This window comes from Neorhizobium sp. CSC1952, from assembly GCF_030378245.1.
In the GTDB taxonomy this organism is placed as follows: domain Bacteria; phylum Pseudomonadota; class Alphaproteobacteria; order Rhizobiales; family Rhizobiaceae; genus Neorhizobium; species Neorhizobium oryzae_A.
This window is the reverse complement of sequence record NZ_CP128416.1, coordinates 4,695,669-4,751,562: the sequence shown is the minus strand read 5'-3', so window position 1 is coordinate 4,751,562 and position 55,894 is coordinate 4,695,669. Positions and strand designations below refer to the sequence as shown.

The following is a 55,894-nucleotide window of genomic DNA, read 5'->3' as shown; positions in this document are numbered from 1 at the left end:
GGCGCCCGTCCGCCAGATTGAGCACCCAAAGATAGGCCATGGTTCGCTCGCTGTTGGTCTTGTGCCCTCCGATGACGGAGAAAAGCCCGTACTTGCTCAATTGCGGTTCGCCCTTGGGCGAGAGGTTGAGCGGCGTCCAGTTTCCCTCCAGGGCATCGATCATGTCCCGGACCATCCGGAAGGAGGCGCCCAGATGCTCCGGCCGGATGAAATCGAGGTTGTCGGCCGACGTATGATATTCGGGAAAGGTGCCGAAAGCGCTTCTCTGCAGAAGGCCGACCGGCAGGTTGAAGCCCGGCGAGCAGAATTGTCTCTCGTCGTAACCGTAAGGGCTGAAGTCGGCGATATTGAGAGGAGTACCTTCGTCTCCGCAACGGGTGCAGGCAGCGATGCGGTCAATCGGCGCGTCGCCCCGCCGGCTTCGCTTGTAATTCGGGCCTCCGCCGTCTCCGACACAGGACAGAACGAGGCCGTGCGCGATATCCGGAAGGCGGTGCTCGTTGTTGCTCAGCCACGCGAGCGACCCGATGGTCCCGGGCGCGAAGACGAAACGATAGCTGTAATACGTCTTCACCGCCTTCATGTACGCGGCAAGGCATGTCAGCAGCGCCAGACCGGAACAATTGTCGTTGGCGAGCGACGGATGGCAGATATGCGCGTAGAGAAGAACCTCTCTCTTGCTTGCCCCGTCATGAAGGTATTCGCCGTAGACGAGATGGCCCGGCCTCTTTTCCGTATCGACGACGACCTCGTAATTCCCGTCCGCGAGCTTCAGGAACTCCCGGTGAGCCATGCAGAAGCCCCAGGCATCGGTATAGTAGGCGGTCTTGTAAGGGATGAGGTCCGGCTGCGCCGGTAGCGTATATAGATGCTCCTTCAGCTCCGTCAGCGGCATGACGCGCCGCACCGGTATGCTGTAGTTCATGAGGTGGAGATTGGATGCCTTGAAATCGATGATTTTTCGTCCGGAAGCATCCTTCACATAGGCGTCCCTGACGATCCATTCGTCGGGGATCGTCCAATCGAACACACGCGTCCCGCTCGGAACTTCTTTGCACTCGATCTCGATATAGTCCCGCAGGATGCCGATCGTATCCCTGACACCCTGGCCCGTGATGCTGCGACACAGGGGGAAAAGACGGCAGGCGAGCACGTAGATCGCCTGTCCCAGGTCTTCGTCGCGCGGCGAGGCGAAAGGCGGCCCGAGCATTTTCCCGACGCCATCCATCGATCCGCCTCACATCCTGGCCATGACCGGAGGCATGCCGGCGGATCCCGGGGGGCGCCGCAGGTTTTCGTCGATGTCATGGTCGCGGATCAGCTTCTGGAGCTGGCCGATCCGCTGATAGCGCGGCCCTTCGAACTCCGCGAGGGTGAGGCCGGCGCTCTTGTAGGCGCGATAGAGCTGCGCGGCGCCGGCAGCGGCGGTCCAGGTGGGTTTGAAAGCCGGCAGCGTTCTTGCGATCTTGCCGAAATCGACCCGGTAGGAACGGGTGTCGGGGCTTGCGTCGCTTGCATATTGCAGGCGGCATCCCGGTACCGTCATGGCGACGATCTCGGCGATCTCCCTGATCTGGTAGTTATGCGCATCCTGACCCACATTGAACGCCTGGTTATGGACATCGTCGACCGGCGCCTCCAGCGCAGCCAAAAATGCACGCGATATATCCTCGATATGGACGATCGGGCGCCACGGCGTGCCGTCGGATTTCAGGAGGATGAGGCCTTCGGTCACGGCCCATGCGGTGAGATTGTTGAGCACGATGTCGAAGCGCAGCATGGGGGAAAGCCCGTAGGCCGTCGCCGGCCGCATATATACGGGGCAGAAACCGGCATCCGCCAGGCCTGCGATTTCGCGCTCAGCGAGAACCTTGGACGTACCGTAGGCCGAGACCGGCTTCAGTTCCGCCGTCTCGTTGACGAAACCTTCCCCGGCCGCGCCGTAATTGCTGCAGGACGAGGCAAACAGAAACCGCTTGACGCCGGCCTTCTTGGCCGCCGTCGCCACCCGGACGCTGCCGCGATAGTTGATCTCGTAGGTAATGTCCGGATTGAGATTGCTCAGCGGATCATTGGAAAGGGCGGCCAGATGAATGACCGCGTCGAACCCTTCGAGGTCGGCCTGGGTTATGTCGCGGACGTCCTTGCAGACGCCCGGGACTTTCGGGAGCTGGCCTCCGGGCAGATAGGTGCACCGATGATAGAATTCGCTGTCATAGCCATGAACCTCATGGCCTGCCTTGAGCAGGATGGGCACCATGACGGAGCCGATATATCCTCTATGTCCGGTAACCAGAACTCTCATCGCCTTTTTCTCCGAGCATCTTGTGACGCGGAAAAGCGTATCGTTTCGTCAGAGGGCGTTGGACTGAGGAAACCGGTCGCCGCCGGCATGCGATCTGATGAGGTCTTTGCCCGCCGCTACGGCTTTCGGATGAGACCCGGTCAACCGGCGGGGCTGGCGTCGGGCTGCGGTTGCCGCGCGGCCGGCGGCTGCAGGTTGAAGCGGCGGAAGACGACATCCGAAGGCCTGCCGACCAGGTATTTTTCGACGCCGTGGTCCAGGGCTTTCTTGTAGACCCCGAGCGCCTCGTCGATGGCGTCGAGAGTTCGTTCTATGTCTTCGTCCGAATGCGTATAGCTGACGACCAGCGAGGGGGCGAGAATGCCCCGGCGGATAGTCTCCTGCAGAAACAGGGAGCGAAAAGCCTGGGAGGGCTTTCCCTCTTCATCGAGCGTCGAATAGCTGAGGCAGGCCGGATGTCCCTGGACGCCGAAGTGATGATCGAGCCCGTGGCCGGCGACGATCTGGCCGACTGCCGACCGCAAGGTGTTGCCCTGGCGGATGAGGTATTCGATAACCGGTTCGTGCCGATAGACGCGCATGGTGGCGATGGCGGCCGCCATCGCATGGGTTTCTGCGCCATGGGTTGTCGAAAGCAGGAATACGCGCGGCTTCGACGTCTCGCTCAGTCCGCCGCGCTCCATGAATTCCCGCTTCCCCGCAAGCGCTGAAATCGAAAAGCCGTTGCCCAGGGCCTTGCCGAAGCAGGAAAGGTCGGGCGTTATGTCATAGGCTTTCTGCGCGCCTCCGACATCCCATCGAAAGCCGGTGATCATCTCGTCGAGAATGAACAGGGCCCCGTTTTCGTGGCACAGCCTTCGCAGCTTGTGGAGGTAATGGTCCTTCGGTTTTTCCCCGCGCGACGGTTCGAGAATGAACGCGGCGATCCTGCCGGGATATCGGCTGAAGAGGCTCTGTGCGCTTTCGATGTCGTTGTACTGGAAGCCGACCGTCAGCTTCTGAATCACTTTCGGGATTCCCGCATTCATTTCCGTCGTGCCGATGAACCAGTCATCGGTGGAGAAGAACGGGTGGTCGCTGCAGCGGGCGATAAGATCGCGTCCCGTCACCGCCCTCGCAAGCCGTATCGCCGCAGATGTCGCATCCGAGCCGTTCTTGCAGAATTTGACCATTTCGGCCGTTGTGATCGTCTCGAGAAAGGTGGTCGCGCAATCGACCTCTATCCGGGACGGGCGCGTGAAATTGCAGCCGCGCTCCAGTTCGGCCCTCACGGCCTCGATGACATGGAAATACGCATGCCCGAGGCCGACGGCCCGGTTGCCCATCCCGTATTCGATATATTCGTTGCCGTCGACATCCCAGACGTGGCTGCCGTATCCGTTGACGATGAAGCCGGGAGAAAGGATAGGGTACTGGTCGTCTCCCTTCGCATAGGTGTGGGCACCGCCGGGGATCATCTGGCGTGCCCGCTTGCGGAGGCGGTCAGAGGTTTCAAAGTTCTGGATGAGCTTTCCCATCATATCGTGCCCCGATTGCCGATCTCGATGCCGAACTCTATCGCATCCGGGCCGAACGGGTTCATTCCGCCATTGGACGGCCGGCCTTGATCGAAAGGCTTAAGCCGAACGGCGCGGGGCGCGTCAGCAAGACGCAAGCAGCATCTGCCTGTGTCTCCACCTGACTGGCATCAGGGGAAGCAGGGGTCTAATGGAAGTATTCTCAGGATCTACTTGAATATGTCGGATACCTTGAAGATGACTTCGGTCCGGTTCCTGGCATGCAATTTCTTCATGATGTTCCGGATATGCACCTTGACCGTGCTTTCGCGAAGATTGAGCTCGTAGGCTATGATCTTATTGGGCTTCCCGCGTGTCAGCGCGTCGATCACGTCCGCCTCACGTTGCGTGAACATGGCCGTCCGCCGACGCTCCTTGTCTTCCGCCACGAGCAGCAGCTGACGCAGATCGTTCAGGTTTTCGGCCGAGATGAACGTACCTCCCGCCAGAGCCAGTGAAATGGCGCCCACGCAGACGGTCAGGCCGATCGCGGAGGAGATATATCCTCGAACGCCGGCTTCGAAAGCGCGCAGGATCTGACGAAGGTCGCGGTTTTCCGCCAAGATGACGACGGGAACATCCGGGAATTCCGAAATGAGATCCTTCAGATCGTTTATGAAGGTCTCGTTGAAGAAATCACTCCGGCCGATATTGATGAGAATGCCGGAATGCTTGGAATCCGACGTCTTTCTCCACGTATCGAGAGACTCGAACAGCTCGACGTCCATGCCGAGCCCGTGGGCGATGAGGCTTTGGGCCAGGCACTCGCGATCAAGAGCCCTGTCGTCGATAATTGCCAGTTTTGGAATATCGTGACTTACGGTCTCGGAACCCCTCATCGAGTTGACGACAGCACGATACCTGGAACCATTCGGCACATAGCCGTAACTTGGGACTGCTGTTGACATTCTTCCCCCTCGACCCTGAACAGCTGGTGACACGCCGTTTCAAGGTCCGTCTGCCTCTCACGTCATGTGGGGCGACTTACCTGCTTCTAGTTTTCGAATTTCAAGCGGAATTTCTGTCTTTGGCATGCTGTTGAAAACAGTGTTTATGGGAACGCAGCATTCTCGAATGCTTATAGTCGAACTGATTGCAGCACGTTCCTTGTCCGTCACTCTTGCAATGCGTGTGGACAAGAGGCGTATGAGAAAAAACTACTATGGTATACCGCAAGTAGGGAAGCATCGGAAAATACCTAATGTTCCGTATGCCTCTACTGATACAGTAACAGTTTTGATGCGGAAACTGCACCAAAATAGGTAAAAACAACTATTAACTTATCACAGATCACAATCGTATGACTACTTGGATAAGAGCTTACGGCTTATGGTCATATATCTATATTAAGGATTGTTGATATACCGTATCAGGGGGACGAACATAGCCGTCTGTCTTGACGGTTTGCGCGACGCCGCCGGCGATGACCGGGAAGAGGGTAAACTACTGTTTACCGGCCTGCCGAAAGCTCGGCTTCATGAGCGTTCACGGCAGGGCCCATCACGACATCAAGCGAGAATCAAGCATGGTAAAACGCCGGCTCGCCGAAAGAAGAAAGCCGGCTCTGTCCGGCAGAAAATCGGGCGGACGTTCGCATGGCCTTGCAACGGAGTTCGTGATAGACTTCGAGATAGTTGGTATCGGAGCATCCTCCCGGGGATTGGATACAGTAAAGGCACTGCTGAGAACTTTGCCCGATCGGACCGGCTGTGCATTCATACTTGTGCAGCACGCTGATCTGACATCTGAGAATACCTTGGCGGAATTGTCGTCGGCTGAGACCTCGATGAAAGTGGTTCAGGCGACGGACGGCATCGCCCTCAAGCCTGAGCATGTCTATGTCGCTTCGCCGGGATTCTACATATCGGCTGGGGCGAACGGACTTCATCTCACGGCAACAACGCGGGATCATGATGAGACGCATCGGCCATTCGATTTCCTATTGCATTCCATGGCTCGCGAATGTGGCTCGCATGCGGTCGCGATCCTGCTGGCCGGAACGGGAGCCGACGGTTTCGCTGCCGCCGGCTCGATAAGGAATGCCGGGGGGCTCGTCATGATGCAGGAGCCGGGGGAGGCCGGGTTCGACGAAATGCACCGCAATGCGATCAGATCGGCGATCGATGCGATCGTGCTGCCGGTCGCGAGGATGCCGGAGGCGATTGCAAATCACGTGGCGGTGGGACGCACCCGCCCTGGTGTATCGGTCGCGACGGACGGTATGATACCTCTGACGGAGATCATCGACCTGCTGCGGACAGCCGGTGCCAACGATTTCTCCTCCTACAAGCGCGGAATTCTGAAGCGGCGTGTCGAAAAGCGGCTTGCTGCTCTCGGAATACCGCTTGAAGAGATGGACAGATACATTTCCAGGCTGAAGGAGAGCGAGGAAGAGCGCCGGCATCTCGCCAAGGATCTGCTCGTAAACCTGACCGGATTCTTTCGCGACGCGCAGGTATTCCGGTTCTTGCGGGAGAAAGTCATTCCCGACCTGCTTCTCGGCAAGGGGCCGGACGACACGGTCCGCATCTGGATCGCCGGCTGCAGCACCGGCGAAGAGGCCTATTCCCTGGCAATCCTCTTCCTCGAACGCATCGAAGCCATGGGCGTGCCCATGAAGCTCCAGGTCTTCGCTTCGGATGCCGATGCCGATGCCGTGGCCTTTGCGAGAGAAGGGCATTACCCTCCCAACGCCGTTGAATCCGTTCCGCCGGAACTGCTGCAGTCCTATTTCACGAAAGACGAAACCGGATACGGAGTCACGGCAGAGCTGCGCGCTGCCATTGTCTTTGCCGTTCAGAACGTCCTGAGCGATCCGCCCTTCTCGCATATCGATCTCGTTTCCTGCCGCAACCTGCTGATCTATCTCGAGGCGGATGCGCAGGCGAAGGCGCTGGCCCTGTTCGGCTTCGCGTTACGCGAAAATGGTGTCCTGGTGCTTGGAACATCCGAGACGGTCGGCAGGATGGCCGACAGTTTCGAGGTCATTTCAAAACCCCAGCGGATCTACCGGCGGGTGGAACATTCAAGATCGGGAAAGCTTCGCCTCAATACCGCTCCCGCCGATAATGGCCGGTTGCGAGCATCTCCTGGCCGCACGACTTCGGCATCCCTGGGCAAATCCCCGGTCGAGACTTTCCACCGCGCTTTGCTGGACCGCTATGCGCCGGCGGCGCTGCTCATCAACGGACGATACGAATATCTCTACTCGACCGGCCCGATCGCCAAATTCCTTCACATCGCGCCGGGGCCGGCGTCCCACGATCTCTTCGCGATCACTCCGAAGGCCCTTCACAACAAGATCAGAGCCGCGATCCACCGCGCAAGACAGGATCGGCAGCGCTTTGTCGCAAGAGGCGCAAGTATAGAAAACAACGGTGCCGAGATACATTTCGGCATTCATGTCGAGCCGGTACCCGCAGGGGACGAAGATTATTTTCTGGTCTGCTTCGTCGAAGACACCGCGCCGGATCGCAGGGGGGAACCGCAGGAAGCCGCTCCACCTGGCGACACGATCCGGGCTGCCGAACTCGAGATCGAGCTCGAAGAAACGCGGGCCGAACTGCAGGCGGCCATCCGCAACCTCGAAATCGCAAGCGAGGAGCAGAAGATCATCAATGCCGAAGCGTTTTCTCTGACCGAGGAATATCAGTCAGCCAATGAAGAGCTCGTGACTTCCAAGGAGGAGTTGCAGTCTTTGAACCAGGAGCTGGCATCTGCCAACAACCGGCTGCAAGAAGCCCTGGAACGTCAGCGGGCGATTTCGAAAGAGGTGGAGAATGTTCTCCACGGCATGGACGTCGCCACGCTCTATCTCGACAACGCGCTGAATATCCGCCTTTTCACACCTGCGGCGCAATCGCTCTTCAGCATAATTGCCTCCGATATCGGCCGGCCGCTTAGCGATCTTACCACGCTGACGAACGATGGGACGCTGGAGGCCGATGCCCTCGACGCCCTCAAGAGCGAGGGCACCGTCGAACGGGAGGTGAATGCGGGTGACGGCAGGTGGTATATCCGTCGAATAAAACCCTTTCGTGCCCAGGATGGCCGGATCGAAGGGGTTGTGGTCACTCTCGTCGACGTGAGCATTCAAAAGCAGATTTCCGAGGACAGGGAGGCGGCAAAGAAGTCTGCCGAACTGGCCAGCGCCGCGAAATCCCACTTCCTGGCCGCCGCCAGCCACGATCTTCGCCAACCTTTGCAGACGCTGAAGCTTCTCCAGGGACTGTTGGAAAAAAACGTCGAAGACGAGCACTCGCGGACCCTTGTTCTGCGAATGGAAGAGACGCTCGCGTCCATGTCGGCCATTCTCAGTACCGTCTTGGACATCAACCAGATCGAAGCCGGTACGGTGCAGCCGAGGTTTGAAAGCTTCGCGATCGGCGATCTGCTGCTGCGGATGCGGCGGGAATTCTCTTATCCGGCGCAGGCAAAGGGGCTCAAGCTGCGGGTAATACCTTCAGCGCTTGCCGTCCGCACCGATCCCCAGCTCTTGGAGCAGATCATCCGCAATCTTCTCTCGAACGCGCTCAAATATACGCTGACCGGAAGGATCCTGCTCGGCTGCCGGCGGCGCGGCGGGAAGCTTCGGCTTGAGGTCTGGGATACCGGGATCGGGATTCCGAAAAATCAGATCGGAAACATCTTCAACGAATATTATCAGCTCGATATGTCCGCTCGGCGCGGGGATCGCGGACTGGGATTGGGACTGTCGATCGTCAAGCGACTGAGCGATCTGCTCGGATTGAAGCTCTCGATACGCTCGCATCCGCAGAAGGGATCGGTTTTCTCGGTCGAGATCGATCGTGTCACCAATGGCCAGCCTCTCGTGGCATTGCCGTCGTCGGGGACGCGAGCCGAGCAGGACCGGCCTTCTCCGGCGGCTTCCATCCTGATTGTCGAGGACGAGGATGCGGTGCGCGAATTGCTGAAAATGGGCCTGGAACAGGCCGGGCACGCCGTTGCGACCGCGGCCAACGCTCTGGAAGCGGTGAGGCTCGTCAGGCAGGGTGACTTCACCCCGGATATCGTCCTCGCCGACTACAACATTTCATCCGCAATGGACGGTCTTGCGGCGATCGAGAACATACGGAGCATTCTCAACCGTCAGATTCCGGGCCTCATACTGACGGGCGACATATCGAGCCATGCACTCGACAAATATGCCGATTACAACATTCCGCATCTCAACAAGCCCGTGAAGCTGAGCGAGGTCGTCCACGCGATCGACGACCTCCTCGCACAGTCGGAAAAAAGGGATGCAGCGGAGGACGACGGCAAAGCCGGGCGAACGGAAGCGCTTCCTCGGCCGTTGATCGAGATCGTCGACGACGAACAAGGCGTCCGCAACAATATCCGTGCTCTTTTCGAAAATGTGGGCTGGGAAGTCCTGACCTACGCCAGTGCGGAGGACTTTCTCGCCAGCTATGATCCGGATAGGGCAAACTGCCTGATATTGGATGCGTATCTGCCGGGCATGAGCGGCCTCGATCTGTTGCGGAAACTGGAAGAGAAGCAGCATCGGTTTCCGGTCGTCGTCATTACCGGCCACAGCGATATCCATATGGCCGTCGACGCGATGAAGCACGGAGCCGCGGATTTTCTCGAAAAGCCGTTTTCCTTCGAAGAAATCCAGCTCAGCGTCCGCACCGCGCTCGAGCACGTGCGTGGTACCAGCCACCGTTCCGCCCGGCGCGAGGCAGCGCGCGCTGCGCTTACGACTTTGACCCGCAGACAGCGGGAGATCCTGGACAGAATTCTTCTGGGGCAGCCGAACAAGATCATCGCCGCGGAGCTGGGCCTCAGTCAGCGGACCGTCGAAAACCACCGCGCTTCGATCATGCGCAGAACAGGCTCGGCGTCCTTGCCGGCCCTGCTGAGGCTTGTGGTCACGGCAGAAGAATAGCTTGCGGCTAGCTCCCACATTTTCCGGGATTGTCCCTTACATCGAAAGTACTAGCGCAATGGGCGCCGGCATCGAAGGTTGCGGTAGGCTTCCGGCGATGGCCGATTAAAATCTCGATACTGACGCCGTGGCAATGTCGAGAGGGACCGCCGCATGTGTGGTATCGTGGGAATTGTCGGAGTTGAGCCGGTCGCAGCGCGGCTTGTCGATGCTTTGAAGCGGCTGGAATACCGGGGCTATGATTCAGCCGGGATCGCCACCATTCATGACGGGCTGATGGAGCGGCGGCGTGCCCCGGGAAAGCTCTGCAATCTGCAGCATCGTCTCGATGCGGACCCTCTTCACGGGACGACGGGCATGGGCCATACCCGATGGGCGACGCACGGGGTGCCGAACGAAACCAATGCGCATCCGCACTTCGCCGACGGGATATGCGTCGTTCACAACGGCATCATCGAAAACTTTTTCGCGCTCCGCCAGGAGCTGGCGGAGAGCGGTGCGGTTTTTGAGACCCAGACCGATACGGAAGTCGTCGCGCATCTGATGGCAAGCTATCTGCGTCGGGGGCTGGAGCCGAAGGCTGCGATGCTCGCCATGCTGCGCCGCCTCAAGGGGGCCTATGCGCTCGCCATCATGCTGAAAGGCGACCCCGGCAGGATCATGGCGGCGCGCTCCGGTCCTCCGCTTGCGATCGGCCACGGCAAGGGCGAGATGTTCCTCGGGTCGGACGCGATCGCGCTCGCTCCCTTTACCGACGAAATCACATATCTGGCGGACGGCGATTGTGCCGTCATCACGCGCGACGAGGCGATCGTCATCGATTTCCAGGGGGAGCCCGTCACGCGCCCCCGCCAGGCCATCCAGGCCTCGGCCTGCCTGATCGACAAAGGCAATCACCGCCATTTCATGGAAAAGGAGATATACGAGCAGCCCGAAGCCATTTCCCATGTGCTCGGCCGCTATGTCGACTTCGCGTCGAACACGATCAGGGTCGAGAAGATGGGGATGGATTTCGGGACCATTTCCGGGCTCGCGATTTCGGCGTGCGGCACTGCCTTCCTCGCGGGGGCGACCGGCCGGTACTGGTTCGAGCGCTATGCCTCCCTGCCGGTCGAAATCGATGTGGCGTCCGAATTCCGCTATCGCCACATTCCGGTTTCTTCAAGCCAGGGCGCGCTCTTCATTTCCCAATCGGGGGAGACCGCCGATACGCTCGCGTCGCTGCATTACTGCAAGGAAAAGGGCCTGAAGATCGGCGCGGTCGTCAACGTCACGGAATCGACGATCGCCAGGGAAGCGGATGCGGTCTTTCCGATCCTGGCAGGCCCGGAAATCGGCGTCGCGTCGACGAAGGCATTCACCTGCCAGCTCGCCGTGCTGGCCTGCATGGCGATTGCCGCCGGCCGTATCAGAGGGACGATCGACGGGTGGGAGGAACAGCGGCTGGTTCGCCACCTGACCGAAATGCCGCGCATCATGAGCGAGGTCCTCGGCCGCATTCAGCCGCAGATCGACGACCTTGCCCGCCAGCTGGCGGGCTGCAAGGACGTTCTCTACATCGGCCGCGGCACCAGCTATCCGTTGGCTATGGAAGGGGCGCTGAAGCTCAAGGAGATTTCCTATATCCATGCGGAAGGCTATGCCGCCGGCGAGCTGAAGCATGGGCCGATCGCGCTGATCGACGAGAACATGCCGGTGATCGTCATCGCGCCGCATGATCGCTTCTTCGAAAAGACGGTCTCCAACATGCAGGAAGTCGCCGCGCGCGGCGGGCGCATCATCTTCATCACGGACGAGAAGGGAGCGGAGGCGTCGCCGCTCGCAGCCTCCGCAAACATCGTGCTGCCGAATGTCGACGAGATTATCGCGCCGATGATCTTCTCGCTCCCGATCCAGTTGCTGGCCTATCAGACAGCCGTCCTGATGGGCACGGATGTGGACCAGCCGCGCAATCTTGCGAAATCCGTCACGGTCGAGTGAGGTCGCAGCGCGAAGAGCGGGAACGTTCACGAGACGTAGCGTTTCGATGCCACGCCACGGCCGGCAAGGAAAGAGCCTATTCTGCGAAGCGTATCCGGCCGGTTCACCAGATAGCCGACCGGTGGGATCAAGGCCGTGGCCGGTGAGAGACGGAAGGCGAGCTTGAAGAGATCGGCCGCCTCGCCATCGCGGCGGATAAGGTGGGATACGCCCGACCAGTAGGCACGATTGGCAATCCCTCGCTGTGCGAGGCGCCGCATCGCGCGGCTGCCTTCCATGCTTCCGCCTTCATGATCGAAGAAACTCTTGGCGGCAGCGGCGGTGTGGAGGATGTGCTGTATCTGGTGCGCCCAAAGCTCGGTCGACCGGTTGGCGTCATGCGAGCGGATGCCGGCCTGGATGCAGTCGAGCTCCGCGACCGGCCCGTGCATCGCCAGCCGCAGCCAGACTTCGTAGTCGTCGCTGTGAGGCAGTTCCGTGCGGTAATGGCCGGCGCGTTTCTGCACGCTCGTCCTGACGACGATGGACGGTCCCGGTATCTGGAACACGCCCAATCGGCAGAAGCGCTTGATGAACGCCCGGCTTTGGTGGAGGCGGAACGGTGCCGGATCCGGCTGCGGCGGAATTTGCGGAATTGCCGCGCTGCCTTTCACCGAAACGTCCCGGCCATAGGCGAAGGCGATCGTCTTGTCCGCCTCCATGATGTCGATCGCCCGTTTCAGGGCGCCGGGAACGAGGAAGTCGTCCGAAAACATCAGAAGGAAATAGTCCGCTTCGGCCCAATCGATACCCTGGTTGAAGGAGGCGTGCGTTCCAAGGTTCTCCGTCCGCAGGACGAGTTCGACACGGGGGTCTCTCGCAAGCGACCGGGCGATCTCGGCGCTGTCGTCGGTCGAGGCGTTGTCTATGATCAGGACGCGGATTGTGACTGCCTCCTGGTTCAGGATGCTTTCGACGCAGGCCCGCAGATACCTGCCGTAATTGTAATTCGGGACGACGACGTCGATGTTGGTCATCGGTTCATGCTCCCGCCGTCAGGAACCGCCGGCGCAGCCAGACTGTCGCAGCCACGATCGCGTGCAGGACCAGTTGTACTTCCGCCAGGAAGGGATGTTTGACGGTCACGAGGCCGAGAAGCCATCCGAGGGCGGCGCAAAAGAGGGTAAGGCCGAACTGGAGAAGGCTCATCTCCGTATTCCCGCCGTTCGCGACCAGCAGTGCAAGCGGCCCGACGAGGGTGAGCAGCGTGACGAGCATGCTCGGAAAAACGGCCGCCAGGAGTTCGGCGACGGTAAAATTCAGATGTTTCTTGGCGAAATAGAGGGCGATCAGCATTTGCGCCGGCAGCGAGATGAACTGGCTGAGCGCCATGGCCACAACGCTGTACATGCTCGCGCTGCAGAGTGCCATGGCGGCCACGCTGCGTGAAAACAGGCTCGACAGGAAGGCATCCCGATTGTGCCCGAGCGCGAGCAGCAGCGGATTGGTGACGATGACGGCGAACCAGAAGACGGCGGCCAGCGCCATGAGGCGCACGAGCAGGATCGCTCCCTCCCATTGAGATCCGAGGATGAGGTGGACGACCGGATCGGCGGTCACCGCGATCATGAGGACGCCGGGCCAATAGAGGACCGAAAGGTAGCTGAGCGTGTTCAGATAGGCGCGCTTGATGTTCTTGCCTTCCCGCACGCTGGCGGCGAGCGTCGGAAAGGCCATTGCGTAGAAGGCCGACATGATGATGCGGTCGGGAATGCCGCAGACGGTATTCGCCCTGTTGTAGAATCCGACGGACGTCATCGACATGACCTTGCCGAGGATCAATTGGGGAACCGTCTCATAGATGCGGTCGACGGCCTGGGACGCACCCTTGAAGGAGCCGAATGTGAAGACGACCTTCCATGAGGCCAGGCTTGGTCTGCATATCGAGAACAGGGAATGGGGGGTGACGAAGGCCGTCAGCGCCGCGAGTGTGATCGCGCTCGCAAGCATGCCCCAGCCGTAGCTCACATAGCCGAAGTCGAGCATTCCGAGGATGACCGTGGTCAGTGCCGAGACGAGCAGCGAGACCGTCCTGATGTTGGCGAGCGTACCGAATGCCATCTCGCGCCTGAGAACCGCGATGACCGGCTGCGAGATCACTTCCGCGAAGGCCGACATCATGACGAGAAACAGGAAGAACGGCAGTTCTGGCGAATCGTAGAATGCCGCGATCTTTCCGGAGACGGCCATCAGCCCGATGGTGACCAGGACCGTGATCCCAAAAAGGGTCGTGAAGGACGTACGGAGATCCTTTTCGTCGATTTCCGCTTTCTGGATCAGGAATTCCGGGGTCACGAATTCCCTGAGCGACAGGGCGATCGCGCCGATACCGAGACCCGTCACCGCATGCCCGACGGCATCCGGTGTCAACAATCGCGCCATCGTTGCCACAACCGTGACATTGATGATCAGAGCCAGATATTGCTCTATCGATGACATGATGAATGCGCGGCGGGGGGTGCTCATTCGCCGCTCCGAGATTTGGGGAACCTTGCCGTCCGACGGCTGCCGGTTCTTTTCCTAAGCTGATGCATTTCAAGGACTCCGGGGCACTCGAGGGTTGGTATGCGGCATTCTAAACGTGGTTTCGTACTCGCCCCGGCAGGTCGGGTGCTTGAAGAGCAAGCAACTGCTCGCCCAGGACCTGCTGTTGTTCGAGAAGCTGAGCTTGCCAGCGTTCATTCATGAGGTTGATCTGGTGTTTGACCGTCTCGCGATTGTCGAGGAGCTCGCGAAAGGCGGCGGCAAGCTCGTCCACTTCGAACGTTTCTATATGCTTGCAATATCTCTCCTGGTGGAAATCACCCATGAGATCGTCGTTCTTCCTCGCATAGCCGAGCGATATCGTCGGCCGGTCGAGCTTCAGCGAGCAGACGAGGTTGTGATAGCGAGAGACGACCGCCAGATCGACTTTGGAGATCTGCCTCATGATGTCGTGGAGCGATCCCGCGGAACCGATCTCGACCCGGGATAGATCCTCTTCTCCGACCATCGCCGCGAGCCGGTCGAAAACATCGTCGCATGCCTGCCGATCGGTCACGTCGCCCATGAGAAGGCTGACGCGATGCCCGTCTTCGAGCAGCCGGCGAATGAAGGTGGAGATTTTCTGGATGTAGTTCTCGTAGATCGCATCCGCCCGCGGGTTGTTTGCCCGCCATCCCCGGTAATGCATGATGCCGACGCCCACGCATAAACCGTCGCGGGCGGAGCGTTCCGGACCTGGCGGAGGAGCGGGGAGGGCGAAGGCGATATCCGGATAGCGGCGATCGTTGGAGACGTCGATCCCGAGCCCTCTCATGAATTCCAGCGAATAATTGTCGCGATAGGACCGGTAAGAGGCCATCTTTGCGGCAGACCGGAGGAACCAGCGGCTGAGCCGCCCTTTGATGGGACCGGCGCCGATGCTGACGAAGGCGACCTTGGTTCGGCAGACCCGGGCGACGAGGCACCAGCAGAAGATCACGAACGGCCAGCCGAACGCCTTTTCCTGAAAATCGTCGAGGATGCCGGTTCCCGGAATGATCATCAAATCGAAACCGTGCAGATGTGCGATCGAAATGAAGAGCAGCGCGATCCGGCGCGGCAGCTTCAAGAGGACCTTGTCGATGGCCTTGGCCCAGGGAGAGGAAAGGAGTGGGCCGCCAACGCTCATGGACCGGATATCGTAGCGGGCTTCGATGACCGCCGGATTGGAACAGATGCAGACGAGCTCGGCGTCCGGCCGCAGCCTGCGCAGGTAGATGAGCATCGCCTCCAGCGATCCGTCATTGCCGGAGTTGCCGGAACCGAATTGTCCGAGCAGGCTGATTTTCATCGGATGTCCATGGCCTGAGGCTGTGCCCTGGGATATCGGGCTCACCCAGCACTGATACCGGTTCCGCAAAACGCAACCCACATCGCAATTCGGCTGAAGCGATACCCCAAACGACTACGCGCCTTTGCTGCCATCCTTCTAAGGATGAAGCGGCTTAACCCAGCATTCGACTACCGCCCGGTGGCCCAGCTTCTACTATCCGGAACAGGTGCGGGCGTGCCGAGTCCGCGCAAGGAGAGGCCGTGAGAAATGAAATTCGCCTATTTTGTTCTTCCGCACGTCGGCGGCACCTATTCCGTCTTCAAAAGCCTTCGCTCCGGTCTGGCGGACTATGGGATCGATGTTCGATGGCTCGGCATATGCGAGGACGGATACGAGCTGCCGGCGGCGATGCGGGAGGAGAATTCTCTCGGGCAATTGCTGAAGATGCCGGCCTCGCTCGCCGAAGGCGCCTGTGCGAAACGAATGGCGGAAGCCATCGAGAGCGGCGGTTTTGACGGGGTCATCATCAACGTTCTGGGCGACAGGCTGCAGACCAATATCGCCCGGTACCTGCCCGAGCACATTCTTCGCATTCTGGTCGTCCACAACATCACGCCCGGCACCTATGCCGCCGCAAGATCGATCCGCGACTATGCCCATGCGACGATCGGGGTATCGGAACGCTGCTGCGCCGACCTGATCGAACGCTACGGTTTTCCCGCCGACCGCACCTACGCGATCGCGAATTCGGTGGATACCGCCGCCTTCAGCGAAAAGGCCCGCCATCGCGTGCGTCCGGGACCGCAGCTGCGAACCCTCTTCGTGGGCCGGATCGAGGACGCGTCCAAAGGCGTCCTGTGGCTTCGGGAAATTCTCGACGGCCTGCCTGAGACGGTCTCGCTGAGCGTCGTCGGAGACGGTCCCGACATGAAGAAGCTCAAACGGCGGCTCGCGAGCCATTGGAGACGGGTGGACTATTTCGGCGCCGTTTCGCCGGCGAGGATTCCGGCGATCATGACGGAGCATGACGTGCTGCTTATGCCGTCCCGCTACGAAGGTCTGCCCATGACCCTGATCGAGGCCATGGTGGCCGGCTGCGTGCCGGTCGTTTCCTATATCAGGGGCGTCACCGATACGGTCGTGGAAAGCGGAAAGAACGGGATCCTTTTTCCCGTCGGAAACTACACGGCCGCCGCGAATGCCGTGTCGCGCCTTCACCAGGACCGCGACCTGCTCGAACGCATGTCGGTGGCGGCGCGCGAGGCGGTCCCGCGACGCTACAGCATCGAGAGGATGGCGGATCATTATTACGACGTCATAAAGTCGGCAATGACGGAGCGGCCGAGGCTGCCGCCGGTGCTCGATATCGACGGCTGGTCGATTCCCGCCGGACTCCGGCCCGGTCTGCGCACCTACGTTCCTCTTCCGCTGAAAAACTGGCTTCGCGTCGTCCGCGAGCGGCTCTGAACCATGAAACGCTATCTTCCATATCCCGGACGCCGCCTCCAGGGCATATGGACGGTCTATCAGGCGCGCCGCGTCTTCATGCAGGTCTCCGTCGGTTCCTGCCTGCTGTTCTTCCTGACCGCTTTCGCGCTTGCGCAGGAGTTCGAGTTCCCGCTTCGAGCGCCCCAGGGCACTCACCATCTGGAGGACAGCCAGGGCAGGCCGTTTCTCATCTCCGGCGATAGCGCCTGGTCGCTGATTGCGGATCTCTCCTTGAGCGACGCGGTGCTCTATCTCGAAACAAGAAAGCGGCAGGGCTTCAACACGATCCTGACATCGCTGATCGAGCACAAATTCGCGCGCAATGCGCCGGCAAATTCCAGCGGCGACGCGCCGTTTCTTGGAACCGCGTTCGAGACGCCGAACGAGGCCTATTTCGAAAAGGCCGAGGCCATCATCAAGGCGGCATCGAGACGCAATCTCCTCGTCCTCCTTTATCCGGCATATCTTGGCGCCGCGGGCGGACCGGAAGGCTGGTATCAGGAAATGGTCAGCGCGGGGCCGGAAAAGCTGAAGGACTATGGGCGATACGTCGCCCGTCGCTTCGCCGCGTATCCGAACATCATCTGGGTCCAGGGCGGGGATTACGATCCGCCCGACAAGGCGCTGGTGACGGCCGTTGCCGAAGGGATCGCGGAGGTTGCGCCCGACGCGCTACAGACCGTTCACACCAACCGCGATACCGTCAGCAGCGTCTACTGGCAGGGCGCGGACTGGCTCGATATCGATACCGTATACACCTACGGGGATGTCGCGGAGGCCGTTCTGGCACGCTATCGGTCCGGACCCCAGCGCCCCTTCTTCCTTCTGGAGGGAAAATACGAGGGCGAGCATGGCGTCAACGAGCGTGAAGTTCGCCTGATCGCCTACGGCGCGCTTCTTTCCGGCGCCGGCGGCCAGATGTTCGGCAACAATCCCATCTGGCATTTTTCGGCTCCGGGACTCCAGCCAGCGTCGGAAACGTGGGAACAGGCTCTTTTCAGCCGCGGCGCCCAAAGCCTGATGCAGCTCGGCAAGCTCTTCGCCGAACTGGACTGGTGGAGGCTGGTGCCCGATCAGGGCCTGCTGCTGAAGGCGGCGGAAGGCGGCGAACATCACAGGGCGCTTGCGGCCCGCGATACGGACGGATCATTCGCGATGATCTACGTCATCGACGCCGACAATATAACGATCGATCTCGGCAGCTTACCCGGCGGCGAAAAGCTGCTTCGGTGGTACGATCCGTCCAGCGGCGTCTTTGCCGAGGATGCGGAGCCGCTTGGCGGCGATCCGGTCAAGAAAGTCGCCGTCCCCGATGCGACCAACAGCTCCGGCTTCCGTGACTGGGTGGCCATCCTGTCCAACAATTTCTAGGCGTTTCAACGGCTGTTTCCGGGTCGTGTTCCCATACACGAGGAAGCCTTCTCCAACGGGTGGTGCGGGGAGCGAAACCGCGCGGCGGTTACGCCTTTTGAGGCCGAAATCTCCATAAGAATTAGAGGGGTAGGCGTTCCCGGCGATACCTCCTCCCTATGAGGGAGAGCATTGCGCCCTTTGCTCGCGTACCAGCCTCCGTCGAGGTTTCCTAGGATCATTGCGAAGTCGGGTGCGGTCGACCGACCCGTGCCACTCCGCTGCAAGGGGTTCAGGATGTCCGGGCTATTTGCTAATACCATCGCCACATTCGTATTGGGCGTTTCATTGGTTGTCATTTTGCGAAGTCTGGCCGTAACCTTTCAACTTGTCGACCGGCCGGATGCCGTGAGGAAACGCCATAGGGGTACAATTCCGCTCTGCGGGGGGATCGCGATATTCACCGCTTTCGCGGTTGCCTCCTTCATCCAGGATGGACCTGATCTGTTCGGATTGAATTTCTGGCTGGGCCTGCTGGTCATCACCTTGATCGGCGTCGTGGACGACCGCATGCCCCTTCCTGCCGTCGGCCGCCTCATCATGCAACTGGCGATGGCCGTCACCTTCGTCGGGGGCACGGACATAGGCTCGCTGTCGCTGGGCGTTCTGCTTTCGGGGAATGGTCCGCTGTTGCTGCCGCTGTTTTACTTCATCGGTGTCCTGTTCGTGACCGGGCTCGTGAATTCGTGGAACATGCTCGACGGTGTCGACGGATTGGCAGGCGGCGTGGCGGCGGTCGCCCTGATCTGGCTGATGATCATCGCAGGGTCGGAGGGGATGACGGAGTTCATTCCTTCGCTCGAGACGCTCTTCATCTGCCTCTGCGCATTTCTGGTCTTCAACATGAGAAGCCCGTGGCGTGCCCGCGCCAGCGTGTTCCTGGGAGACGCCGGCAGCACCGCTCTCGGAGCGACCATCGCCTACGTCATCCTTCTCCTGGCGACCAGGAGCAGCGCCGTTTCCTTCCCGGCACTGCTGTGGGTGGTGATCGTTCCGGTCGTCGATACCCTGAGCCTGATCGTCCGCCGGTTCCTTGCCCATCGCAGTCCGATGTCGGCCGACCGCTGGCATCTCCATCATCTGCTGCTCGACCATGGCCTGACACCGGCCGCGACAACCAACAGCCTGATGGCGGCGTCGGCGATCTGCGGCGGTATCGGATATGTCGGAACTCTGTTGAACGTGCCCGGAGAGATAATGGCGATGGGGCTCATCGTGCCGATCGTGGTCCATACGTCATTCGTGCTTGCTGCTACCGGCTACCTGACGAGGGCGCGGCTCAACCGGACTGGATCGGGCTTGCGTTCGGACGGTGCGGAGGCGCTTGGCGGCGCCTCGCGCACGACGGTTTTCAAGAGGGTCGGCGATGCCGATCTTGAAAGATGACGGATCGTATCCCGATGAAACGCCGCCCTGTGCGAGGTAAGGATTCCGCACGGCCGGGACACGCTCGTGCGACTGCATTTCAAATACTCCGGAAGATGACCCGGAGGGCAGGAAAAGCCGCCCGCATCCTGCTCTACATGGGTGCGGCGATCGCCAGCGTCGTCGGGCTTTACGGCATCTCGCTGATTTCCGCCGATACTCTGCTGGCCCAGCGGGATATCCCCGCGAACGCCGATGTCATCGTGGTTCTTGGAGGCGATGGGCCGCCGCGGGCGGCGCGAGCGGCTGAGTTATGGCATGAGGGCAGGGCACCCCAGGTGCTCGTCACGGGTCGCGGCGATTGCAGCTTCATCCGGCGGATGCTGATCGAGATGGGGGTTTCCCCGGAAGCGATCACCACGGAATGCCGGTCCTCGAGTACTTGGGAAAACGCCGCGTTCTCGCAGCCCATACTGGCCGGCATGCGGATACGCCGCGCAATCCTGGTGACAAGCTGGTTCCACTCCGGTCGCGCCGTCACGCGCTTCCGTTCGCTGATGCCGGATATCCAATGGATTTCGGTGCCGGCCGAAAGGGAGGAATCCTACTGGAGGCTCGCTTTCGACGCCGATGGCATCCAGGTCTTCAAGGAATATCCGAAGATCATGGCCTACGACCTCAGGAGCAAGATCTCCGAGACGGCCCTCCTGGACCTGCTGCGGCCGACCAGCATAGGCGCCGGACAATGAACATCTTCCTCGTCTTTTGTCTGCTCGGCGCCGTGCTCCTGCTCATCGGATGGGGAATGGGACGTCCCGAAAGGATCTATGAATTCCCCTTTCTCACGGGCGTCATCTCCTTTTCCTTCATCCTCCCCCAGGTCCCGGGCCTGGCGGTGGACAGTTTTCTGCCGGAGGCCGCTTTCGCCAGAACCGCCGTTTTCATGATGATGTGCCTCTTCATGTGCTGGTGGGGTTGGGGCGCGAAAGCAAAGCCGCTTGGGTTCTTCCGCATCGACTTCGACGAGGGGCGCCTTCTGATCGTCGCGGCTCTCCTGTCGATTGCCGGCGCGTATTTCTACTATGAGCTCAGCCGCCTGCCGGGAGATCTCACCATCGCAGTGCAGATGACGGGTATCCCGGTCGTCTACATATTCTTCTCCCGGCTGCTGAGTTACGGCCTGGCGATCGCCGCACTCTGCCTGGCGCGGCGCTTTTCCTGGTGGGCCTGCCTCATCCTGGCTTTCGACCTCGTCTTCTATCTCGACCGCATCGTGATCACCGGCAAGCGTGCCGAGGCGATCGAGCTGGTGATGATCTTCGCCCTCGCGTGGTGGTTCTACAGGGGCCTGACGATCCCGAGAAGCTTGATCATCGTCGCCCTCTTCCTCGGAACGCTGCTGATGAACAGCATGGGCGAATATCGCTCGATAACCAAGGCGAACTCCGCGCCCGTCTGGGACGAGATCAAGAGGATCGACGTGGCGGGCAATCTCTCGAAGGTCTTGAGAGACGGCGGCGACGAGATGCGCAATGCCGTTCTCCGGATCAACAACACGGCGACGTCGATGGAGTTCGATTACGGGAAGTTCCACTGGAACAGGCTGGTATTCAGCTACGTGCCTGCCCAGCTCGTCGGCGCTGAAGTCAAGCAGTCCTTCATGTTGCCGATGCCGCCGGTGGCGCGGGACTACGATCCGATTACCGGCACGACGGAAACGGGCATGACGGACGCCTTCGAATCCTTCTGGTATCTCGGCGCCTTCAAGTTCTTCCTTCTCGCCTATCTCGTCCGCCGCATCTGGGTCACGGCAAATCGCGGGGAATTCGCCGCGCAGTTCACCTATGTGCTTTCGATCATTCCCTCCATCCACGCGATTTCCCACCAGACCGACTGGGTGCTGATGGTCTGGGTGCACATGCTGATGTTTGCCGCACCGGCCCTGGCTTTCGCGATCATTCCGTCCCGCCGCCGCAGCCGGTACGGGATGAATCCCTCTTCGCTTGCGGCTGGAGGATAGGATCATGCTCTCCAGATACGAGGATCCGGCCTTCAAACACGCGACCACTCCCTTGCCGCGTTTCGGGGGAGCCACATTCGCTCTGCGCTTCCGCCTGATGCGCCTGGTCTGGATGACCGTCTGGCTTCTTCTCGCCTCGTGGACGCCGCCGCCATTTCGGCGCTGGCGCAATTTCCTGCTCCGGGCGTTTGGAGCACGGATCGATGCTACCGCGACCGTCCATGCCAAGGCAGTGGTCTGGTGGCCGGGGCATCTGGTCATGGAGCGCTATGCTTCGATGGGACCGGGCGTGATCTGCTACGATGTCGATACGATCACGATCCGCGAATTCGCCTCCGTCTCCCAGCGTTCGCATCTGTGCACCGGTTCGCACGACGTCCAGGACAGCGCGTTTCCCCTGACCACCCGCCCGATCACGATAGAGGCGAATGCCTGGGTTGCGGCGGAAGCTTTCGTGGGTCCCGGTGTCGTCGTGGGAGAGGGGGCCGTTCTGGGGGCCAGGGGCGTTGCCGCGAAATCCCTTGAACCATGGACGATCTATGTCGGCAATCCGGCGAGATCGGTCGGACGCCGGCGGCCGGAGGCGGCGGCTTCCAACGCGCTCAAGCGATAGTTCTGGAGGGTCTTGTCGGCGATAGCGGGCCAGGTGAACTTTTCCAGAACCAGCCGCCGTCCATTCTGCCCCATGGATTGCGCCCGAGCGCGGTCCTTCAGGATCGCCGTCAAGGCTTCGGCCACCTTCACGGAATCGAGCGGGACGACGATGCCGGCATCGGCCGTGGCTACTTCCGGAAAATGGCACTGATCCGTGATCACGACGGGGGTGCCGCAGGCAAGCGCTTCGGTGATCGCCATGCTGAAGCCCTCCTGCCGGCTCGGTAGGCAGAAGCAGGCGGCGTCGACCATCGCTTCGATCTTCACCCGGCCGTAGAGCGGGCCGGTAAGATACACCCTTTTCTCGATGCCGAGCTGCCGGACAAGCGATATGAAATCGCCTTCCGCTCCACCCGGCGGACCCGCAACGACCAGATCGACATCGGGATGCGTCTGGCCGATCTCCGCGAAAGCCCTGGCCAGTATATCGAGGCCTTTCTTGACGTGCAGGCGGGACAGGAAAAGGACGTAACGCCGGTCCGGCGGAAGGCCTATCCGCGAGCGGAAAAGCCCTGCAGGCGGAAGAGGATCGAATTCCTCCGCGAATACCCCGTTGGGAATGATGCGGTTCGGTGCCTTGAAGTCGAGCGGTTCGACGGCCTTGGCTTCGTCGACATTCAGGAGGTGGAGGAAGGCCGCATCGTTCAGCATCCCTTTATAGCAAAGGCGCAGGGCGATCTTCTTCTTCCAAGATTTCTGTTCGAGGCTCCAATGGTCGAGCATCCCGGCAGGGCAGATGCAGTAGGGGATTTTCTCCGCCCTGGCGCGCTTTGAGGCGTAGAGGAGGAAGGGCTCCCAGACCCCATGGATATGCATGAAGGACGCCTGCTTGAGAACCTCGCGAAGCATCCGCCGGCCGTTGAAGCAAAAGAGCGCCTCCATCCTGCCGGCATCCGGGAGGATATGCCAGTGGATTTCGGAAAAGCCGGGTATGCTTCGCCCGATCTCCATCACCTGCGCGTTCACGGCGGCATTTCCATAGGTGATGATGTGGACATCGAGCCCCAGAGCGCCTTGCGCGGCGGCAATGCGCATCGCGACGGCCTGCAGGCCGCCGTTCTTCGGGTCGATCGATGCGATCACATGCACGATCTTCATCAGAGAATCCGCCGCTGGATTTGCGTATCAGGGAATGTGTAGACCTTGGCCGGAGCGGCTGACCGGCTTGTGTTCGCATTAGACAGAGCCGCCAGCAACCGCTTCCCGTAAGCTTCGACCGTGAAGTCGGCAGCGCGAGCCGAGGCATGGGCGGACATCGACCGGCGCAGCCCGTCGTCCGCGGCGAGGCGCTCCACCGCCAGGGCGATGGCCTCCGCGTCGCAAATGGGAACCATGAAACCGTCGATGCCGTCGCGCACCACCGTGCCGGTGTTTTCCGTGGTGATGACGGGCAATCCGGCGGCGAGTGCTTCATAGACGGCAGTCGCCGATCCTTCGCAAAGCGACGGCAGGAGGAAGACGTCGGCCCAGCGAAATTCCTCGGCGATCTGGGTTCGCGGAACGATGCCCCGCAGGTCCACCCACTGCGAAATCTCCTGCCGGACACTTTCGGAAATGCTGAGGCGTCCCGCCATGCGAAATGTCGCGGCACCACCTACCAGCCGTGCTGCCTCGGCGACATAGGGAGAGCCTTTGCGTATGCCGACCTCGCCGACGGTGAGGACCCTGAGGGGACCGGGCGGGCGGGCCTTCCGGTCGATCGTGAAAGCCGGGTTGACACCATAGGGCACCACGACGCAGCGTTCCCCGGGGCCTCCGCAGGCGATGACGTGCTGTCGGACGAAATCCGAGGGGCAGACGATATAATCCGCCAAAGCCCATTCCGCCTTTTCGCGATTGGCGAATACGCGGGCATGCGGATTGGAGCGCGGCAGGCCCGCCCAGGCCGGAAAGCGCTGCATCTCGCGGTCCATGAGCATTTCCACCACATCGCGCGGCGCGATCATCTGTTCGACCGCCGTCCACAGCCCCCGCCGTTTGGCCGCGTGCATCTGTTCGAGGGCGTCGCCGCTGAAGGCATACAGGCCCGACGCATCGTGAAATCCGCTTTGCGCGACCATCCGCGAGAAGATCGATCCCGCCCACACCGCGTGAGCCGTCTCTTCGATGACATCCCTGACCTGCATCCTGCGGAGCGCCGAGCGGATTCCGAAGCTGGAAAAGACCGTCGTAAGCTCGCCCGGCACACCCTTGGGACGGCGCCCTGCGAGGCGCTTGACCGGTGCCGGAAAGAGGGCGGGCGGCAGGGAGCCGACAATCCTCGGCCAGCCCTTCGTCGCGCAGATATCGGTGTAGAAATGGGCGAGCCGGCCGTGCGAGGCGAATATTCTCGGCACGGCATAGTGCATGCGGGCGCCGAGCTGGCTGACGACGACCTTTCCGTTCATGGCGAGATACCTTGGGGGAGGGGCGAGACGGTCGGCGTGGCGCTCTGAAGCCGCGTGATCAACGTGCACCAGGCGTCGACGGCCTTCTCGCGCGAATACTCCGTCGTGAGGAGCTGGCGCGCTCTCTGCCCCATTTCGGCGCGGATTTCGGGTTTGTCCCGCATCTCGCATATGGTCGTCACGAGGTCGTCGACCGCACCGATCGGAACGCTCCTCCCGCACCCGGTCGCGGCGAGCACGCGCGGCACTTCGCCATCCGGATCTCCGATGAAGATCGTGGGGCGGCCGGCGGCGAGAATGCCGTAGAACTTGCTGGGAATGATGCAATGCTCGAGCTCCGGCAGCAGCGACACGAGGTGCACATCGGCGGCGCTCAGGCTTTCGGACAGGTTCGCGAGCGGCTGCAGGGGCTTGAAGATGACGTTGTCGAGATCGAGCAGCCGCGCCGTTTCCGTAACCGCCGCATGCTGGTGCCCGCCTCCGATCAGGAGAAAGCGGATATCGGCACGGTCCTTCAACCGTTGGGCGGCCTTGAGGAGCGTCTGGAATTCATGGGCTCTTCCGAAATTGCCGGAATAGCCGACCACGAAGGTGTCGTTCAGCCCCCATTGGGCCCGCAGACTGTTCCGGTCGGGCGGCACCGGGTAGATTTCTTCCTGATCGGACCAGTGATGCATCACGGTCAGCTGGCTTCGCGGCAGCCCCTGCCGCTCGAGATAGGCCGCCATCTTGCCCGTCGGGCAGACCGCTATTCCCGGCGACTTCAGCGACCAGTTGCGCGCCTTCTGAGCCAATCGGGCGGGCAGCCGCCAGTGCCGGAAGAAACCGAGCTCGACCGCCGTTTCCGGAAACAGGTCCATGATCCAGTTCACCATCGTGGCACCTTTCAGCCGCAATGCGATCGCACTCGTCACGGAAAGGAACGGGGGATCGGTGCACACAATGGCCAGGTCCTCCGCCGACACGTTCCGCAGCAGCCAGAAGAACGCGAAGAGGTGAAAGCAAAGGTAGTCGACTGCCCTGCCCATCACCGTGTGCCGGCCGAAGCGGGGTGAAGTGAGACGCTTCACCCGCACGCCCGTGGCGACCTCTTCCGCAGGCAGGACGATGTTGCGCTGGTTATGGATTTCGCGGCTGGCCAAAGCCGTCACGTTGAACCCGCGCTGAACCAGCGCGAGAGCGATCGACGTGGTCATTCGGCTGGTTGCCGATTGATCCGGGAAGAAATAGCGGTTTACCAAAATAAGCTTCATGCCATCTCCCCGCGCCGTGCCGGCTCAACGCGGCAATCTTGGCAAGGCGGAGTAAGACCGCAAGCTGATCGAAGGTGATAGAACGGGCCCGATCATACCTATTGCGATCAGCCTGAGGGTATTGGCACCCTTAACCTTCCGTTCGCCCGCGCAATTCCTCGCTGCGCTCGGTTGATCCGGAGGCGATTGTCGAGGGATGAGCGCCTGAAGCCATGGTGGCGTTACTACTGCCGTTCCGCTTTGAGAAACGCTTCGAAGATCACGCGATGCCCTGCGTCGTTCGGATGGGTGAGATCGGATGAGGCGAGCGCCCCGGCGCCATGCGCCTTCATCTGCTCGTAGACCGGAGCGTAGTGAACATGGAAGGTCGCGGCCAGTTTCCGGACGGCTTCGACATAGTCTTCGAAACCTTGCCGGGTCTGGCCGGTGAAGCCGGGGCTGCCGGTGGAAAAGCCCGCATCGGGAATATAGGGCGGGCTGCCGATCGCGATCCGTTCGGCATGGCCGGCGGCGATAAGGGCCTGCAGGAGCCGTGTATAGTCGCGGACGAAGCCGGCGACGTTCATCGTCTCGGGCGCCGCCGTATAGCGCGCATCGTTGTAGCCGTAGAGGATGAGGATCGCGTCACGATGCGGCGCATCGAGAAGCGTTCGGGCAAAGCGGCTTACGCCGTTGTCCGGCCGCGGCTTTCCGTCCGCGAGGCGTGAACCCTGCAGGACCGTGCCCGGAATCGCATGATTGCGGATCGGAAAACCGTCCGTCGCCGCTGCGAACAAGGCCGGCCAGGCGAGGTGGGGCCGGCTGGCATTGAAGCCTGCCGTGATGCTGTCGCCGAATACCCGGATGCCTGAAATTCCCAGCGTTTTCAAATGCTCCCCCAGTGCCATCGACTTTCCTTCATTTCCCGCTTGACAGCGGCCGGCCTGATCTTGTTAATACGTATTAGCTGCTAATACGCATTAGCAGTCAAGAGGAGATCAGGAGGAAATTGCGTGGCAGGCCCCAAGCGCTTGACTCAGCACGACATTGCGAAACTGGCCGGCGTCAGCCAGGCGACCGTTTCGCTTGTGCTGAACGGCGCTCCGACAGCTCTTGCGCGCATTCCGCAGGAAACCCGCGAACGGGTCCAGCATGTCATCCGCACGACCGGTTATGTGGCGGATCCGATCGCCCGGCGCATGGCCAAGGGGCTCAATCGTATTCTCGGCGTCTTCACCTACGAACCGGCTTTCCCGAGCGAGCAGGCGGATTTCTTCACGCCCTTCCTGCTCGGCATCGAGGAGGAGGCGCAGGCCCAGAACTACGACCTTCTGCTTTTGACCGGTGCCGGCGTCGGCAAGGATCGGAAGATTTTCGCCGATGGCAACCGGCTTCGCATCGCCGACGGCTGCCTGGTGCTCGGCCGCGAATTCGATCGGGCGGAGCTCAAGCGGCTGGTTCTGGGCGACTATCCTTTCGTGGCGATCGGCCGGCGCGAGGACGCTGGCGGACCCGTTCCTTACGTCGGCGGCGACTACACAAGCGGCACCCGCGCGCTGGTGGAAAAGGCGCGGGGGCTTGGGCATGAGAAGCTCGCCTATATAGGTCCTTCAGGCCCGGCCGAGTCCATCGCCGATCGCTGGAATGGATTTTCCGCGGCGGCACGGGATGGTGCCGAACCGGTTCTCCATATCGATGCCGTCGACCGGCCGGCCGGCGAAATCCTCGATGCGCTTTTCGCCAGCGGCGCCACCGCGGCCTTCTTTGTCGAGCTTGCCGATGCGGTGCGCGTGGAAGTCGCCGCCCGCGAACGCGGCCTGTCTCTCCCCGGTGACTTTTCCGCCGTGGTGCTCGGCAGCCATATCCGCGCCGAACGCAGCCATGTGCAGTTCACCTCCTTCAACATTCCCCGAGAGGAGATGGGCCGGCAGGCGACCGCCATGCTGGTGCGCCGCATCGAGGGCGCAGCTCCCGTCGAACAGATTCTTCTGACCTGTGAACCGGTCGAGGGCGAGACCCTCGGTCCTGCAAAGAAACGGACATAACGACGTGAAAGAAATGCGAGCAGACATTCTGGTGGTGGGCGGCGGTCTCGGCGGCGTGGCGGCAGCGCTCGGGGCGTGCCGGGCAGGGCGCAGCGTCATCATGACCGAGGAGTTCGACTGGATCGGCGGGCAGTCGACCAGCCAGGCCGTGCCCTCCGACGAGCATACCTGGGTCGAACAGTTCGGCATCACGCGTTCCTACCGGAAGCTGCGCAACGGCATCCGCCAGTATTACCGCGACAACTATCCGCTGACCGAAGGCGCCCGCGCCTGGGGCGACCTCAATCCCGGTGCCGGCTGGGTAAGCCGCATCTGCGCCGAACCGCGTGTCAGCCTGGCGGTCATGGAAGCCATGCTGATGCCATATCGCGGCGCCGGTCGCCTCAGGGTGCTGCAGCCGTACCGGCCGGTGGCCGCCGATGTCGATGGAGACACGGTGCGCTCCGTGACCGTCCGGCATCGCGACACCGGCAAGGAGATCGCGATTTCCGCCGATTACATCCTCGACGCGACCGAGCTAGGCGACCTCTTGCCGATGACCGGCACGGAATACGTGAAGGGCTTCGAGGCGCAGTCCGATACCGGCGAGCCGAGCGCGCCTTCCGAGGCCCAGCCGGACAATGTCCAGGCGGTGTCGATCTGCTTTGCGATCGATCATGTGGACGGCGATCAGACGATCGACAAGCCGGAGAATTACGATTACTGGCGCAAATACCAGCCGCATTTCTGGGGCGGCCCGCTGCTCGGCTTCACCGCTCCGCATCCGCGCACGCTGGAATTCACGACCCGCTCCTTCACGCCGAACGTCGACGACGATCCGCTGGCTGTCGATGCCGACCAGCGCAAGGGCGGCGGCGACGAGAACCTCTGGCTCTTCCGCCGCATCGCGGCCCGCCGCAACTTCCAGCCCGGCTTCTATTCGTCCGACATCTGCTTCGTGAACTGGCCGATGATCGACTACATGGACGGCACGATCATCGACGTCTCCGAGGAGGAAAAGGCCAGGCACCTGAAGTCGGCGGCCGATCTTTCCTATTCGGTCTTCTACTGGCTGCAGACGGAAGCGCCTCGCATCGACGGTGGCCAGGGCTATCGCGGCCTCAGGCTCCGCGGCGACATCACCGGCACCGAGCACGGCCTCGCCATGGCGCCCTATATCCGTGAAAGCCGCCGCATCAAGCCGGTCACCCGCATCGTCGAGCAGGATCTCTCCTACGCCGTCAGGGGTGACAAGGGCGCCGTGAACTATCGCGACAGCGTCGGCATCGGCATGTACCGCATCGACCTGCATCCCTCGACCGGCGGCGACAACTATATCGACGTCCCGTCCTGCCCGTTCGAGATCCCGCTCGGCGCGCTTCTGCCGGAGCGGATGAAGAACCTCATCCCGGCCGGCAAGAACATCGGCACGACCCACATCACCAACGGCTGCTACCGCCTGCATCCGGTCGAATGGAACATCGGCGAAGTGGCCGGCATGCTCGCGGCCTATTGCCTCGAAAAGGGTCTGAAGCCGCATCAGGTGCAGGCCGACGACAAGCATCTCAAGGACTTCCAGCAAGAACTCACCCGCGAAGGCATTGAAATCCGCTGGCCGGACGTTTCGGCATACTGATCAAACACCAATCTTTGGAGGAGGAACGGGAATGAACTATCATAAAGCCCTGAAATCGGCCGCAGCGGCGTTGGCGATCGCCGCACCGCTCGGCATCTTGGCCGTTGGGAACGGCGTCGCCCAAGCGCAGGATGCGGTCAATCTCCGCATGACCATCTGGAGCGCCAACGAGGCGCATCTGAAGCTCTTCAACGAGATTGCGGCGGGCTTCAAGAAGGACCACCCGAACGTCACGGTGACCTACGAGTCGCTGCCGTTCGACACGTACACGACGGCGCTCACCACCCAGATCGCCGGCGGCAATGCGCCGGACATGGCCTGGATCTTCGAGACGGCCGCCTATGATTTCGTCAATTCCGGCGCGCTCTACCCGCTCACCGATACGCTGAAGGCTGCGCAGGGCTACAATCTCGATGAGCTCAGTGCGACCGCGGCGGAGCGCTGGTCGAAGGACGGAACGCTCTATGCCTATCCGTTCTCGACCTCGCCGTTTGCGATGTTCGTCAACAACGACGTCATCAAGGCGGCCGGCGCCAAGACGCCGGCCGAACTCATCGCCGCAGGGCAGTGGGATTGGGATCATGCTATCGAGACCGCTTCCGCGGTCGGCCAGACGGGAAAGGGCGGCCTGATCGTCCGCGACTTCAACTACCAGATCTGGCAGAACCTCGCCTCGATCTGGGACGGCTGGGGCGCTTCCCCCTGGAGCGCCGACGGCAAGACCTGCACAATGACCGAAAAGCCGATGGTCGACGCGCTCACCTTCATCCATGACGCGATCTTCAAGAAGAAGGCGATTCCCGGGCCCGGCGAGAACGTCGATTTCTTCGCCGGCAACGCGGCCATGACGATCACCCAGATCAGCCGCGCCTCGCTGCTGCCGAAGGACAAGCCGTTTGCCTGGGATCTCGTGCCGCTGCCGAAGGGACCGGCCGGTGAATACGCGTTGATCGGCCAGGCCGGCATCGGCGTCATGCAGGCGGGCAAGAACGCCGAGACGGCGGCCGAATTCGTCGCCTATATGACGAACCCGGAAAACTCGGCGAAGCTCAGCCAGTTCTTCCCGTCCGCCCGCAAGTCGCTCCTGAATGCCGAAGTACTGAAGAAGACCAACCCGCTTCTGAGCCAGGATCAGATCGACAAGGTCGTCATCTCAGGCATCGCCACCGGCAAGGTCATTCCCGGCCATACCGGCTTCGCGCAGATCCAGCAGACCGTGCGTTCCGGTCTCGACGCCGTCTGGCGTCCGGATGCGGATATCCCGGGCACGCTCCAGAAGATCTGCGGCCAGATCGGCCCGTTCCTGAAGCGCTGAGGGAGAACGAAATGGCTGTCGCGCAGGAAAACGTAGCTCCGGAAGGCCGCGCCTCGTCGCCGTTCTGGACGGTTGCGCGGCGCGACAGCCTCGCCGGCTTCCTCTTCATCGCTCCGCAGCTGATCGGCATCACCGTCTTCGTGCTGATCCCGCTCGGGCTCGTCTTCTGGTATTCGCTGCACGAGTGGAACGTGCTCGCCAATACGTTCACCTATACCGGCGCGCAGAACTACCGCATGCTGATCGAGGATACCAACCTTCTCGAAGTGCTGGGGGCGACCGCGATCTTCTCCGCCGGGCTCGTTGTCTTCAACCTGTCGCTGGCGCTGCTGCTCGCAGTGCTCCTGAACCAGAAGCTCGCGGGCATCACCATCTTCCGCACGCTGTTCTTCTCGCCGGTCGTGGTGTCGCTGGTCGCCTGGACGATCGTCTGGGGCTTTCTCCTGCAGAAGAACGGCGGCATCAACGGCATGCTGCAGGTCTTCGGCATCGAGGGACCGAACTGGCTGCGCGAGGAGACGACCGCGATGATCTCGGTCATCGTCGTGCAGGTCTTCAAGAATGTCGGCCTCAACATGATCCTGTTCCTCGCGGCCCTGCAGGGCGTGCCGAACGAACTCTACGAGGCCGCCCGCATCGACGGTGCGCCGCGCTTCAAGCAGTTCCGCCGCATCACCCTGCCGTTGATCAGCCCGACCATCCTGCTCACCTCGATCATCACCATCGTCGGATCGCTGCAGGTCTTCGCGCAGATCGCGGTTCTGACCCAGGGCGGGCCGGGCCTCTCGACGACGGTGCTCGTCTATTACCTCTACCAGCAGGCCTTCCAGTTCCATTTCTTCGGTTACGGCTCGACGCTTTCGATCCTGCTCTTCGTGATCGTCGCCGTGCTGACCTTCGCCCAATGGCAGATGCGCAAGAGGATCGTCTTTTATGAAAGCTGAGCTCTCCCCGCGCATGAAGGTTTTTCTCTACGGGCTGATGTGCGTGCTGCTCGTCCCCTTCGTCTTCCCCACCTGGTGGATGGTGACGTCCTCGGTGAAGCCGATCAGCGATATCTTTGCCTTTCCGCCGCAGCTGGTCCCGCAGAGCTACGACTGGACGACCTACCAAAAAGTCTTCGAACTGCAGCCCTTCGTGCAGCAATACTGGAACTCCGCCTATATCGCCGCGCTGGTCACCCTCGGCACGATGGTCGTCTCGTCGATGGCGGGCTATGCATTCGCCCGAATACGCTTCCCGTTCGCCAACACGATCTTCATGATCGTGCTGCTCGGGCTCTTGATCCCGTCGGAAGTGACGATCGTGCCGCTGTTCCAGATGTTCCTGAAGGCCGGCATGGTGAACACCCATTGGCCGCTGATCCTGGTGCCGATCTTCGGTGCCCCGAGCGTCTTCGCCACCTTCGTGATGCGGCAGTTCTTCGTGACGCTGCCGGGCGAGCTGGAAGAGGCGGCGCGCGTCGATGGCCTCGGCCGTTTCAAGATTTTTCGAAAGATCGCTTTGCCGCTGGCAAGGCCGGCGCTGGCGTCGGTCGCGATCTTCACCTTCCTGCATTCCTGGAACCTGTTTCTCGAACCCATCGTGTTCCTTTCGAGTGCGGACAAGTTCACGCTGCCGCAGGCGCTCACCCAATATACCGACGCCTATGGCGGGCCGATGTGGAACATCCAGCTCGCCGCCGCGACGCTGACGGCGCTGCCCGTCCTCATCGTCTTCATCATCGCGCAGAAGCAATTCGTCGAAGGGCTCGCGCATACCGGCCTCAAGGGCTGAAGAACCGGAAATCTTATTGATGGCTGAAGTTACGCTTTCCCGTGTCCGCAAGAGCTATGGCGCCGTCGACATCATCCACGGCGTCGATCTCGGCATAAGCGACGGCGAGTTCGTCGTGCTGGTCGGCCCGTCCGGCTGCGGCAAGTCCACGCTGCTCAGGATGATCGCCGGGCTGGAGACGATCACCGGCGGCGACATCCGGATCGGCGGGCGCGTGGTCAACGACCTCGATCCCAAGGACCGCGACATCGCCATGGTTTTCCAGAATTATGCGCTCTATCCGCATATGACGGTCGCGGTGAACATGGGGTTCTCGCTGGAACATCGCGGCACCGGAAAGGCCGAAATCGCGGAACGGGTGAAATGGGCCGCGGATATTCTCGGTCTCACGCATCTCCTCGATCGCTACCCGCGTCAGCTTTCCGGCGGCCAGCGCCAGCGCGTCGCCATGGGGCGCGCCATCGTCCGCGATCCCCAGGTGTTTCTTTTCGACGAGCCGCTCTCGAACCTCGATGCGAAACTTCGCGTCGTCATGCGCGGCGAGATCAAGAGCCTGCACCAGAAGCTCAAGACGACCACCATCTACGTCACGCACGACCAGGTGGAAGCGATGACCATGGCCGACAAGATCGTCGTGCTGAACGGCGGAAGGGTGGAGCAGATCGGCGCGCCCCTCGACCTCTACGACCGTCCGGCCAACCAGTTCGTGGCCGGTTTTATCGGCTCGCCTTCGATGAACTTCCTGACCGGCACGATCACCGCGGAAGGCTTTGCCGCGCCCGGCATCGTGCTGCCATTGCCGGAAGCGGCACATGAATTGCGCGATCGCAAGGCGGTCTACGGTATCCGTCCCGAGCATTTCGCGCTGGACGACAACGGCGTGCCCGCCGAGATCGTGCTCGTCGAGCCGATGGGTTCGGAAACCCAGGTCACGATGAAGCTCGGCGAAACGCAGGTCACCGGCGTCTTCCGCGAGCGCGTATCGCTTTCTCCCGGTGCGACCATCCGGGTTCGTCCGGACCTCGCCAATATCCATCTTTTCGCCGCCGACGGCGGTGAGCGACTGAACTGAGGCCCGAAATGTCCGCTTACCCGGAAACCAAACTCACCAGGGCGCTGCGCGGCGGCGAATTCCCGGTCATCGTCTCGCTCGCCCGACATGATCTCGATCTCGCCAAGGCCGCCGTCGGGGCGGGGGCCTTCGCACTCAAAGTGCATCTCAACGCCTACCACCGCGCCACGGGCACGACCTTCGGCAGTTTTGCGGAGGAACGCCCTTTTTACGAGAAGCTCGCGACGCTCGGCATGCCGCTGCTGGTCATGGCCGGACAGGAGCAGGTGCCGAGCGCTGAAGAAATGGATGTACTTGCCGATCTCGGCTTCGAAGGGTTCAACATCTATTTCAGCGACATGCAGCCGCATCTCTTGCAGTCCAAGTTGAGGCCGATGCCGGCCCTCGGCGAAAAGAGCACCGACGAGGACCTGAAAAAAATTCTCGAAATTCCGGGTGCGATGATGGAGGCATCCGTCGCCGCCTTTGCCGATTACGGCAAGCCGCTCAACGAAACCGATCTCGCCCGCTACCGGGATATCACCACCAGGGCCGGCATTCCGGTCATCGCACCGAGCCAGAAGCGGTTTACCGCGGCAGATATGCCGAAGCTGAAGGCGGCCGGCATCGCCGCGCCGCTGCTGGGCGTCATCGTCACGGGCACGACGCCGGAAAGCATGGAGGCCGCGGTGCGTCCGATCGTGGAGGCCGCCCGAGCGTGAGCTCAGGAAGATGCCTGATCCGGTGCGCCGCTGCTGTTCCTGACGATGTTGATGAACGCCTCCGCCGTCCATGAGAGCGGCGTGCCGGGCAGGGTGATGATCCCGTAATCGGAGACCTTGTCGGGCAGGAAGGGACGCATCGCGACCGCGTCGCTGCGGAAGAATTCGGCGATCAGCGTCGGGACGATGGCGATGCCGAGGCCCTGTGCGGCGCAGGCACAGGCCGTTTCCACCGAATGGACCTCCAGGCTGCAGCGATAGGTCGGAACCATGCGGCGCAATTCGTGCTCCAGCTCGTTGCGGTTGATCCGCTGCCGCCCGAGAAGGATGAGGTCGTTGCGGGCGAGGTCGTTCACGTCGATTGCCTGCTTTGCCGCCAGGGGATGGCCGATCGGCATCACGCAGGTCGTGCCGCTGGTGAAAAGCGGCCGGGCCTCGAAGGAATGCTGCTCGGTCGGCAGGCGCACGAAGCCGAGATCGGCGGTGCGGTTGTGGACCATGCGTTCGATCGCGTCATAGGGCCCGCTGAGGATCTCCACCGTCACGCGCGGATGATCCGCTTTGAAGCGGGCGACCAGCGGCGGCAGCATCGTGGTCGAAAGACTGTGCGGAAAGGCGACCCGCACGAGAGCCTCGCCGAAGGCGCCGGTCCGGACGTCGCCGATCTTGCTTCTGAGCCGTGCGACGCTCTGGGCGACGTCGTCCACCTCGTCGACGAGCAGGTGCGCCTCGGGGCGGGGAATGAGCCGGCCCTTGTCGCGGAGGAAAAGTTCCCGCCCGATCTCTTCTTCCAGGGATGCGAGCTGCCGGCTGATCGCCGACTGCGACAGGCCGAGCTGGGCCGCCGCCGCCATGGTCGAGCCGGTATCCATGATTGTCTTGAAGATTTCGAGCTGCTTGAAATTCATTCGTTGATCCTACGGCGCGGCGTGTCGAAGGCAAGCGAAGACCTGAAACAGGGTTTATTCGCGCAAAACGCATAGGCTAATGCGTTCCGCTCATAATATTGCGCATCTTTCGCGCGCCGTTATCGTCCCGTCACAAACAGAACAGGGGAACCTTCTCCATGGAAATTTACTGTCCCTGCCGGACGCTCTGTCCGTGGGAGCGAATGAAATGACGGTTTTCGTCATCCGCCGCTTCCTGCAGAGCCTCGCCGTCCTGGCCGTTACCGCCGTCATCGTCTTCATCGGCATCTATGCGATCGGCGATCCGGCCGAAATGCTGATCGCGCCTGATGCGAGCCCTGCGGAACGCGCCCAGGTGGTCGCCTCGCTCGGCCTCGACAAGCCGCTGTGGGAACAGTTCTTCACTTTTGCCTGGAACGCGCTGCACGGCGACCTCGGCCGTTCCTTCGTCTTCAACCGCCCCTCTATCAGCCTGATCTTCGAGCGTCTGCCGGCAACGCTGGAGCTGACGCTGGTCGGCCTCGTCTTCGCGCTCGTCATCGGCATTCCGCTCGGTCTTCTCTCCGGGCTGAAGCCGAACAGCGCGACCGACGAGGTCATCATGACCGGCTCGATCTTCGGCTTTTCGCTGCCGAGTTTCTGGCAGGGCATGATGCTGATCATGATCTTTTCCGTCTGGCTCGGCTGGCTGCCGTCGACGGGGCGCGGCGAGGTGGGCGAATTCCTCGGCATCCGGTCGAGCCTCTTCACCCTGGACGGCCTGACGCATCTCATCCTGCCGGCGATCAACCTCTCGCTCTTCAAGGTATCGCTGGTGATCCGTCTCACACGCACGGGCGTGCGCGAGACCATGCCGCTCGATTTCGTGAAATTCGCCCGCGCCAAGGGGCTTTCCGAAAAGCGCATCGTCTTCGTGCATGTCTTCAAGAACATCCTGATCCCGCTCATCACCGTGATCGGCCTGGAACTCGGCAGCATGCTGGCCTTTGCCGTCGTCACAGAGACGATCTTCGCCTGGCCGGGCATCGGCAAGCTTTTGATCGACAGCATCATGCGGCTCGATCGTCCGGTGGTGGTCGCCTACCTGCTCGTGATCGTCAGCCTGTTCATCTTCATCAACTTCGTGGTCGACGTGCTCTATTCGCTGGTCGATCCGCGTGTCCGGCTGGGAGATGCCCAATGACCGCCCGCGCACTCCTCAGCGAAGACATGCTGTTCGGCCGGCTGGTGATCGGCATCGGCCGCAGCCCGAAGGCCGTCATCGCCGCAATCGTCTGCATCGTCCTGCTCTTTGCCGCGATCGTCGGCCCCCACATCACGCCGCAGGACCCCTATGATCTGGCGGTCCTCGACATTCTTGACGCCAAGCTGCGGCCAGGCTCCGAAAGCATGGACGGCCTCGTCTACTGGCTCGGCACGGACGGCCAGGGCCGCGACATGTTCTCGGCGATGGTCTATGGCCTGCGCACCAGCCTCGGCGTCGGCGTCTTTTCCGGCCTCGTGGCGCTCGTCGTCGGCACCGTGCTCGGCCTGATCGCCGCCTATTTCGGCGGCCGCATCGATGCGCTGATCATGCGCGTCGTCGACTTGATGCTCGGCTTCCCGACCATTCTCGTCGCGCTGATGCTTCTGGCGCTGCTGGGGCAGGGGCTCTGGAAAGTCATCTTCGCGCTGATCCTGGTGCAGTGGGCGACGTTTGCCCGCGCGGTGCGCAGCGCCGCACTGGTCGAGAAGAACAAGGACTATGTCGAAGCGGCCCAGACGCTCGGCATTTCCACACCGCGCATTCTGATCGGCCATCTCCTGCCGAACTGCCTGCCGCCGCTGATCGTCATCGGCATGCTGCAGGTGGCGAATGCGATCTCGGCGGAAGCGACGCTTTCCTTCCTCGGCATCGGCCTGCCGATCACCGAACCTTCGCTCGGGCTTTTGATCGCCAACGGCTACCAGCTTTTGATGTCCGGCGAATACTGGATCAGCGTCTATCCGGGCGTGCTGCTGCTCCTCCTCGTCTTCTCGATCAACATCGTCGGCGATCGCCTCCGCGAAGTGCTGAATCCCCGGCTGGGCGAAAGGTGAGCGCCATGACTGGTATTGGGACCCCTGTTCTCGAAGTCAGAAACCTTTCCACCCACTTCATGACCCGCCGCGGCGTGCTGAAGGCCGTCGACGATGTGAGCTTTTCGGTCGGGCGGAGGGAGATCGTCGGGCTGGTCGGCGAATCCGGCTCCGGCAAGTCCATCACCGGCTTCTCGATCCTCGGCCTGGTCGATCCGCCCGGCCGCGTCGTCTCCGGCCAGATCCTCTTCAACGGCGAGGATCTCCTGAAGATGCCGCCGAAGGCCATGCGGACGATCCGGGGAAAACGCATCGCGATGATCTTCCAGGATCCGATGATGACGCTGAACCCGGTGCTCTCGGTCGGCACGCAGATGATCGAGACGGTGCTGGCCCACGACAAGGTCTCCCGCGCCGAGGCGCGTACCCGTTCCCGCGATGCACTCGGTCTGGTCGGCATTCCCTCGCCGGAAGAACGGCTCGATGCCTATCCGCACCAGTTCTCCGGCGGCATGCGACAGCGCGTGGCGATCGCGATCGCGCTTTTGCACCGGCCGGACCTGATCATCGCCGACGAGCCGACGACGGCGCTCGACGTGACGATCCAGTCGCAGATCCTCTTCGAGATCAAGCGGCTCGCCGCCGAGTTCGGCATGGCCCTAATCTGGATCAGTCACGACCTCGGCGTGGTGGCGGCGCTCGCAGACCGCATCATGGTCATGTATGCCGGCAAGATCGTCGAGGCGGGGCACGTGGACGGCGTGCTGAGGGAGCCGCGCCATCCCTATACGTCCGGCCTGCTGAGCGCCGTCCCGGCTGCGGTGCCGCGCGGCGAGCCTCTGCGGCCGATCCCGGGCTTTGCGCCGTCGCCGCTTTCGCGTCCCTCCGGCTGTGCCTTCCGCGACCGCTGTGCCCGCGCCACCGAGATCTGCGCCACCGAACCCATGCCGTCGATCGCCGCGGATCGCGAATTCCGCTGCTTCCACCCCCATCTCTGGAGCGCCGCATGACGACGCCACTTGTTGAAGCCGTCGACGTCAGCCGCCGCTTTTCCCGCAAGCTCGACTATGCGGAAAAGATAGCCCGCTTCTTCGGCGCCAACCTGGAAGAGAAAACGGTTCACGCGGTCGATGAGGTCGATCTCGCCGTTTATCCGGGCGAGGTGGTCGGCCTCGTCGGTGAATCCGGCTGCGGAAAATCGACGCTCGGCCGCGTGATGGCCGGCATCATGCCGGCAAGCGGCGGCGAGGTGCGCTGGCAGGGCAAGCCGCTCACCTCCCTTGAGGGTGAGGAAAAGCGCGCCATGCGGCTGTCGGCGCAGATGATCTTTCAGGACCCGATGTCGACGCTCAATCCGCGCAAGCGGGTGATCGACCTGATCGGCGAGGCGCCCAGGGTGCACGGCATCGTCAAGGGCCGGGAGGTGAGGGACTATGTCGCCTCGCTCGCCGAGCGCGTCGGCCTCGACGCGTCCTATCTCGACCGTTATCCGCACCAGTTTTCCGGCGGTCAGCGGCAGCGTATCGGCATCGCCCGGGCGCTGGCGGTGAAGCCGAAACTGCTGGTCTGCGACGAATCCGTCGCGGCGCTCGACGTCTCGATCCAGGCGCAGATCCTCAATCTCTTCATGGACCTGAAGCGGGAATTCGGTCTCACCTATCTCTTCATCAGCCACGATCTCGGCGTGGTGAAGCATATCTGCGACCGGGTGGTCGTCATGTATCTCGGCCGCGTGGTGGAAAGCGCCACGCCGGACGAGCTCTTCGACAACCCGAAGCATCCCTATACCCAGGCGCTGATCCGTGAACTGCCGACAGTCGCCGACCGACGCCGCACTTTCACGCCGATCAAGGGCGAAATCCCGTCGCCGCTTCATCCGCCGGCGGGATGCCATTTCCATCCCCGCTGTCCGAAGGCCTTCGACCGCTGCCGCGTGGAGCGGCCGGTCCTGAAGGAGAACGCAGCCGGTCACGTCAGCGCATGCCACCTGAACGATCTGCCCGTCAGTCAAGCCACAGATGCAACGGCCGAACCGGCCATCTAAAAAGGAAGGGAACAGACTTATGAAACCGATGAAATTCCTCTTGGCCGGCGTCGCGGCCACCGTGCTCGCGCTGAGTTCGGCCGAGGCCGCCGACCTGGTGCTCGGCAGCGCCACCGAGCCGTCCGCGATCGATCCGCAGTTCTCGCGCACCGGCAACAACCAGAACATCGCCCAGTCGGTGTTCGACCGCCTGGTACAGACCGACGCGGCGATCAACATGGAGCCGGCCCTTGCGGTTTCCTGGACCAATATCGATCCGCTGACCTGGCATGTGAAGCTGCGCGAAGGCGTCAAGTTCCATGACGGCAATCCGCTGACGGCCGAGGACGTGATCTTCTCACTGACCCGCGCCAAGGACATTCCGAACAGCCCGGCGCCGTTCTCCGGCAACGTTGCGTCGATCGACAGCATGAAGGCGCTCGACGATCTGACGATCGAGTTCAAGACCAAGAAGCCGACGCCGGACTTCATGGAGCAGATCGGTTTCGTCTACATCGTCGAGAAGAAAGTCGCTGAAGGCGCCTCGATCGAGGACTTCAACAGCGGCAAGGCGGCGATCGGCACCGGCGCCTACAAGTTCAAGTCCTGGACGCCGGGCGACAACCTCGCCCTGACCAGGAACGACGATTTCTGGGGCAAGAAGCAGGATTTCGACAACGTCACGATCAAGTTCATCTCGAACGATGCCTCGCGCGTCGCAGCGCTCCGCTCCGGCGCCGTCGACCTGATCGACGCCGTGCCGCCGGGCGACGTGAAGACCATCGAAGGCGTTTCCGGCCTGAAGGTCTTCTCGACCGCCTCGTCGCGGCTGATCTACCTCGCGCTCGACAGCGCCCGCGACAAGAGCCCCTTCGTCACCGACAAGGACGGCAAGCCGCTCGACAAGAACCCGCTGAAGGACGTGAAGGTGCGCCAGGCGCTTTCCGAACTCGTCAACCGCCAGCTCATCATCGACCGTATCCTCGACGGTTCGGCCGAACCCGCCGGCCAGCTCGTGCCGAACGGCGTCGCCGGCAACGATCCGTCAATCCCGGCGGTGGCCTTCGATGCCGGGAACGCCAAGAAGCTGCTTGCGGACGCAGGCTATAAGGACGGTTTCGGCATCACCATCCACACCTCCAACGACCGCTTCCCCGGCGATGCGGAAGTCGCCCAGGCGCTCGGCCAGATGTTCGCGCGCGGCGGCCTGAAGGTGAACGGCGTCGTCGCCCAGCCATACAACGTCTATACCAAGGGTGCTTCGGCCGGCGAGTTCTCCGCCTTCATCTTCTCGCTCGGCAACTCGACCCCGACCTCGGCGACCGGCCTGCGCAATCTGCTCATGACCGTCAACAAGGAGGCCGGAACCGGCTCGTTCAACCGCACCAAATATTCGAACCCGGCCTTCGATGACGCCATGCGCGCCGCGACCGCCGAGTTCGACGCGGAGAAACGCGTGGAACTGCTGCAGAAAGCGACCAAGCTGGTCTTCGCCGATGTCCCGGTCATCCCGCTCTACTGGCAGAAGGTCCATTGGGCCGGCAAGGCGAACCTCACCTATGTCGCCAACATGACGGAAGACACGACCCCCGTGCTGGCGGGGATTGCGAAGTAGGATTTTTTGCAAAGGGGAGGGCCGGACTGTCCACAAGGGCCGAAACCCTCTCCGCCATCATCCTCGGGACAGGCCCGAGGATGACGTGGAGTACGGGGCGCAGGTTTGTCGTCAAACCGGTTCCTCCCAACATTTTCAAGGATCAGAGACATGGATACCCTGACACCGTCGCGCTTCGAGGCGATAGCCGACGACGTGGTCGTCGAACGCGATGTGATGGTGACGATGCGTGACGGCATCAGGCTGGCGACCGACGTCTACCGCCCGGCCAAAGGGGGCAAGGTGATCGAAGGCCGGTTGCCGGCGATCATGGAGCGCACCCCTTACGGCAAGAGCGAGCGCTCGCGCTCCGAGATCGAAGTGGGCATGTCGACGCCGATGAAGCGGGAAGAGGTCGCCTCCTATTTCGTCCGGGCGGGTTACGCCGTCGTCTATCAGGATTGCCGCGGCCGCTATAATTCCGAAGGCGAATTCAGCAAGTATATTTCCGAGGCGGCGGATGGCTACGACACCGCCCGCTGGCTGGTGGAGCAGGCCTGGTCGAACGGTAAGTTCGGCACGATGGGCCTTTCCTATGCGGCACACACGCAGGCGGCGCTCGCCTGCCTCAATCCGCCCGGCCTCGCCTGCATGGTGATGGATTCGGGCGGCTTTTCGAACGCTTATCAATGCGGCATCCGGCAGGGCGGGGCCTTCGAGCTCAAGCAGGCCACCTGGGCCTATAACCAGGCGATCGGCGAAGGCGATGAACTGGCCAGCGCCGCCATCGAGGCGGAGGACATCCGTGCCTGGTTCACCGTCATGCCCTGGAGCGAGAACAACTCGCCGGTTCGCTGGATGCCGGAATACGAGAGCTACCTCCTCGACCAGTGGCGGAGCGGCACGTTCGATGAAAGCTGGCGCCGCGTCGGCCTTTACATGGAAGGTTTCTACGAGACCTTTCCCGAAGTGCCTATCGTGCTGATGTCGAGTTGGTACGACGCCTATGTGAAATCGACGCTCGACAACTACCGCGGCCTTTCCGGCAAGAGCACGCGGCCGCTTCAGCTCATCATGGGGCCGTGGCTGCACGGCAACCGCAACACGACACTTGCCGGTGACACGTCTTTCGGCCCGGCCGCCCCGCTCGGCGGCAATGTCACCGAAAGCTGGCTCGCCTTCCGCCGCAACTGGTTCGACCGCTGGCTGAAGGGCCGGGAGAACGGCGCCTCCGAAGAGCCCGCCGTACGCGCCTTCGTCATGGGCGGCGGCTCCGGCAGGCGGAATGCGGAGGGGCTGCTGGATCACGGGGGCCGTTGGATCGAGGCGGCCGACTGGCCTCTGCCCGGCACGCAATTCCGCAACTTCCACATTCACGAGAACGGGTCGCTCTCGACAGAAAAGCCGAAGGCCGACGCCGCGCCGTTCACTTATGATTTCGACCCGAAGAACCCGGTACCGACGATCGGCGGCTCGCTGACCAGCGGTCAGCCGATTTTCGAGGGCGGCGGCTTCGACCAGCGGGAAGGCGAGAAGTTCTACGGTTCGAAGCACCCGGGCCTGCCGCTTTCCGCCCGCTCCGACGTGCTCTCCTTTGAGACCGGGCCGCTGATGGAAGACGTCGCCGTGGTCGGCCCGATCACCGTCGAGCTTTACGTCTCCTCGGATGCGCCGGACACGGATTTCACGGCCAAATTGATCGATGTCTATCCGCCGAGCAAAGACTATCCCACCGGCTATGCGCTGAACATCACCGACGGGATCATCCGCTGCCGCTACCGGAAATCCTTCGAAAGGCCCGAGCCGATCGTGGCGGGTGAGGTCTTCAAGGTGACGATCGAGCCTTTCGCGACCGCCAATCTCTTCGCAAAGGGACATCGCATCCGGCTCGACATTTCCTCGTCCAACTTCCCGAAATACGATGTCAATCCGAACACCTACGCTCCCGAGGGCCGCGGGCGCACCACGCAGATCGCCCGCAACACGGTGTTCTGCGATGCGGCGCGGCCGTCCGCGATCCGCTTGCCGATCGTCGGCGCAGAGGCCATGGTGGCGCTGAAACCGATCAAGACGTAACCCATGCCGCTCACCGTCGCCGTCACCGGACAGATCCTCATCCACGGTCCGCTCGATCTTTCGGGTGAGGGACAGCGCAAGGTCCGGGATTTCCTCAAGGCGGATGTCGTCTTCGGCAATCTGGAGGCGACGGTGGAGACGGCCGGCAGCTGGCCGACCAAGACGAAGACGCTGCATCTTGCCTCTCCGGAAGCGCTTGCCTCGGTACGGGAACTCGGCTTCCACGCGCTCACGCATGCCAATAACCACGCCTTCGATCTCGGTCCGCCGGGCATCGCCGCGACACACGCGGCGGCAGAGGCCGCCGGGCTGAAGCTCGCCGGCAGCGGCGCAAACATCGACGAGGCCGCAGCACCGGTCGTCGTGCCGGGACCGGGGAAATCGCTGGCGATCTTCTCCGTCGATCTCGGGCCGCAGCCGGATATCAACTATGCTTCGGCCGACCGCGCCGGGATTTCCCCACTGCGGATGAAGCGGACGGTGGCCGTTCCGCCCGCGGAATTTGCGACGTTGCGGCGGATCGTCGGTTCGCTCGGAGACGACCGGCGCAGTGCTGCGCGCGCGGCGGTCGGGTATGATGCGGCAGAACGGCCGGAACTGGAGGTCTTCGGCACGTCGGTCGTTTCCGGCGATGCCATCGATGCCCGTTGGTCGGCGGACGGGAAGGATATGCAGCGCCTCGTCGCCGGCATCGGTGCCGCCAAGGCCGCCGGACATCTGGCGGCGGTGGCGATCCACGGCCATCATTGGGATTCGAACTGGAAAGTCACGCCGGATTGGCTGCTCGATCTTTGCCGCAGTCTGATCGACGACGGTGCGGGCCTGATCCTCGGCACCGGAGCGCCGGTCATGCAGCCCATCGCCTTTCATCGCGGGCGGGCGATCGTTCCGGGTCTCGGCAATTTCGTATTCCACACACGCCGCCCCGAAACCTACGACGAAAAGGGCGTCGATGTCTGGCGCAGCGCTGCGATCCGGCTCACGCTCGCCGATGACGGCTATTGTCAGGATCTGGTGCTGCTGCCGCTTGCCGTCGGCAGGCCGGCGCCAGGACGGCCGCATGGGCCTGTGCCGCTGCATGGGGCGGATGCGGACGAAATCCGTGACCGCGCATTTTCCGGGATAGCCGTCGGGGACCGCCGCTTGATCCGATGAGTCCGGCATCCTCGCGATCAGTTCGCGGGATACTCATTTCATCGAAGAAGAACTGGGTCTGTGGCTAAGGAAAGCTTGGCCCGGCAACGCCTGCTCACAACCCGCAATCGATGGCCTGAAACGGCCAGAGCGCGCCTTTCGGCGCGCTCTGGCGAGAAACTGGCTCCCCGGGCCGGATTCGAACCGGCGACCTGTCGATTAACAGTCGAATGCTCTACCGCTGAGCTACCAGGGATCAACCGCTTGGGTCGCGGCGTGTGCGGGGGGTAATACAAATGCTTTGGCGTTTTGCCAAGCGGTTTTTGCAAAAAAATCCAACTTGGTTGTTTTATCCCCGTCGAAGCCCCATTTGCACGGAAAAGATTGGCTTTTCGGATAAGGAGTTTCATCCCCGGTGGCAGGCGAGCGGAAATCGACAAGATTCGGAATGGACCCGCAGAGCGGCAAACTGGCGCTCGGCAGCTTGCAGATTCCCATGCCGCGTTCGCGGATCGGTCGGGTCATTGTCGGTGTCGTGTTGATATTCGGCGGCACCTTGGGTTTCCTGCCGATTCTCGGCTTCTGGATGCTGCCGCTCGGGTTCCTGGTCCTCTCGCACGACCTGCCGCTCGTGCGGCGGCAACGGCGCCGCATCGCACTCTGGTGGGCAAGGCGCCGGGCGCGCAAGGCCGAGCAGAACTGAAGGCTCAGCCGAACAGCGAGGCAAGCCCCTGGCCGGCGCTGAAGGCGACATAGGCGAGCACGCCGAAATAGATGACCGTGATGACGTTGAAGACGTAGCCGCCGAGCACGATGAGCCCGTCGCGCTGGATCATGCCCGTCGAGAGCAGCAGGATCGCGATGCCGGGCAGCGTGTTTGAGAAGGGCACGAGGCCGAGCGGGAACATCAGCAGCACGCCGGCGACGGCGATCGCGAGACCGTTCATCCGGTTGACGAGCCTGCCGGTCGTGAGCGCCGAAAGACGCGGCTTTAGAAAGCGGTCGAGGCGGGAGACGATGTTGACGCCTTTTTCGAGTGCCGGCACCAGCTTTTGGGTGTCGAGCTTGCGATCGAGGATCTTCTTCGGCAGCCAGGGCAGGCGGTTGGCCATGATCGCCAGGCTGATCAGGATGATCGCTGCGCCGAATACGGTGCTGACGCCGGGAATGGAAACGGGGATGAGGAAGGGCAGGGAAGCCACGGCGCAGATGAGAAGCAGGCCCTGCTCCCCGACCGCATCCATCAGTTCGCGCAGCGTGACCGATTGTCCCTTGATGCCGTCGATGAGCTGGCGCAGCGTTTCGCCGAGCGAGGCCGAGGTATCCTGAAATTCGATGTTTCCGTTCAAATCAATGCTCCGCAAAGCCCCAGCGGCCGGATGCATAACAGCATTCGGCCTGTGAGCAAAGACCTGAGCAAAGGCCGTGAGGCCGCATGCGCGGATCACGGCATCGAGCGAAGCCCTATCTGGAGCTGAATGGCTTGCGCTCTATTTCGTCTGTACCCAATAGTCATAGGCGCCGCAGGCGAGCACGATCGCGAGGATCGCGATGACGACCGGATTGAGTGTTGTGATGAATTCCAGATATTCCACGACGGTTCCTCCTACCGCATGTTCGCCGCCCGGTGACTCCCCACCATGACAACGCCATCATTCTAACACAGTTCCGCCTGCTTCGCTACATTAGCGTTTCTGCACGGACTCTGGCATGCCCCGTCCCGAATCGTTAAGATGGTTCGCGGGATTGAAGACGAGGGCAGATATTGATGTTCAGAGTGATAGAGGGCGGCCTTTCGGCCCGCCCATCGGCGGCGGCCGGGCCGGCGGACGATGCGGCTCCGAGCCTGGAAGACGTGCTTCGGGAAGCCGAACGGCGCATTGAGGCAACCGGCTACGAAAGCTGGCGCAATCGGGAGACGCTGACGGGCATCCCCGTCCCGCGCGAGATCCGTTACCTGGCAATGCAGATCGGTTACGTGGCGGAAGCCATCGGCAGATTGGCCGACATTCCGGCCGATTTCCGCTCCGACCACTATTGGCCCGCCTGAAGGCCGCGATCCGTGCCGCAGGCGCCGCGAAAGATCGGCGCGATCGCGTCGATCACCTCTAAAGATGCAACCTGCTCGCACGGCAGGAAAGGGAGCGGCTCTTGCCCGTGAAGTCGTGCTCGTTCTATCTCCGGCGAACGCACGACGCATATCGGACCGGCACTAAAGGCCTGGGTCAGCTCAGCATTTTCGCTTCGATGCTGGCAAGGACGAAGGTTTCCCGCACCTTTTCCAGGGGGAGCCTGCGCTGCAGGCAGGCGGCGCATTCCTTCAGGGCCTTGATATAATAGGTACCTTCCCGCACCGGCCAGCGCCATTTGAGATATTCCAGGGCCTCCCGCGGGCCGCGGATTGTTTCGGGAAAACCGTATCCGACACGTACTCTGACTGGGGCACTCCACAAGGCTTCGTTTGCTTCGGTTACGTCACTGATCATTTCCACACCTCGCATTGCGGCGCAGACAACCCGTAAGGCAGGGTTTAGTTCCATCATTTTTGATGAATTTTTCCGGTTCCGGCTCGCCGCTGCTTTCCCGCGGCGGCTCCGGAACTCGACGGAAACCACTCCGGAAGCGCCGCATCGGCCGCGGGCATCTCCTGAAGATCGGGGAGTTTGCTGCTGTCGGCGCCGGACCTCGTCTTGTAGATAGCCGGGGGACGTAGCGACGGAATTTTTATCCCTCGGTAACGGTCTTTCGCCTTGTTCAGGAAAAAGACGACAATCCGCTCGAACCCGCTTGCACCGTCATTCGATTCGTTCTAAACGCCCGACACCACTCGCTCTTCATGCGTTCGGACGGCCTCGTGGCGGAGTGGTGACGCAGAGGACTGCAAATCCAAACAGGTTTGAATGATTTCAATGCGGTTTCTGAAAAGGAAGCCGGAAATCACGACTTTTTGGCTGTTTTCGGCTCATTGATTTTACTGACGTTTTCCGAGTTTTCAGAAATGCCGAACCGCCGTTTGGTGGCCTCAAGCACTCGCTTTTCGGTCTCTTTCGCATAGCCGCGATAGGCCGAGCTCGTCCGGTGCTTCGACAGTACCCGGCCCTGTCCCTCCGTCAGGCCCATCTCCTCCAGTTCCGTCATCCCGCCGTGCCGCGCCTTGTCCAAGGTGAAGCCGGGGGAAAGAACGCCTTCGGCCGTCAGCTTGTCGGCGATTTCGCGGACGTCCTGAGACAGGCGCGTGCCATCCCCGAACAGCTTCCCATTCTTCTGGCAGACGATGGATGTGCCGTATTTTGGCACGCGTTTGAAAATCGCCTCAGCTTGGGCGTACAGCGCGACGACGGCTCCGGCCTCGTCGATGTACTCAAGAGGGTGCTCCGCGCGCTCTCCGGTCTTCCTGTGGCTGAATATGATCTTGTCAGGGGCGCTCTCGCCGCGATAGCCGGTCCATGGAGCATAGCCGGCGCCGATGTTGCTCGGGCGTAGGAAGAATTCGAACGCGAGGACCGCAGCAGCGGCAAGCTCGGGTCGCTTCAATCTGATGGCGCCTTCGGCAAAGGCGTAAACCGCTTCGCGGTCAACGTGCCCCTTCACCTTCTTTGCCCGCCTCTTGATCGTGACGCCTTCCCACGGATTGGGGGTATCCTGGCGAAACAGGTCGGGATAATGCGGCTTCATCCGCTTCCACATGGCTTTGCAATAGGTGACAACCTTCTCTGAGGTCCGGCCTGCGCCTTCGTCGGCAAAGGTCTTGTAGATCTTCTCCGCCGTGCTGACGCCGATGTTGGCGATCCTCAAATCCCCGACTCGGAAAAGCTGTTGCGTAGGTTCGCGGGTTATTTGCGTGTCACAGACCCGATCGAAGATGCGCCGGTAATCCGGGCGGCTGAATTCTCCCACCCGCTCGAGAAAACTGTCGTGGCGGAGATAGGAGTTGACCAGCCACTCGACTGTTCCGTGGCGCGTGGTTTCCGGCTCAGCCATAGGCGAGCGCTCTTTCCTCCACCCGTCCATGCGCTCATTCCATACGGCGGCCGCTTCGTTCAGTTCTTTTTGTGTGAGATCGTGGCCGAGGGTAACGGATGTGAAAGGCGCGCCGGCCTTCCTGTAAGCGGTCGGGCAAGTCCAGTAGAAGGTGACCGATCCTCCCTGTTTCCGCTTGAACGAGGTGTATTTCGGCATTGTCATCGGCACCATCAGAAGACCTCCGGGTCTCCGCCGACGGCCTCTGGATTGATCACCCTGTCCAGATCGATCTTGCGCCAAGCGCGGAACTTCCCTTTGCCGGTTCCGGTCTCAATGAACGGCCGCGGCCAGATAACGCCCACGCGGCTGATGAAGGCGTCAACCGTCTTCTCGCCGGCATAGGCAGCCGCAAGCTCGTCCCTGAGGACAGCAGGCCAGCATCCGGTCGGGATTACAGCTTCCTTCGCCATCAATCCCCGCTTTCCCCGCTATTCACATCGCGGTTGTCCACAGGGGCCTTTCGGATCGCGTTTCTGCTCGTGACCATGGTGTAGCCGTCAGCGAAGCGTACGAGGCACGAGTTCATTGCCTTGGCGCGTACAATGACTTCGCAAAGCTGGTCTTTGCGGCCCTGCCGATTCCAGGCGTATCGATACGGGAGAGCGGGTGCCGTCATTCGCCCTTCTCCTCGCGAAGTGCGGCGCGGCCGGAAAGGTAGTCTGCCAGCATCTTGTTTGCTTCGTCTGCCGGAACCGTTCTCAGGTCCGCCATGCAGTTGTTCGATTCTCGTCCCGGTCTCGACAGTGCCTTGTATTTCCCAAGAGCGAGAATGGCCCCGCATCGGTCGCAGATGAGAAGTTCATGAGCTTCATAGCGTACAGGCATCTACCCCTCCTGCTCTGCAAGGCGACGGATGGCGGCGGCCACCTGCTGGTTTACGTCGGGTTCAAGGTTGAAGAACGAGAGCTGCCCCCGGCATGGGATCAGCGGGAGCGGGAAGGCATCGCGCAGGACAAATCCGAATTTGCCGTAGAACCACTGGCTATCCATCTCGCGGACGCAATCTACGATGCGAGCCATGCCGACGACACCGCCACGCGGCATCGCCATCTCCCGTTCATCGTCCTTGTCAATCTCGGATTTCGAGACGCCCGCATGCACGATGAACCAGCCGCGGCCTTTCGTCGGCCAGTCGCGGTTCTCTACGTCCTTCCCGTCATGGAAGATATGATGCGGGTACGGCTGCTTGATGCTAAGAGCCTTGATCTCACCAGCGGCCACACGATCGGCAAGTTTGAGGAGGTCGATCATATCTCATCCTTTCGCGGGGATGGGGTGGACGGTGACGGCGATGGAGGGGTGGCCCTCGTTCGGGATGGTGGGGTTTTCACGGAAATGAGCGCAGCACGCGCGTTTCGGAACATGCCCAGCCTCAGCTTTCCGAAATTTCCATTGATGGAACCGACCCGCTGAAAGTTCGGAAATTCATCGCTGATGCCGTCTATTACATCAGCAAATGGCCGTAGAATTTCACGAAGACGTTCGTTCTCGGAAGCTAGTTCCGCCCACGCTCGGCAAACGTTAAGGCTATCCTTCGTTGCGATAACTCCGTCATCACATCCCAACGTTTTTGTTGTGGGTGGGTGACGCGAGATCTCGGCGCTCTTGGCTTCCTGCCAGGCCTGGACTGCATCCGGGCCCCTATCGAACACGTTGTCTGGCGTGATGAAGTCCAAATAGCTCGGACCATCATTAGTATGTGGCAACGTGGCGTGGGCCACGGCTGCTTCAACAGCCCTGCGCATCCCTTCCTCGGTGCTCCAACCGAAGTCCTGATAGGCTCGCCATGCGCGATCTACCATTTCATCCGTCACCCGCACATGTGTTTCGGGTGATGGGGGTGTCTCCCCCTGCTCTGGGGTGGAGAGGGCGGAGTGACGGGAGTGACAACGAAGGTCAAGCCATTCAGATACGCATTGAAGTGCGACCTTAGGGTCATCGCCAAACTCAGCGATCAGATCCTCTATCTTGTCGGCCAACTTGTCGGCATCGCCCACAGCAGCCAAGGCACGTTCCGCCCGTATAGCGCGGTGCATGGATTCATGCTGCCTTTCCCGCATATCCGATATTCGTTTGCAAACGAAGTCTATATCCAGCCGGTATTCCTCACCGTGGCGGAGGAAGAGTTCCGACCCGCCGCCGATCGCGTTTGAAATCCTCGCCGTGCACCTTTTAATCCAGCCGAGGACATCATTCACCTGCGCCTCTGAGGCTGATGGGGAGGGGAGTGCTACAGGCAATGCAGAACCGACCGGCTTTGCGGCTTGCTTCGCCCTGATCTTGTCGACTTTGGTCCAGATGCGGGCCAACTCGGCTTCACCAGCCTCGTGCATATCGAGATCATGTGCGAGGCAATAGGCGGCGAGTGTGACCATGACGCCGCCGACTTCTTGACGAGGCTCACCCTTGGGTCTGGAATAGGTATATTCTTCCAGCGCTCGAATGCGCTCGCGCGGGTAATCGCCGGACTGCAGGAGTTCGAAAACCTCCTCAAGCAGCCGGTCGCCGCGCTCGAGCTTGTCGCCCGAAATCTCTGCGCCAAAGCATGCCATCATCCAAGGCTGCACCCGTGCCTGAAACGGTTCACCAGCAGAGGGAAGGGTGAGGGCGGCTTCCAACGTCGCCCGCATTTCGACGCGGAACTGATCAGCCGTCCAAGGTGCCATGCCCTTGTCCCAGGTGACTTCGTCCTTGAACCATTTCCGCAGAGCGGTCTCGACCTGTTCATCCGTGATCGTGCGTTCGGTCATGGCTTGCGAGCCTCCAAAATGATCTTGATTGCCGCTTCCGTATCGCCCGACACCCGCCAAAGCCGGTCGGCTAGCGTGTTCGCGTCGATGCCATGGGCTTCCCACCATGCCTGCTCGTGCCCGGTCTTATGCTGGGCGTTCGGGCCGGTGCGATGTTCGTCCGGGAGCAGGGGAAGGGTCCAGTTGTCGCCGGCCTTGGTGCCTTTCCCGCGCATGTGCTTTCCGAACCGCTTGTCGGGAAAGTTGACGTGCGCGGCCTCGCAGCCGAAGGCGCCGGAGATTACAGAGGGCAGGGAGGCGATCCAGGCGAGGTGCCGCGGATCTCGGATCTCCTGCACTTCCTTCGCGCGGCGGGTGTCGGCAAAGGCCGTATCGGGGCGGCGGATGGCGAAGGCGGTCATTTGCGCCTCCTAAAGAGCCGCCGGAACCACGAGACATGCCCGATTTCGTCGCGGAACTCGTTTACCCGCTGCTGCGCCTCGATCTCTTGTCGGAGCTTTTCGGTCGTCTCATTGCGGCGGGCGAGATAAGCGAGGGTGGATGCTCTCGCGTGTGGATATTTGCGGAGGTGGTCGTCGGCGGTCGTCATCGGCCACCGCCATTCGCGGCAAAGAGCGCGAGCCTCTGCTCAATGCCGGGGACCAAACCCTCATTCAGCATTCCGGCGGCCTTGCGGGGATCTCCTTCCATGCAGACTAGGAGGATCGTCGCAATTGCATGTTCGGCCGTGACGAGAACCTCCGCCTGATGTGCGACTGGATTTCTACCGTCCAGGATTGCCTTCGCAGCGATCATAGCGCGCTCGGTGTCTTTGACGTTTTCGCTCATGAGAGGGCTCCCAAGTAAAAGCACGTGTTCCAGATCGGCTTGCGAACCACATGCCGACCTGTCTGTTCCTCGGGGTTGATGCGAAAGGGGTGTCATGCCGCCCTCCCTTGCTCTTCCGGCTCGGCTCCAATCAGAGCGGAGCACCAGTCGAGAACCTTTTCCTTGCTGTCCTGAAACTTCTTCTTGTCCATGGACCGATAATCCTGGCTCATAGCGTGGTAGACGGTGACGATGGAATCCTTGACCGTGACAAGCTGATACGTGTCGTAGGGCCGGATCGCCGCCGCCAACCGCCCAGCTTCCGCAGCCGATTTGCAGGCGTGCTGCGTCATCGTGTGGAAGCCGGTCCGGATCAGGGCATATTTCCGAAGATGCTCTTCAGTCGGGAACTGCTCGGAAAGATGCTCTGGCAGGCTTTGCCAGAGGTCGTGCAGCGTGGCGAAATAGTGCGCGTGGGTTGCGCTGGAGCGAACATAAACCTCGTCGAGCGTATATGTCTCGCCTACGATAAAGCGCTCATCGCATTTCCGCGCCCAATGCCGATTGACTGGCTGGAAGGCTTCGCCGGTCCAGATGAAGGGGAGGGGCTGCGTCATCGCTAACCTGCCATCATCGGATGGTTGCGGAGCGCATCGTCAACTTTTGCCTGACGCTTCTGGCGGGCGGCCTCGATGCGTTTTTTCAGCTCGAGCGCATCGCCGGGATGACGAGCCCAATAGATTTGAAGGGTTGCCCGGTTCGCGTCTTCCCATTTAGCAACAGCCGATACATCGATCTGGCCGATATGCTCGATGACGCGATCGAAGAACTGGCCGTCCGGCACGTTCTCCAAGGCAAACCCGTCGCCCCACCAGACTGTGAGCGCATCCTTTCCGCCGATCGCGCGGAGCCGATTTTCCTCACGCTCTTGCTCGACGATTTCCGTCGCCGTGAGATCGAGGACCTTCGCCCGGTCCATCTCGGCTTCATCGTAAAGGCCGGTGAACTGCTCGGGCCAGCCGGCACGCAGTGCCTGCATCTCTGCGCATTTGGCAATCATGAGCCGCGGCATCCGGCACCAATTGCCGGAGTCATCCAGCGTCTGCTTGCCGGTCTTGTAGCTCTTGCCGTTTTGATCGTTCGTCGCCCATTCATCCTTGATCGGCGCGAACTCGTCCCAGAAGGCTTGACCGGCGACCTCGTACCATTCGCCGCTTTTCGGATCCTGCTTCCACAGGTAGGTGGTGGCGGAAACGACGCCATGAGGGTTCAGGGGTGAGCGGGCGTCATTGTCGATCTCGTAGGTCGGTGGCTTGCTGGCCGGCCGGTAGTCGCCGCAGCGCTGCGCAATGACACGCTGGCCGTCGCGACTGATGATGATCGTCATGTTCCGTTTGGCGGGATTGTTCTTCGAGAAGACCATAGGGATGATCTGCTTCAAGAACGGATCGAGGCCCTTTGCCCTAGCAACCTCCATGAAGAGGTTGAACTCCTCGTCATTGCAGTCCTTGGCAATCGTCTGCTTGACGAGGGTAAGCTGGCGCGGGGAAAGATCGAATTTCGTGATAGCGTTCATTATCGCCTCCGGACAGTCAGGGAGAGAGAACCGCTGTCGAGCGTGGCGCCGGGGATTTCCTCATTCGCCTTGAGAGCTTCGGCAAGCGCCTTCTTGTCGAGCTTCGGAGCAGGGCGCTCCTGCTCGATCCAGAAACGGGTCGGAATGTCGGCCTCATTGGTGATGACCAGGCCGGGAGCCCGCTTGGCGAGGGAGATTGTTGCCGACGGTAGCTTGAGCGACGTCTGATCTGTCATGACCAACGCCTGCTCGATTAGGGCGCGGACACGTTCGGCGCGGTCCTTCTGCGCCTTCTTTCGGGCGTCAAAGGCTTTGATCTTCTCGTCCAGGCCGGCGATCAGGATTTCGCACTCATCGATCTCGGACAGCGCCGCGTCGATCGCTTCCATGAGGTTGGTTTCGCCCTCGATCGTGTCGGCGACGAGCTCGGCATCATCCTCTATGCCTTGATCCCTGAGACCGGATAGCAAGTTCTTTGCCGCTTCGATCTGGATCAACATTGTGCGTTCAGCATTCACCGCGGTCATTAAACTCTCCCTGCGATTTCGTGCCGCCGGTCCATGTCGCGCAGCTCGTTGATGGTGATGAGGAACGCCGCCGACACCGCGAACCAAGCCACAAAGGCGAAGGCTATGCGGGAGCAGGGCGGGAAGGGCGGCTCGGTTCGTTTCTGGAACCTGCCAAGATCGATGGCGCGGGACCGGCATTCGCCGGGAGTGCAGGAGCAGCCGTCAAAGGCGAGGATGGTGCAGTTACGCATCGGCCTGCTCCTTGACGAGAGCGGCGCGGGCACGGCGAAAGTCGCCGGCCTGGAATGCGGCGTCGTCATCATCCACGAACTCCGCATCGTCGTAGCCGCAATTATCGAGAAGGTTTGCGATCCAAGCGAACGGCTTCAATGCCGCCTCAAGCTCGGCAATCCGCGCATCCCTTTCCGCCAGCGCAGACGTGTGGGAGGCGAGGGCGGTTTTGAGCCGGGCATTCTCGTGCTTGTCGGCGAATTCCGGCTTGCTGACGTGGATGTGGTTCATGAAGCCCCACGTCCCGGACGGCTTGGAGGCGTCCGTACCGAAGGTGCATTCGTCACAGAGCGGAGCGCCGCAAACGAACTGACCGCAGAAGTCGCACCCGTGCGTGGCTGGCTGGCCGCAACTGGAGCACTTGGCGGCCGCATGCTCTTCGCAGAGATAGCGTCCATGCTCGACGGGCTTCCCGCAAGAGTATCCGTAGGTTGAGAATGTGCAGGTATCAGCCATCACTGAGCCGCTTCCATCTGCTTGAGGGGATAGACGGCGAAACCCAGCTCGCGGGCGAGGTCGGTGAACTGATGCTCGACCGTCTCGCGATGAATGTTGCTGTGCTTCGTGTCGTACTGAGCGGCGACGAGAGCCTCAAGCAGTTCGGAGGCGGCCAGCTTCGCCAGCGGGAAATGGATGCGTTCGTTCATGGCGGCTTACTCCGCTGCGATCTTGAAATGGTGGGGGATAGGGAACGGGAAGCGGGCGAACACGCCCTTCCATTCCAGTGCCTTGCGCTCTTCGGCGGTGCGGCCGACGAGCTGGCTGTTGAAGACGTCCGGCATCAGAGGCTCGATGAGCGGACCGGTCGCGCCGAGGGCATCGGCCTTCACCTGCAGGTCGTAAACGTCCCTGATCTGGCGCAGATAGTTCCGGCCGGTGATGACCTCGCCCTTGCGGTGCTTGCGGCGGGCGCGCTCGATTGCTTCCGACAAATCCTGCACGGCGAGACGGAGCGCGTCGGTCGTGCGGTTCATTTGCTCGATGTGCTGCATTGCCGGTCCTCATCTTGTCGCCGTCCCGTCGGAGCTTCTCTTGCGAGGTGTTCGGGGCGGCCGATGAGAAGAATGTACGCAAATCATACATCGCAGTCAAGCGTGAATGTATGAAAAACTTACATACGATGACGAACGAAGAATCTTTAACGTTCAGGCCGAATCACTCTCGACTCTTCGCCGCTGTTCTGTTTTCGTAAGAACGAAAGGAGAACAAAGATGGGGCTGGAGTTAGCGAGATCACAGTCGCCTGTGCGGCTGCACATCCGTTGCGAGAATTGCTTGCGTGAAAGTTCAAGGCTCTTGGAGCCGCCACCTGGTGCCGAGTTACCGGACGATCCGTGTGCGTTGGCGGAGGAGGGCTACCTCGACAACCTGCCGTTCTTTTGCGGCCACTGTGAAAGCGTGATCGGCCGCCTTTTCGCGATCAGCGGAGGAAAGCGTTATGGATAGGGAAGTGCTGGAATTCATCATCGTGCCACCGTTCGA

Annotated in this window: 54 protein-coding genes and 1 tRNA gene (2 of these 55 only partly in view); 25 read left to right on the top strand and 30 right to left on the bottom strand. The window is 61.6% G+C overall.

What is annotated here, in order from left to right; translation table 11 throughout:
- The 4 genes from QTA58_RS23105 to QTA58_RS23090 form a co-directional block, all read right to left on the bottom strand.
- Positions 1-1,228, bottom strand: partial view of a DUF4910 domain-containing protein gene (locus tag QTA58_RS23105; protein ID WP_289671032.1) — the 5' portion only. It extends 116 nt beyond the left edge of the window; only the first 1,228 of its 1,344 coding nucleotides appear in the window; the start codon lies at positions 1,226-1,228; its stop codon lies off the left edge, out of view.
- Between the two features lie 9 nt (positions 1,229-1,237).
- Positions 1,238-2,305 carry an NAD(P)-dependent oxidoreductase gene (locus QTA58_RS23100; protein WP_289671031.1) on the bottom strand — a complete coding sequence of 356 codons (1,068 nt, stop codon included), beginning with the start codon at positions 2,303-2,305 and terminating at the stop codon, positions 1,238-1,240.
- Between the two features lie 140 nt (positions 2,306-2,445).
- Complete coding sequence (locus QTA58_RS23095) at positions 2,446-3,822, bottom strand: glutamate-1-semialdehyde 2,1-aminomutase (RefSeq protein WP_289673283.1); 1,377 nt, start codon at positions 3,820-3,822, stop codon at positions 2,446-2,448.
- 209 nt (positions 3,823-4,031) lie between these two features.
- Positions 4,032-4,769, bottom strand: a complete 738-nt coding sequence (locus QTA58_RS23090) for a response regulator transcription factor (RefSeq protein WP_085423225.1) — start codon at positions 4,767-4,769, stop codon at positions 4,032-4,034.
- A gap of 515 nt (positions 4,770-5,284) precedes the next feature.
- On the opposite strand from QTA58_RS23090, the gene QTA58_RS23085 reads away from it, so the two are divergent.
- Entirely contained in the window at positions 5,285-9,769 is a 4,485-nt protein-coding gene (locus QTA58_RS23085) for a CheR family methyltransferase (RefSeq protein WP_289671030.1), read from the top strand.
- 153 nt (positions 9,770-9,922) lie between these two features.
- Positions 9,923-11,749: a glutamine--fructose-6-phosphate transaminase (isomerizing) gene (glmS, locus tag QTA58_RS23080; protein ID WP_289671029.1), complete on the top strand. Its 1,827-nt coding sequence runs from the start codon at positions 9,923-9,925 to the stop codon at positions 11,747-11,749.
- A 26-nt stretch (positions 11,750-11,775) separates the two neighbouring features.
- Here the strand turns inward: glmS and QTA58_RS23075 are convergent, their stop codons facing one another.
- From QTA58_RS23075 to QTA58_RS23065, 3 genes are all read right to left on the bottom strand, one after another.
- A complete protein-coding gene (locus QTA58_RS23075; protein WP_289671027.1) occupies positions 11,776-12,765 on the bottom strand; it encodes a glycosyltransferase family 2 protein in 990 nt (329 codons plus the stop codon).
- A gap of 4 nt (positions 12,766-12,769) precedes the next feature.
- Complete coding sequence (locus QTA58_RS23070; RefSeq protein WP_289671026.1) at positions 12,770-14,254, bottom strand: oligosaccharide flippase family protein; 1,485 nt, start codon at positions 14,252-14,254, stop codon at positions 12,770-12,772.
- 109 nt (positions 14,255-14,363) lie between these two features.
- Positions 14,364-15,602, bottom strand: a complete 1,239-nt coding sequence (locus QTA58_RS23065) for a polysaccharide pyruvyl transferase family protein (protein WP_289671025.1) — start codon at positions 15,600-15,602, stop codon at positions 14,364-14,366.
- A gap of 249 nt (positions 15,603-15,851) precedes the next feature.
- Here QTA58_RS23065 and QTA58_RS23060 point away from each other — a divergent pair, with 249 nt between their 5' ends.
- The 6 genes from QTA58_RS23060 (at position 15,852) to QTA58_RS23035 (ending at position 22,480) form a co-directional block, all read left to right on the top strand.
- Positions 15,852-17,051 carry a glycosyltransferase family 4 protein gene (locus QTA58_RS23060; protein ID WP_289671024.1) on the top strand — a complete coding sequence of 400 codons (1,200 nt, stop codon included), beginning with the start codon at positions 15,852-15,854 and terminating at the stop codon, positions 17,049-17,051.
- Between the two features lie 3 nt (positions 17,052-17,054).
- Positions 17,055-18,443, top strand: coding sequence for a DUF4038 domain-containing protein (locus QTA58_RS23055; protein WP_289671023.1), 1,389 nt, complete (start codon positions 17,055-17,057; stop codon positions 18,441-18,443).
- 387 nt (positions 18,444-18,830) lie between these two features.
- The gene (locus QTA58_RS23050) at positions 18,831-19,868 is read left to right on the top strand and encodes an MraY family glycosyltransferase (RefSeq protein ID WP_289671022.1); all 1,038 of its coding nucleotides are present in this window, start codon (positions 18,831-18,833) and stop codon (positions 19,866-19,868) included.
- A gap of 95 nt (positions 19,869-19,963) precedes the next feature.
- On the top strand, positions 19,964-20,596 hold the full coding sequence (locus tag QTA58_RS23045) for a YdcF family protein (protein ID WP_289671021.1): 633 nt from the start codon (positions 19,964-19,966) through the stop codon (positions 20,594-20,596).
- Complete coding sequence (locus QTA58_RS23040) at positions 20,593-21,867, top strand: hypothetical protein (RefSeq protein WP_085423234.1); 1,275 nt, start codon at positions 20,593-20,595, stop codon at positions 21,865-21,867. The genes QTA58_RS23045 and QTA58_RS23040 overlap by 4 nt, the downstream gene beginning before the upstream one ends.
- Positions 21,868-21,871: 4 nt before the next feature.
- Positions 21,872-22,480 (top strand): putative colanic acid biosynthesis acetyltransferase, encoded by a 609-nt coding sequence (locus QTA58_RS23035; RefSeq protein ID WP_289671020.1) that lies wholly within the window; start codon positions 21,872-21,874, stop codon positions 22,478-22,480.
- Here the strand turns inward: QTA58_RS23035 and QTA58_RS23030 are convergent.
- The 4 genes from QTA58_RS23030 to QTA58_RS23015 form a co-directional block, all read right to left on the bottom strand.
- Positions 22,405-23,619: a glycosyltransferase gene (locus QTA58_RS23030; RefSeq protein WP_289671019.1), complete on the bottom strand. Its 1,215-nt coding sequence runs from the start codon at positions 23,617-23,619 to the stop codon at positions 22,405-22,407. The genes QTA58_RS23035 and QTA58_RS23030 overlap by 76 nt on opposite strands.
- Positions 23,619-24,908: a glycosyltransferase family 4 protein gene (locus QTA58_RS23025; RefSeq protein WP_289671018.1), complete on the bottom strand. Its 1,290-nt coding sequence runs from the start codon at positions 24,906-24,908 to the stop codon at positions 23,619-23,621. The genes QTA58_RS23030 and QTA58_RS23025 overlap by 1 nt, the downstream gene beginning before the upstream one ends.
- Positions 24,905-26,161 (bottom strand): glycosyltransferase family 4 protein, encoded by a 1,257-nt coding sequence (locus QTA58_RS23020; protein ID WP_289671017.1) that lies wholly within the window; start codon positions 26,159-26,161, stop codon positions 24,905-24,907. The genes QTA58_RS23025 and QTA58_RS23020 overlap by 4 nt, the downstream gene beginning before the upstream one ends.
- Positions 26,162-26,385: 224 nt before the next feature.
- Positions 26,386-27,048 (bottom strand): SGNH/GDSL hydrolase family protein, encoded by a 663-nt coding sequence (locus tag QTA58_RS23015; RefSeq protein ID WP_289671016.1) that lies wholly within the window; start codon positions 27,046-27,048, stop codon positions 26,386-26,388.
- Between the two features lie 105 nt (positions 27,049-27,153).
- On the opposite strand from QTA58_RS23015, the gene QTA58_RS23010 reads away from it, so the two are divergent.
- From QTA58_RS23010 to QTA58_RS22980, 7 genes are read left to right on the top strand one after another with little or no spacing between them, the layout of a single operon-like run.
- A complete protein-coding gene (locus QTA58_RS23010) occupies positions 27,154-28,185 on the top strand; it encodes a LacI family DNA-binding transcriptional regulator (RefSeq protein WP_289671015.1) in 1,032 nt (343 codons plus the stop codon).
- Between the two features lie 13 nt (positions 28,186-28,198).
- Complete coding sequence (locus tag QTA58_RS23005; RefSeq protein ID WP_289671014.1) at positions 28,199-29,800, top strand: FAD-dependent oxidoreductase; 1,602 nt, start codon at positions 28,199-28,201, stop codon at positions 29,798-29,800.
- A 31-nt stretch (positions 29,801-29,831) separates the two neighbouring features.
- The gene (locus QTA58_RS23000; protein ID WP_289671013.1) at positions 29,832-31,115 is read left to right on the top strand and encodes a sugar ABC transporter substrate-binding protein; all 1,284 of its coding nucleotides are present in this window, start codon (positions 29,832-29,834) and stop codon (positions 31,113-31,115) included.
- 11 nt (positions 31,116-31,126) lie between these two features.
- Positions 31,127-32,059 (top strand): sugar ABC transporter permease, encoded by a 933-nt coding sequence (locus tag QTA58_RS22995; RefSeq protein WP_289671012.1) that lies wholly within the window; start codon positions 31,127-31,129, stop codon positions 32,057-32,059.
- Positions 32,049-32,891 (top strand): carbohydrate ABC transporter permease, encoded by an 843-nt coding sequence (locus tag QTA58_RS22990; RefSeq protein WP_085423244.1) that lies wholly within the window; start codon positions 32,049-32,051, stop codon positions 32,889-32,891. The genes QTA58_RS22995 and QTA58_RS22990 overlap by 11 nt, the downstream gene beginning before the upstream one ends.
- A 19-nt stretch (positions 32,892-32,910) precedes the next feature.
- Positions 32,911-33,963: a sn-glycerol-3-phosphate ABC transporter ATP-binding protein UgpC gene (gene ugpC, locus QTA58_RS22985; RefSeq protein WP_289671011.1), complete on the top strand. Its 1,053-nt coding sequence runs from the start codon at positions 32,911-32,913 to the stop codon at positions 33,961-33,963.
- Between the two features lie 8 nt (positions 33,964-33,971).
- Complete coding sequence (locus QTA58_RS22980) at positions 33,972-34,664, top strand: hypothetical protein (protein ID WP_289671010.1); 693 nt, start codon at positions 33,972-33,974, stop codon at positions 34,662-34,664.
- A 2-nt stretch (positions 34,665-34,666) separates the two neighbouring features.
- On the opposite strand, the gene QTA58_RS22975 is transcribed toward QTA58_RS22980, so the two are convergent.
- Complete coding sequence (locus QTA58_RS22975; RefSeq protein ID WP_085423247.1) at positions 34,667-35,572, bottom strand: LysR family transcriptional regulator; 906 nt, start codon at positions 35,570-35,572, stop codon at positions 34,667-34,669.
- A gap of 208 nt (positions 35,573-35,780) precedes the next feature.
- Between QTA58_RS22975 and QTA58_RS22970 the strand changes: the two genes are divergently transcribed.
- The 7 genes from QTA58_RS22970 to QTA58_RS22940 all read left to right on the top strand — a co-directional run bounded on the left by QTA58_RS22970 (position 35,781) and on the right by QTA58_RS22940 (position 44,478).
- Complete coding sequence (locus QTA58_RS22970; protein ID WP_085423248.1) at positions 35,781-36,755, top strand: ABC transporter permease; 975 nt, start codon at positions 35,781-35,783, stop codon at positions 36,753-36,755.
- Positions 36,752-37,651, top strand: coding sequence for an ABC transporter permease (locus QTA58_RS22965; protein ID WP_289671007.1), 900 nt, complete (start codon positions 36,752-36,754; stop codon positions 37,649-37,651). The genes QTA58_RS22970 and QTA58_RS22965 overlap by 4 nt, the downstream gene beginning before the upstream one ends.
- 5 nt (positions 37,652-37,656) lie before the next feature.
- Positions 37,657-38,640 carry an ABC transporter ATP-binding protein gene (locus QTA58_RS22960; protein WP_289671005.1) on the top strand — a complete coding sequence of 328 codons (984 nt, stop codon included), beginning with the start codon at positions 37,657-37,659 and terminating at the stop codon, positions 38,638-38,640.
- A complete protein-coding gene (locus QTA58_RS22955; RefSeq protein WP_289671004.1) occupies positions 38,637-39,674 on the top strand; it encodes an ABC transporter ATP-binding protein in 1,038 nt (345 codons plus the stop codon). Before QTA58_RS22960 ends, QTA58_RS22955 begins: the two co-directional genes overlap by 4 nt.
- 19 nt (positions 39,675-39,693) lie before the next feature.
- A complete protein-coding gene (locus QTA58_RS22950) occupies positions 39,694-41,268 on the top strand; it encodes an ABC transporter substrate-binding protein (RefSeq protein ID WP_289671002.1) in 1,575 nt (524 codons plus the stop codon).
- A 150-nt stretch (positions 41,269-41,418) separates the two neighbouring features.
- Positions 41,419-43,323, top strand: coding sequence for a CocE/NonD family hydrolase (locus tag QTA58_RS22945; RefSeq protein WP_289671000.1), 1,905 nt, complete (start codon positions 41,419-41,421; stop codon positions 43,321-43,323).
- 3 nt (positions 43,324-43,326) lie between these two features.
- Positions 43,327-44,478: a CapA family protein gene (locus QTA58_RS22940; protein WP_289670999.1), complete on the top strand. Its 1,152-nt coding sequence runs from the start codon at positions 43,327-43,329 to the stop codon at positions 44,476-44,478.
- A 160-nt stretch (positions 44,479-44,638) separates the two neighbouring features.
- On the opposite strand, the gene QTA58_RS22935 is transcribed toward QTA58_RS22940, so the two are convergent.
- Positions 44,639-44,713: transfer RNA gene (locus tag QTA58_RS22935), tRNA-Asn, on the bottom strand.
- Between the two features lie 192 nt (positions 44,714-44,905).
- Between QTA58_RS22935 and QTA58_RS22930 the strand changes: the two genes are divergently transcribed.
- Positions 44,906-45,160, top strand: coding sequence for a hypothetical protein (locus QTA58_RS22930; protein WP_234811292.1), 255 nt, complete (start codon positions 44,906-44,908; stop codon positions 45,158-45,160).
- A gap of 4 nt (positions 45,161-45,164) precedes the next feature.
- Here the strand turns inward: QTA58_RS22930 and QTA58_RS22925 are convergent, their stop codons facing one another.
- Positions 45,165-45,806, bottom strand: a complete 642-nt coding sequence (locus QTA58_RS22925) for an exopolysaccharide biosynthesis protein (RefSeq protein WP_289670998.1) — start codon at positions 45,804-45,806, stop codon at positions 45,165-45,167.
- 419 nt (positions 45,807-46,225) lie between these two features.
- On the opposite strand from QTA58_RS22925, the gene QTA58_RS22920 reads away from it, so the two are divergent.
- Positions 46,226-46,507: a hypothetical protein gene (locus QTA58_RS22920; protein ID WP_289670997.1), complete on the top strand. Its 282-nt coding sequence runs from the start codon at positions 46,226-46,228 to the stop codon at positions 46,505-46,507.
- Between the two features lie 175 nt (positions 46,508-46,682).
- Here the strand turns inward: QTA58_RS22920 and QTA58_RS22915 are convergent, their stop codons facing one another.
- From QTA58_RS22915 to QTA58_RS22840, 16 genes are all read right to left on the bottom strand, one after another.
- On the bottom strand, positions 46,683-47,000 hold the full coding sequence (locus QTA58_RS22915; RefSeq protein ID WP_289670996.1) for a DUF982 domain-containing protein: 318 nt from the start codon (positions 46,998-47,000) through the stop codon (positions 46,683-46,685).
- 394 nt (positions 47,001-47,394) lie between these two features.
- On the bottom strand, positions 47,395-48,651 hold the full coding sequence (locus QTA58_RS22910; protein WP_289670995.1) for a hypothetical protein: 1,257 nt from the start codon (positions 48,649-48,651) through the stop codon (positions 47,395-47,397).
- Complete coding sequence (locus QTA58_RS22905) at positions 48,651-48,890, bottom strand: hypothetical protein (protein WP_289670994.1); 240 nt, start codon at positions 48,888-48,890, stop codon at positions 48,651-48,653. The genes QTA58_RS22910 and QTA58_RS22905 overlap by 1 nt, the downstream gene beginning before the upstream one ends.
- Before the next feature lie 202 nt (positions 48,891-49,092).
- A complete protein-coding gene (locus QTA58_RS22900; RefSeq protein WP_289670993.1) occupies positions 49,093-49,305 on the bottom strand; it encodes a hypothetical protein in 213 nt (70 codons plus the stop codon).
- Positions 49,306-49,731, bottom strand: a complete 426-nt coding sequence (locus QTA58_RS22895; RefSeq protein ID WP_289670992.1) for a hypothetical protein — start codon at positions 49,729-49,731, stop codon at positions 49,306-49,308.
- A complete protein-coding gene (locus tag QTA58_RS22890; protein ID WP_289670991.1) occupies positions 49,728-51,230 on the bottom strand; it encodes a hypothetical protein in 1,503 nt (500 codons plus the stop codon). Before QTA58_RS22890 ends, QTA58_RS22895 begins: the two co-directional genes overlap by 4 nt.
- Positions 51,227-51,631: a hypothetical protein gene (locus QTA58_RS22885; RefSeq protein WP_289670990.1), complete on the bottom strand. Its 405-nt coding sequence runs from the start codon at positions 51,629-51,631 to the stop codon at positions 51,227-51,229. The genes QTA58_RS22890 and QTA58_RS22885 overlap by 4 nt, the downstream gene beginning before the upstream one ends.
- A complete protein-coding gene (locus QTA58_RS22880; RefSeq protein WP_289670989.1) occupies positions 51,628-51,819 on the bottom strand; it encodes a hypothetical protein in 192 nt (63 codons plus the stop codon). Before QTA58_RS22880 ends, QTA58_RS22885 begins: the two co-directional genes overlap by 4 nt.
- On the bottom strand, positions 51,816-52,058 hold the full coding sequence (locus tag QTA58_RS22875; RefSeq protein ID WP_289670988.1) for a hypothetical protein: 243 nt from the start codon (positions 52,056-52,058) through the stop codon (positions 51,816-51,818). Before QTA58_RS22875 ends, QTA58_RS22880 begins: the two co-directional genes overlap by 4 nt.
- A gap of 92 nt (positions 52,059-52,150) precedes the next feature.
- Entirely contained in the window at positions 52,151-52,654 is a 504-nt protein-coding gene (locus QTA58_RS22870; protein ID WP_289670987.1) for a hypothetical protein, read from the bottom strand.
- Positions 52,655-52,656: 2 nt separating this feature from the next.
- Positions 52,657-53,613: a phage recombination protein Bet gene (bet, locus tag QTA58_RS22865; protein ID WP_289670986.1), complete on the bottom strand. Its 957-nt coding sequence runs from the start codon at positions 53,611-53,613 to the stop codon at positions 52,657-52,659.
- The gene (locus QTA58_RS22860) at positions 53,613-54,140 is read right to left on the bottom strand and encodes a siphovirus Gp157 family protein (protein WP_289670985.1); all 528 of its coding nucleotides are present in this window, start codon (positions 54,138-54,140) and stop codon (positions 53,613-53,615) included. The genes bet and QTA58_RS22860 overlap by 1 nt, the downstream gene beginning before the upstream one ends.
- Positions 54,140-54,373 carry a hypothetical protein gene (locus tag QTA58_RS22855; RefSeq protein WP_289670984.1) on the bottom strand — a complete coding sequence of 78 codons (234 nt, stop codon included), beginning with the start codon at positions 54,371-54,373 and terminating at the stop codon, positions 54,140-54,142. Before QTA58_RS22855 ends, QTA58_RS22860 begins: the two co-directional genes overlap by 1 nt.
- Positions 54,366-54,644: a hypothetical protein gene (locus QTA58_RS22850; protein ID WP_289670983.1), complete on the bottom strand. Its 279-nt coding sequence runs from the start codon at positions 54,642-54,644 to the stop codon at positions 54,366-54,368. The genes QTA58_RS22855 and QTA58_RS22850 overlap by 8 nt, the downstream gene beginning before the upstream one ends.
- A gap of 224 nt (positions 54,645-54,868) precedes the next feature.
- The gene (locus QTA58_RS22845) at positions 54,869-55,060 is read right to left on the bottom strand and encodes a hypothetical protein (protein WP_289670982.1); all 192 of its coding nucleotides are present in this window, start codon (positions 55,058-55,060) and stop codon (positions 54,869-54,871) included.
- Positions 55,061-55,066: 6 nt separating this feature from the next.
- Entirely contained in the window at positions 55,067-55,387 is a 321-nt protein-coding gene (locus QTA58_RS22840; protein WP_289670981.1) for a hypothetical protein, read from the bottom strand.
- Between the two features lie 463 nt (positions 55,388-55,850).
- Between QTA58_RS22840 and QTA58_RS22835 the strand changes: the two genes are divergently transcribed.
- A protein-coding gene (locus QTA58_RS22835; RefSeq protein ID WP_289670980.1) for a hypothetical protein crosses the window boundary here: on the top strand, positions 55,851-55,894 show its beginning. 259 nt of this gene lie beyond the right edge of the window; the window shows 44 of its 303 coding nt (coding positions 1-44); it begins with the start codon at positions 55,851-55,853; the stop codon falls past the right edge of the window.

What these genes read in the sequence shown, in the direction of transcription:
- QTA58_RS22990 (WP_085423244.1), top strand. Translation starts at nt 32,049, where the DNA reads ATGAAAGCTGAGCTCTCCCCGCGCATGAAGGTTTTTCTCTACGGGCTG.
- QTA58_RS22895 (WP_289670992.1), bottom strand. Translation starts at nt 49,731, where the DNA reads ATGATCGACCTCCTCAAACTTGCCGATCGTGTGGCCGCTGGTGAGATC.
- glmS (WP_289671029.1), top strand. Translation starts at nt 9,923, where the DNA reads ATGTGTGGTATCGTGGGAATTGTCGGAGTTGAGCCGGTCGCAGCGCGG.
- QTA58_RS23100 (WP_289671031.1), bottom strand. Translation starts at nt 2,305, where the DNA reads ATGAGAGTTCTGGTTACCGGACATAGAGGATATATCGGCTCCGTCATG.
- QTA58_RS22905 (WP_289670994.1), bottom strand. Translation starts at nt 48,890, where the DNA reads ATGGCGAAGGAAGCTGTAATCCCGACCGGATGCTGGCCTGCTGTCCTC.
- QTA58_RS22955 (WP_289671004.1), top strand. Translation starts at nt 38,637, where the DNA reads ATGACGACGCCACTTGTTGAAGCCGTCGACGTCAGCCGCCGCTTTTCC.
- QTA58_RS23015 (WP_289671016.1), bottom strand. Translation starts at nt 27,048, where the DNA reads ATGGCACTGGGGGAGCATTTGAAAACGCTGGGAATTTCAGGCATCCGG.
- ugpC (WP_289671011.1), top strand. Translation starts at nt 32,911, where the DNA reads ATGGCTGAAGTTACGCTTTCCCGTGTCCGCAAGAGCTATGGCGCCGTC.
- QTA58_RS22945 (WP_289671000.1), top strand. Translation starts at nt 41,419, where the DNA reads ATGGATACCCTGACACCGTCGCGCTTCGAGGCGATAGCCGACGACGTG.
- QTA58_RS22995 (WP_289671012.1), top strand. Translation starts at nt 31,127, where the DNA reads ATGGCTGTCGCGCAGGAAAACGTAGCTCCGGAAGGCCGCGCCTCGTCG.
- QTA58_RS23045 (WP_289671021.1), top strand. Translation starts at nt 19,964, where the DNA reads ATGACCCGGAGGGCAGGAAAAGCCGCCCGCATCCTGCTCTACATGGGT.
- QTA58_RS22845 (WP_289670982.1), bottom strand. Translation starts at nt 55,060, where the DNA reads ATGAACGAACGCATCCATTTCCCGCTGGCGAAGCTGGCCGCCTCCGAA.
- QTA58_RS22890 (WP_289670991.1), bottom strand. Translation starts at nt 51,230, where the DNA reads ATGACCGAACGCACGATCACGGATGAACAGGTCGAGACCGCTCTGCGG.
- QTA58_RS22880 (WP_289670989.1), bottom strand. Translation starts at nt 51,819, where the DNA reads ATGACGACCGCCGACGACCACCTCCGCAAATATCCACACGCGAGAGCA.
- bet (WP_289670986.1), bottom strand. Translation starts at nt 53,613, where the DNA reads ATGAACGCTATCACGAAATTCGATCTTTCCCCGCGCCAGCTTACCCTC.
- QTA58_RS23035 (WP_289671020.1), top strand. Translation starts at nt 21,872, where the DNA reads ATGCTCTCCAGATACGAGGATCCGGCCTTCAAACACGCGACCACTCCC.
- QTA58_RS23005 (WP_289671014.1), top strand. Translation starts at nt 28,199, where the DNA reads ATGCGAGCAGACATTCTGGTGGTGGGCGGCGGTCTCGGCGGCGTGGCG.
- QTA58_RS22950 (WP_289671002.1), top strand. Translation starts at nt 39,694, where the DNA reads ATGAAACCGATGAAATTCCTCTTGGCCGGCGTCGCGGCCACCGTGCTC.
- QTA58_RS22900 (WP_289670993.1), bottom strand. Translation starts at nt 49,305, where the DNA reads ATGCCTGTACGCTATGAAGCTCATGAACTTCTCATCTGCGACCGATGC.
- QTA58_RS22980 (WP_289671010.1), top strand. Translation starts at nt 33,972, where the DNA reads ATGTCCGCTTACCCGGAAACCAAACTCACCAGGGCGCTGCGCGGCGGC.
- QTA58_RS23000 (WP_289671013.1), top strand. Translation starts at nt 29,832, where the DNA reads ATGAACTATCATAAAGCCCTGAAATCGGCCGCAGCGGCGTTGGCGATC.
- QTA58_RS23040 (WP_085423234.1), top strand. Translation starts at nt 20,593, where the DNA reads ATGAACATCTTCCTCGTCTTTTGTCTGCTCGGCGCCGTGCTCCTGCTC.
- QTA58_RS23025 (WP_289671018.1), bottom strand. Translation starts at nt 24,908, where the DNA reads ATGAACGGAAAGGTCGTCGTCAGCCAGCTCGGCGCCCGCATGCACTAT.
- QTA58_RS22975 (WP_085423247.1), bottom strand. Translation starts at nt 35,572, where the DNA reads ATGAATTTCAAGCAGCTCGAAATCTTCAAGACAATCATGGATACCGGC.
- QTA58_RS23065 (WP_289671025.1), bottom strand. Translation starts at nt 15,602, where the DNA reads ATGAAAATCAGCCTGCTCGGACAATTCGGTTCCGGCAACTCCGGCAAT.
- QTA58_RS22860 (WP_289670985.1), bottom strand. Translation starts at nt 54,140, where the DNA reads ATGACCGCGGTGAATGCTGAACGCACAATGTTGATCCAGATCGAAGCG.
- QTA58_RS22870 (WP_289670987.1), bottom strand. Translation starts at nt 52,654, where the DNA reads ATGACGCAGCCCCTCCCCTTCATCTGGACCGGCGAAGCCTTCCAGCCA.
- QTA58_RS23030 (WP_289671019.1), bottom strand. Translation starts at nt 23,619, where the DNA reads ATGAAGATCGTGCATGTGATCGCATCGATCGACCCGAAGAACGGCGGC.
- QTA58_RS22940 (WP_289670999.1), top strand. Translation starts at nt 43,327, where the DNA reads ATGCCGCTCACCGTCGCCGTCACCGGACAGATCCTCATCCACGGTCCG.
- QTA58_RS23095 (WP_289673283.1), bottom strand. Translation starts at nt 3,822, where the DNA reads ATGGGAAAGCTCATCCAGAACTTTGAAACCTCTGACCGCCTCCGCAAG.
- QTA58_RS23055 (WP_289671023.1), top strand. Translation starts at nt 17,055, where the DNA reads ATGAAACGCTATCTTCCATATCCCGGACGCCGCCTCCAGGGCATATGG.
- QTA58_RS22840 (WP_289670981.1), bottom strand. Translation starts at nt 55,387, where the DNA reads ATGAACCGCACGACCGACGCGCTCCGTCTCGCCGTGCAGGATTTGTCG.
- QTA58_RS22930 (WP_234811292.1), top strand. Translation starts at nt 44,906, where the DNA reads ATGGACCCGCAGAGCGGCAAACTGGCGCTCGGCAGCTTGCAGATTCCC.
- QTA58_RS23060 (WP_289671024.1), top strand. Translation starts at nt 15,852, where the DNA reads ATGAAATTCGCCTATTTTGTTCTTCCGCACGTCGGCGGCACCTATTCC.
- QTA58_RS23090 (WP_085423225.1), bottom strand. Translation starts at nt 4,769, where the DNA reads ATGTCAACAGCAGTCCCAAGTTACGGCTATGTGCCGAATGGTTCCAGG.
- QTA58_RS22915 (WP_289670996.1), bottom strand. Translation starts at nt 47,000, where the DNA reads ATGATGGAACTAAACCCTGCCTTACGGGTTGTCTGCGCCGCAATGCGA.
- QTA58_RS22910 (WP_289670995.1), bottom strand. Translation starts at nt 48,651, where the DNA reads ATGGTGCCGATGACAATGCCGAAATACACCTCGTTCAAGCGGAAACAG.
- QTA58_RS22965 (WP_289671007.1), top strand. Translation starts at nt 36,752, where the DNA reads ATGACCGCCCGCGCACTCCTCAGCGAAGACATGCTGTTCGGCCGGCTG.
- QTA58_RS23085 (WP_289671030.1), top strand. Translation starts at nt 5,285, where the DNA reads ATGACCGGGAAGAGGGTAAACTACTGTTTACCGGCCTGCCGAAAGCTC.
- QTA58_RS23075 (WP_289671027.1), bottom strand. Translation starts at nt 12,765, where the DNA reads ATGACCAACATCGACGTCGTCGTCCCGAATTACAATTACGGCAGGTAT.
- QTA58_RS22970 (WP_085423248.1), top strand. Translation starts at nt 35,781, where the DNA reads ATGACGGTTTTCGTCATCCGCCGCTTCCTGCAGAGCCTCGCCGTCCTG.
- QTA58_RS23020 (WP_289671017.1), bottom strand. Translation starts at nt 26,161, where the DNA reads ATGAAGCTTATTTTGGTAAACCGCTATTTCTTCCCGGATCAATCGGCA.
- QTA58_RS22885 (WP_289670990.1), bottom strand. Translation starts at nt 51,631, where the DNA reads ATGACCGCCTTCGCCATCCGCCGCCCCGATACGGCCTTTGCCGACACC.
- QTA58_RS22920 (WP_289670997.1), top strand. Translation starts at nt 46,226, where the DNA reads ATGTTCAGAGTGATAGAGGGCGGCCTTTCGGCCCGCCCATCGGCGGCG.
- QTA58_RS22875 (WP_289670988.1), bottom strand. Translation starts at nt 52,058, where the DNA reads ATGAGCGAAAACGTCAAAGACACCGAGCGCGCTATGATCGCTGCGAAG.
- QTA58_RS22850 (WP_289670983.1), bottom strand. Translation starts at nt 54,644, where the DNA reads ATGAACCACATCCACGTCAGCAAGCCGGAATTCGCCGACAAGCACGAG.
- QTA58_RS22960 (WP_289671005.1), top strand. Translation starts at nt 37,657, where the DNA reads ATGACTGGTATTGGGACCCCTGTTCTCGAAGTCAGAAACCTTTCCACC.
- QTA58_RS23070 (WP_289671026.1), bottom strand. Translation starts at nt 14,254, where the DNA reads ATGAGCACCCCCCGCCGCGCATTCATCATGTCATCGATAGAGCAATAT.
- QTA58_RS22855 (WP_289670984.1), bottom strand. Translation starts at nt 54,373, where the DNA reads ATGCGTAACTGCACCATCCTCGCCTTTGACGGCTGCTCCTGCACTCCC.